At 41.9% G+C, this 57,214-nt stretch carries 63 protein-coding genes and 1 riboswitch (1 of these 64 cut by a window edge); of the genes, 56 read left to right on the forward strand and 7 right to left on the reverse strand.

From position 1 onward, the window contains the following. The first annotated feature begins 276 nt into the window (after positions 1–276). The 3 genes from AC3EBE_RS18965 to AC3EBE_RS18975 all read left to right on the forward strand — a co-directional run bounded on the left by AC3EBE_RS18965 (position 277) and on the right by AC3EBE_RS18975 (position 2,376). On the forward strand, positions 277–699 hold the full coding sequence (locus tag AC3EBE_RS18965) for a hypothetical protein (protein WP_488596599.1): 423 nt from the start codon (positions 277–279) through the stop codon (positions 697–699). Between the two features lie 142 nt (positions 700–841). Further along, positions 842–1,225, forward strand: a complete 384-nt coding sequence (locus AC3EBE_RS18970; RefSeq protein ID WP_488596600.1) for a hypothetical protein — start codon at positions 842–844, stop codon at positions 1,223–1,225. An 836-nt stretch (positions 1,226–2,061) separates the two neighbouring features. After that, positions 2,062–2,376, forward strand: a complete 315-nt coding sequence (locus AC3EBE_RS18975) for a hypothetical protein (RefSeq protein WP_488596601.1) — start codon at positions 2,062–2,064, stop codon at positions 2,374–2,376. 423 nt (positions 2,377–2,799) lie between these two features. On the opposite strand, the gene serA is transcribed toward AC3EBE_RS18975, so the two are convergent. Beyond that, positions 2,800–4,374, reverse strand: coding sequence for a phosphoglycerate dehydrogenase (gene serA, locus AC3EBE_RS18980; RefSeq protein WP_488596602.1), 1,575 nt, complete (start codon positions 4,372–4,374; stop codon positions 2,800–2,802). 300 nt (positions 4,375–4,674) lie between these two features. Next, positions 4,675–4,809: riboswitch (FMN riboswitch) on the forward strand. A 162-nt stretch (positions 4,810–4,971) separates the two neighbouring features. On the opposite strand from serA, the gene AC3EBE_RS18985 reads away from it, so the two are divergent. Beyond that, the gene (locus AC3EBE_RS18985) at positions 4,972–5,553 is read left to right on the forward strand and encodes an ECF transporter S component (RefSeq protein WP_488596603.1); all 582 of its coding nucleotides are present in this window, start codon (positions 4,972–4,974) and stop codon (positions 5,551–5,553) included. Positions 5,554–5,657: 104 nt separating this feature from the next. Here the strand turns inward: AC3EBE_RS18985 and AC3EBE_RS18990 are convergent, their stop codons facing one another. After that, entirely contained in the window at positions 5,658–5,906 is a 249-nt protein-coding gene (locus tag AC3EBE_RS18990; protein ID WP_023627496.1) for a ferredoxin, read from the reverse strand. 338 nt (positions 5,907–6,244) lie between these two features. On the opposite strand from AC3EBE_RS18990, the gene AC3EBE_RS18995 reads away from it, so the two are divergent. From AC3EBE_RS18995 to AC3EBE_RS19015, 5 genes are all read left to right on the forward strand, one after another. Further along, complete coding sequence (locus AC3EBE_RS18995; protein WP_488596604.1) at positions 6,245–7,306, forward strand: YpbB family protein; 1,062 nt, start codon at positions 6,245–6,247, stop codon at positions 7,304–7,306. Beyond that, on the forward strand, positions 7,297–8,787 hold the full coding sequence (locus AC3EBE_RS19000) for a RecQ family ATP-dependent DNA helicase (RefSeq protein ID WP_488596605.1): 1,491 nt from the start codon (positions 7,297–7,299) through the stop codon (positions 8,785–8,787). Before AC3EBE_RS18995 ends, AC3EBE_RS19000 begins: the two co-directional genes overlap by 10 nt. A 13-nt stretch (positions 8,788–8,800) precedes the next feature. Next, complete coding sequence (locus AC3EBE_RS19005; protein WP_488596606.1) at positions 8,801–9,403, forward strand: CPBP family intramembrane glutamic endopeptidase; 603 nt, start codon at positions 8,801–8,803, stop codon at positions 9,401–9,403. Beyond that, positions 9,396–10,133 (forward strand): LysM peptidoglycan-binding domain-containing protein, encoded by a 738-nt coding sequence (locus AC3EBE_RS19010; RefSeq protein WP_488596607.1) that lies wholly within the window; start codon positions 9,396–9,398, stop codon positions 10,131–10,133. The genes AC3EBE_RS19005 and AC3EBE_RS19010 overlap by 8 nt, the downstream gene beginning before the upstream one ends. Positions 10,134–10,309: 176 nt before the next feature. Then, on the forward strand, positions 10,310–10,768 hold the full coding sequence (locus AC3EBE_RS19015; RefSeq protein ID WP_488596608.1) for a YpbF family protein: 459 nt from the start codon (positions 10,310–10,312) through the stop codon (positions 10,766–10,768). Between the two features lie 31 nt (positions 10,769–10,799). Here AC3EBE_RS19015 and AC3EBE_RS19020 read toward each other — a convergent pair whose 3' ends face one another. The 3 genes from AC3EBE_RS19020 to AC3EBE_RS19030 are packed head-to-tail and all read right to left on the reverse strand — an operon-like array spanning position 10,800 to position 11,882. Then, entirely contained in the window at positions 10,800–11,369 is a 570-nt protein-coding gene (locus AC3EBE_RS19020) for a manganese catalase family protein (protein WP_488596609.1), read from the reverse strand. Positions 11,370–11,394: 25 nt separating this feature from the next. Continuing rightward, positions 11,395–11,655, reverse strand: a complete 261-nt coding sequence (locus AC3EBE_RS19025; protein ID WP_488596610.1) for a spore coat protein CotJB — start codon at positions 11,653–11,655, stop codon at positions 11,395–11,397. Then, complete coding sequence (locus tag AC3EBE_RS19030) at positions 11,652–11,882, reverse strand: spore coat associated protein CotJA (protein WP_488596611.1); 231 nt, start codon at positions 11,880–11,882, stop codon at positions 11,652–11,654. The genes AC3EBE_RS19025 and AC3EBE_RS19030 overlap by 4 nt, the downstream gene beginning before the upstream one ends. 142 nt (positions 11,883–12,024) lie before the next feature. Here AC3EBE_RS19030 and AC3EBE_RS19035 point away from each other — a divergent pair, with 142 nt between their 5' ends. From AC3EBE_RS19035 to AC3EBE_RS19065, 7 genes are all read left to right on the forward strand, one after another. Beyond that, positions 12,025–12,657, forward strand: a complete 633-nt coding sequence (locus AC3EBE_RS19035) for a CBS domain-containing protein (RefSeq protein ID WP_488596612.1) — start codon at positions 12,025–12,027, stop codon at positions 12,655–12,657. Positions 12,658–12,716: 59 nt separating this feature from the next. Then, on the forward strand, positions 12,717–13,103 hold the full coding sequence (locus tag AC3EBE_RS19040) for a hypothetical protein (protein ID WP_488596613.1): 387 nt from the start codon (positions 12,717–12,719) through the stop codon (positions 13,101–13,103). A gap of 21 nt (positions 13,104–13,124) precedes the next feature. Beyond that, entirely contained in the window at positions 13,125–13,904 is a 780-nt protein-coding gene (locus tag AC3EBE_RS19045; RefSeq protein WP_488596614.1) for a metallophosphoesterase, read from the forward strand. A 74-nt stretch (positions 13,905–13,978) separates the two neighbouring features. Next, positions 13,979–14,890 carry a MerR family transcriptional regulator gene (locus tag AC3EBE_RS19050; RefSeq protein ID WP_488596615.1) on the forward strand — a complete coding sequence of 304 codons (912 nt, stop codon included), beginning with the start codon at positions 13,979–13,981 and terminating at the stop codon, positions 14,888–14,890. A 65-nt stretch (positions 14,891–14,955) separates the two neighbouring features. Beyond that, positions 14,956–15,540, forward strand: a complete 585-nt coding sequence (locus AC3EBE_RS19055; protein WP_488596616.1) for a genetic competence negative regulator — start codon at positions 14,956–14,958, stop codon at positions 15,538–15,540. A gap of 362 nt (positions 15,541–15,902) precedes the next feature. Continuing rightward, positions 15,903–17,180, forward strand: coding sequence for a Glu/Leu/Phe/Val family dehydrogenase (locus AC3EBE_RS19060; protein ID WP_488596617.1), 1,278 nt, complete (start codon positions 15,903–15,905; stop codon positions 17,178–17,180). A 284-nt stretch (positions 17,181–17,464) separates the two neighbouring features. Continuing rightward, a complete protein-coding gene (locus tag AC3EBE_RS19065) occupies positions 17,465–18,430 on the forward strand; it encodes a YpdA family putative bacillithiol disulfide reductase (protein WP_488596618.1) in 966 nt (321 codons plus the stop codon). Between the two features lie 159 nt (positions 18,431–18,589). On the opposite strand, the gene AC3EBE_RS19070 is transcribed toward AC3EBE_RS19065, so the two are convergent. Beyond that, positions 18,590–19,606 (reverse strand): asparaginase, encoded by a 1,017-nt coding sequence (locus AC3EBE_RS19070; protein WP_488596619.1) that lies wholly within the window; start codon positions 19,604–19,606, stop codon positions 18,590–18,592. A 58-nt stretch (positions 19,607–19,664) separates the two neighbouring features. Here AC3EBE_RS19070 and prsW point away from each other — a divergent pair, with 58 nt between their 5' ends. The 9 genes from prsW (at position 19,665) to fni (ending at position 27,775) form a co-directional block, all read left to right on the forward strand. After that, positions 19,665–20,336, forward strand: a complete 672-nt coding sequence (gene prsW / locus AC3EBE_RS19075) for a glutamic-type intramembrane protease PrsW (RefSeq protein WP_488596620.1) — start codon at positions 19,665–19,667, stop codon at positions 20,334–20,336. A 169-nt stretch (positions 20,337–20,505) separates the two neighbouring features. Continuing rightward, a complete protein-coding gene (gene sleB / locus AC3EBE_RS19080; protein WP_488596727.1) occupies positions 20,506–21,204 on the forward strand; it encodes a spore cortex-lytic enzyme in 699 nt (232 codons plus the stop codon). A gap of 12 nt (positions 21,205–21,216) precedes the next feature. Next, on the forward strand, positions 21,217–22,566 hold the full coding sequence (gene ypeB, locus AC3EBE_RS19085; protein ID WP_488596621.1) for a germination protein YpeB: 1,350 nt from the start codon (positions 21,217–21,219) through the stop codon (positions 22,564–22,566). 235 nt (positions 22,567–22,801) lie between these two features. Next, entirely contained in the window at positions 22,802–23,461 is a 660-nt protein-coding gene (locus AC3EBE_RS19090) for a flagellar brake protein (RefSeq protein ID WP_488596622.1), read from the forward strand. A 94-nt stretch (positions 23,462–23,555) separates the two neighbouring features. Next, positions 23,556–23,738, forward strand: coding sequence for a YpfB family protein (locus AC3EBE_RS19095; protein WP_488596623.1), 183 nt, complete (start codon positions 23,556–23,558; stop codon positions 23,736–23,738). Positions 23,739–24,138: 400 nt separating this feature from the next. After that, the gene (cmk, locus tag AC3EBE_RS19100) at positions 24,139–24,813 is read left to right on the forward strand and encodes a (d)CMP kinase (RefSeq protein ID WP_488596624.1); all 675 of its coding nucleotides are present in this window, start codon (positions 24,139–24,141) and stop codon (positions 24,811–24,813) included. Positions 24,814–24,815: 2 nt separating this feature from the next. Next, positions 24,816–25,397: a lysophospholipid acyltransferase family protein gene (locus AC3EBE_RS19105; RefSeq protein ID WP_488596625.1), complete on the forward strand. Its 582-nt coding sequence runs from the start codon at positions 24,816–24,818 to the stop codon at positions 25,395–25,397. A gap of 158 nt (positions 25,398–25,555) precedes the next feature. Further along, a complete protein-coding gene (gene rpsA, locus AC3EBE_RS19110) occupies positions 25,556–26,695 on the forward strand; it encodes a 30S ribosomal protein S1 (protein ID WP_488596626.1) in 1,140 nt (379 codons plus the stop codon). A gap of 12 nt (positions 26,696–26,707) precedes the next feature. Beyond that, positions 26,708–27,775, forward strand: a complete 1,068-nt coding sequence (gene fni, locus AC3EBE_RS19115; RefSeq protein WP_488596627.1) for a type 2 isopentenyl-diphosphate Delta-isomerase — start codon at positions 26,708–26,710, stop codon at positions 27,773–27,775. A gap of 31 nt (positions 27,776–27,806) precedes the next feature. On the opposite strand, the gene AC3EBE_RS19120 is transcribed toward fni, so the two are convergent. Beyond that, positions 27,807–27,944 (reverse strand): YpzI family protein, encoded by a 138-nt coding sequence (locus AC3EBE_RS19120; RefSeq protein WP_488596628.1) that lies wholly within the window; start codon positions 27,942–27,944, stop codon positions 27,807–27,809. Between the two features lie 229 nt (positions 27,945–28,173). Here AC3EBE_RS19120 and AC3EBE_RS19125 point away from each other — a divergent pair, with 229 nt between their 5' ends. The 31 genes from AC3EBE_RS19125 to ypjB form a co-directional block, all read left to right on the forward strand. Beyond that, on the forward strand, positions 28,174–28,788 hold the full coding sequence (locus tag AC3EBE_RS19125) for a YphA family membrane protein (protein ID WP_488596629.1): 615 nt from the start codon (positions 28,174–28,176) through the stop codon (positions 28,786–28,788). After that, positions 28,781–29,674 (forward strand): YIEGIA family protein, encoded by an 894-nt coding sequence (locus tag AC3EBE_RS19130; protein WP_488596630.1) that lies wholly within the window; start codon positions 28,781–28,783, stop codon positions 29,672–29,674. Before AC3EBE_RS19125 ends, AC3EBE_RS19130 begins: the two co-directional genes overlap by 8 nt. Continuing rightward, positions 29,671–29,856 (forward strand): capping complex subunit for YIEGIA, encoded by a 186-nt coding sequence (locus AC3EBE_RS19135; protein WP_488596631.1) that lies wholly within the window; start codon positions 29,671–29,673, stop codon positions 29,854–29,856. Before AC3EBE_RS19130 ends, AC3EBE_RS19135 begins: the two co-directional genes overlap by 4 nt. A gap of 229 nt (positions 29,857–30,085) precedes the next feature. After that, complete coding sequence (gene der / locus AC3EBE_RS19140; protein WP_488596632.1) at positions 30,086–31,396, forward strand: ribosome biogenesis GTPase Der; 1,311 nt, start codon at positions 30,086–30,088, stop codon at positions 31,394–31,396. A gap of 19 nt (positions 31,397–31,415) precedes the next feature. Continuing rightward, entirely contained in the window at positions 31,416–32,462 is a 1,047-nt protein-coding gene (locus tag AC3EBE_RS19145) for an NAD(P)H-dependent glycerol-3-phosphate dehydrogenase (protein ID WP_488596633.1), read from the forward strand. A gap of 434 nt (positions 32,463–32,896) precedes the next feature. After that, positions 32,897–33,097 carry a DUF2768 domain-containing protein gene (locus AC3EBE_RS19150; protein ID WP_488596634.1) on the forward strand — a complete coding sequence of 67 codons (201 nt, stop codon included), beginning with the start codon at positions 32,897–32,899 and terminating at the stop codon, positions 33,095–33,097. Between the two features lie 27 nt (positions 33,098–33,124). Then, the gene (locus AC3EBE_RS19155; protein ID WP_488596635.1) at positions 33,125–33,838 is read left to right on the forward strand and encodes a hypothetical protein; all 714 of its coding nucleotides are present in this window, start codon (positions 33,125–33,127) and stop codon (positions 33,836–33,838) included. Between the two features lie 558 nt (positions 33,839–34,396). Beyond that, a complete protein-coding gene (spoIVA, locus tag AC3EBE_RS19160) occupies positions 34,397–35,875 on the forward strand; it encodes a stage IV sporulation protein A (RefSeq protein WP_488596636.1) in 1,479 nt (492 codons plus the stop codon). A 650-nt stretch (positions 35,876–36,525) separates the two neighbouring features. Beyond that, a complete protein-coding gene (locus AC3EBE_RS19165) occupies positions 36,526–36,798 on the forward strand; it encodes an HU family DNA-binding protein (protein WP_488596637.1) in 273 nt (90 codons plus the stop codon). A 300-nt stretch (positions 36,799–37,098) separates the two neighbouring features. Next, positions 37,099–37,665, forward strand: coding sequence for a GTP cyclohydrolase I FolE (gene folE, locus AC3EBE_RS19170; RefSeq protein ID WP_311071360.1), 567 nt, complete (start codon positions 37,099–37,101; stop codon positions 37,663–37,665). A gap of 167 nt (positions 37,666–37,832) precedes the next feature. Next, positions 37,833–38,066, forward strand: coding sequence for a trp RNA-binding attenuation protein MtrB (gene mtrB, locus AC3EBE_RS19175; RefSeq protein WP_488596728.1), 234 nt, complete (start codon positions 37,833–37,835; stop codon positions 38,064–38,066). A gap of 238 nt (positions 38,067–38,304) precedes the next feature. Then, complete coding sequence (locus tag AC3EBE_RS19180; protein WP_488596638.1) at positions 38,305–39,141, forward strand: heptaprenyl diphosphate synthase component 1; 837 nt, start codon at positions 38,305–38,307, stop codon at positions 39,139–39,141. 5 nt (positions 39,142–39,146) lie between these two features. Continuing rightward, positions 39,147–39,854, forward strand: coding sequence for a demethylmenaquinone methyltransferase (locus tag AC3EBE_RS19185; RefSeq protein ID WP_488596639.1), 708 nt, complete (start codon positions 39,147–39,149; stop codon positions 39,852–39,854). 277 nt (positions 39,855–40,131) lie between these two features. Then, a complete protein-coding gene (gene hepT / locus AC3EBE_RS19190) occupies positions 40,132–41,094 on the forward strand; it encodes a heptaprenyl diphosphate synthase component II (protein ID WP_488596640.1) in 963 nt (320 codons plus the stop codon). 91 nt (positions 41,095–41,185) lie between these two features. Next, entirely contained in the window at positions 41,186–41,632 is a 447-nt protein-coding gene (gene ndk / locus AC3EBE_RS19195) for a nucleoside-diphosphate kinase (RefSeq protein ID WP_488596641.1), read from the forward strand. Between the two features lie 194 nt (positions 41,633–41,826). Beyond that, complete coding sequence (locus tag AC3EBE_RS19200) at positions 41,827–42,603, forward strand: CheR family methyltransferase (protein ID WP_488596642.1); 777 nt, start codon at positions 41,827–41,829, stop codon at positions 42,601–42,603. A gap of 528 nt (positions 42,604–43,131) precedes the next feature. Beyond that, positions 43,132–44,304, forward strand: coding sequence for a chorismate synthase (gene aroC / locus AC3EBE_RS19205; RefSeq protein ID WP_488596643.1), 1,173 nt, complete (start codon positions 43,132–43,134; stop codon positions 44,302–44,304). Continuing rightward, positions 44,305–45,387 (forward strand): 3-dehydroquinate synthase, encoded by a 1,083-nt coding sequence (gene aroB, locus AC3EBE_RS19210; protein WP_488596644.1) that lies wholly within the window; start codon positions 44,305–44,307, stop codon positions 45,385–45,387. Continuing rightward, on the forward strand, positions 45,387–45,743 hold the full coding sequence (gene aroH, locus AC3EBE_RS19215; RefSeq protein ID WP_488596645.1) for a chorismate mutase: 357 nt from the start codon (positions 45,387–45,389) through the stop codon (positions 45,741–45,743). Before aroB ends, aroH begins: the two co-directional genes overlap by 1 nt. Before the next feature lie 107 nt (positions 45,744–45,850). Then, positions 45,851–46,954 (forward strand): histidinol-phosphate transaminase, encoded by a 1,104-nt coding sequence (gene hisC / locus AC3EBE_RS19220; RefSeq protein ID WP_488596646.1) that lies wholly within the window; start codon positions 45,851–45,853, stop codon positions 46,952–46,954. Between the two features lie 14 nt (positions 46,955–46,968). Continuing rightward, entirely contained in the window at positions 46,969–48,075 is a 1,107-nt protein-coding gene (locus AC3EBE_RS19225) for a prephenate dehydrogenase (protein ID WP_488596647.1), read from the forward strand. A 17-nt stretch (positions 48,076–48,092) separates the two neighbouring features. Further along, the gene (gene aroA, locus AC3EBE_RS19230; RefSeq protein WP_488596648.1) at positions 48,093–49,379 is read left to right on the forward strand and encodes a 3-phosphoshikimate 1-carboxyvinyltransferase; all 1,287 of its coding nucleotides are present in this window, start codon (positions 48,093–48,095) and stop codon (positions 49,377–49,379) included. A gap of 144 nt (positions 49,380–49,523) precedes the next feature. Next, positions 49,524–50,432: a hypothetical protein gene (locus tag AC3EBE_RS19235; protein WP_488596649.1), complete on the forward strand. Its 909-nt coding sequence runs from the start codon at positions 49,524–49,526 to the stop codon at positions 50,430–50,432. Between the two features lie 54 nt (positions 50,433–50,486). Beyond that, on the forward strand, positions 50,487–51,749 hold the full coding sequence (locus tag AC3EBE_RS19240) for a tetratricopeptide repeat protein (protein ID WP_488596650.1): 1,263 nt from the start codon (positions 50,487–50,489) through the stop codon (positions 51,747–51,749). A gap of 40 nt (positions 51,750–51,789) precedes the next feature. Beyond that, a complete protein-coding gene (locus AC3EBE_RS19245) occupies positions 51,790–52,341 on the forward strand; it encodes a ReoY family proteolytic degradation factor (RefSeq protein ID WP_488596651.1) in 552 nt (183 codons plus the stop codon). A gap of 290 nt (positions 52,342–52,631) precedes the next feature. Further along, positions 52,632–53,099: a YpiF family protein gene (locus AC3EBE_RS19250; RefSeq protein ID WP_488596652.1), complete on the forward strand. Its 468-nt coding sequence runs from the start codon at positions 52,632–52,634 to the stop codon at positions 53,097–53,099. 144 nt (positions 53,100–53,243) lie between these two features. After that, positions 53,244–53,750 carry a QcrA and Rieske domain-containing protein gene (locus tag AC3EBE_RS19255; protein WP_488596653.1) on the forward strand — a complete coding sequence of 169 codons (507 nt, stop codon included), beginning with the start codon at positions 53,244–53,246 and terminating at the stop codon, positions 53,748–53,750. 3 nt (positions 53,751–53,753) lie between these two features. After that, a complete protein-coding gene (gene qcrB / locus AC3EBE_RS19260; protein ID WP_102263395.1) occupies positions 53,754–54,428 on the forward strand; it encodes a menaquinol-cytochrome c reductase cytochrome b subunit in 675 nt (224 codons plus the stop codon). A 68-nt stretch (positions 54,429–54,496) separates the two neighbouring features. After that, the gene (locus AC3EBE_RS19265) at positions 54,497–55,255 is read left to right on the forward strand and encodes a c-type cytochrome (protein ID WP_488596654.1); all 759 of its coding nucleotides are present in this window, start codon (positions 54,497–54,499) and stop codon (positions 55,253–55,255) included. A 631-nt stretch (positions 55,256–55,886) separates the two neighbouring features. Continuing rightward, positions 55,887–56,492, forward strand: a complete 606-nt coding sequence (lhaT, locus tag AC3EBE_RS19270) for a lipoprotein heptaprenylglyceryl N-acetyltransferase LhaT (protein ID WP_488596655.1) — start codon at positions 55,887–55,889, stop codon at positions 56,490–56,492. A gap of 70 nt (positions 56,493–56,562) precedes the next feature. Next, positions 56,563–57,214, forward strand: the 5' portion of a protein-coding gene (ypjB, locus tag AC3EBE_RS19275) for a sporulation protein YpjB (RefSeq protein WP_488596656.1). Its footprint extends 143 nt past the window's final position; the window shows 652 of its 795 coding nt (coding positions 1–652); it begins with the start codon at positions 56,563–56,565; the stop codon falls past the right edge of the window.

Consider the following 57,214-nt stretch of genomic DNA (forward strand, 5'->3'; position numbering starts at 1 on the left):
GCTTCTGCGGGGTAAAATGGCCCTTCTTCTCAGGCCATTTCTACCTAGGTCTCACCTGCCCTCTAAATCCCGAAGGAGTCTACGCGCCTTCCATTACAATCAACAGCGTTTAAAAATCAACATTCAGCTTTAACTGAGCCAAACCATTAGTACAGAGAAGGATTTATGCCCCTTTTTGTTGAATTTCCAATTAAACGACGGGCAGTTTACTTGAATAAGCATGATTTGAAACCATATAAATTATTTTCACGTCTAACAATTCAAGGAGACAATTGTATGAAAAAATTAGCTTTCGCTTTTATTTCACTGTTCTTCTTATTAACGGCTTGCCAAGCAAATGATCCCAATGCAATTACACTGGAAGAGTTGCTATCTTCATTTAAAGAACAGCAATTGTCACTATTAGAAAGCAAAGTTAGTAAGGACGACAATATATTTGGATTGAAACTTAATGGGGTTAAACCATCTTCTTATAAATTAGATGGAAAAATGATATTAGTTTATATCTATGATTCAAATGAAAAACGAGAAAAAGGTTTGGAAGATTGGCGTGAAAAAACAGCAAGTATGGATACGGTCTCATATAAAGTGTATGAGGTTAATAACGTATTGCTCTTTTATGTTTATGAGGAAGAAAGCCTTAATAGTGAAATAGATAGTAAAATACAAAATGTTATGAAGGGATTAAGTGACAATTAATTATATCGTTAATTGGTATTCAGCTTAAGGGTGCGTTTGATCCAGGATTGAGATGTCTTTTGCTGAAGTCCTTATTTATCAAACGATGCAAATTAGTAAAAGAATAAAACACCTTGGTTTGAACCAATAAGGGGGTAATTATATGAAAAAGGTTGGATTTATACTAGGTATAGCAATAGTTATTATAGCTGTGTTCATATTTGTAAATAAATTATACTATCCCTCTCTGCCAATAGAGAATTTATCAGCAAAAGAAGCGATTGATAAACTAAAAGAATCGGACAATAAAATAGTAAAAATTGCAGTAGAAGGCAATTTTATTTGGTATATAACAAGTAGTGGGAACACAGGTATATCGATTGCTGATGAAAATATAAAACAAATGATTGTTTCAAATGGTTGGGAATTTAAAGAAAAAGATGGGGCTGGTCTGTTCTTTGAAAAAGACGGAAGAAGATTAATTGCTGCCACTCAAATGTGGACTGAAAATTATGTTCTCGTTAAAATTCCAAGTAATTTTAGATAATATTTAGAGGTTTTTTATTAAGGTTAAATGAGTGCATTGGTCCGGGAAGGATTAACGCCGTTTTTGTTGAATTTCTTATTAAACAATCGGGGTAGAATTATTCAATAAGGGCGAAACTTTAATCCTTCTTTAACTGTCATAATATTATATTCGAGATTGTCTTAATATGAGATATATATATATTGAGTTGTTAGAAAAGGGGAATCACATTTGAGTTTAAATTACACAATTTTCAATTCAATACCTGATGCTGATGTATTAGAAGGCATTCTCGAACTTCATAAAGACATTTTTGGTACTTATGACGTGTTGATCCAGAAGGATTAACGGCCTTTTTTGTTGAACTCCTTATTAATAGTGATGTGCTGACGAAGACATGCTTGGAAAAAGGTTAGCTTAAGAAGCAATCATTTATTTAAGCTTTATTCTTTACAAGGTTGGAAGGGAGTTTAAGTATGACAAACGCTAACTTTATACTTATCATTCTTCTTTTTAACAGCATCTTTCTTGGTATATCTAAGAGATATATAAGCTTATGTGTTTTTATTGCGTATGTATTTTTGGTTTCTCTAGGCTTTGTGTATGATTATGCTTTTGTTATGAAGGGCGATAAACTACCATTCACACTTCAATATATAATGAACTTTTTATATAATATTTTCCCTGTGATTGTGTGGCTGTTCTTCATTTATTGTATTGTAAATGTTATTACAGCCCTTACCAGAAAAATTAAGGTAAGACATAAATATTAATAAATAAGGGTATTCATTTAATTTGTTAAGCTAACGGGTGGATAAAATTTTTTATTCCAATCATTGTACTTTTGGGGGTTACCAATGACTAAGAAAATTAGGCTTACAGGGGATTTTTATGAGGATGCTAAACGGACACTTAAAACTCTTAAAAGAGCTTTCAGTAAGGCTGATACAATATCTAGTATTGAGAGAGACTTTGTAAATGATTTTTATGAAAAGAACTGGGGACCAGAAAAAGAGGGAATTATTGATAAAATTGCTTTAACAGATCATAGGTATCTCGGCAAGATTGATTTTACAGAGCCTGAAAATCCAGCAGTTATAAAAATAGCGGAGGGCTTCATAAAACAAATTGATGATTTGCGGTATGAGTTGGATAGAAAATTTAAGAACTAAATATTTTGCCTTTGGATATAAACTGGCTAGCATTCCAGTTATATCTCTAATTTTGTGAACGAATGTACTTAAACATAAGGGTGCTAAGTTAAAGATGGATTTTAATCATACATTAAGATTGCTTAACGCTATTGTTAAGCGATTTTTTCATTCCCAAAATTATTTCTGTTAGCAAAATTGCCGGTTAAAATGTAGTCTCTGCAAGTTTATATACAAATTCTAAAACTAAGAAATATACTTCATTAGTATAAATGCCTGTATATCAATAAAAATAGACCATCATTTTCCATTGCAAATTGATGGTCTATTTGCTTTGCTAATTAAAATTTTGTGACAGGTAACTGAAACCGTAGCAAAAGAGCCCGGCTTTATTTGGGATATACATCCATGTGATAGCTAAGACGTATGCATAGGATCCTTATCTTAAAGGATGATACTGCTGATTGAAACGATATCCTTTAATGATTTAACCTTCTGGATCATATCCTCCTCAAGCGGCTTGTCGAAAGAAAGCACCATGATTGCCTCACCGCCAGCTTCTTTCCTGCCAACCTGCATGGTCGCGATATTGACATTATGGTCACCAAGTATCTTTCCAACATGGCCGATCACTCCAGGACGGTCCATATGCTGGATATACAGCAGGTTTCCTGAGGGATGGAAATCAATATTGAAACCATCCAGATTTACGATCCTTGGTCCGTAGTGTTCTATATATGTCCCTCTAGCCGTAAAGGTATCCCCATCCCCACGGGCCGTTACGGTTAGCGTATTGGCATAACCAAAAGAGTTACCCGTAATTTTTTCCCCAATCATAATTCCGCGTTCTTTCGCTATATGGATGGCATTCACCTCATTAACCGTTACATCAATACGGTTCTCAAAGAAACCAGATAAGAGGGCTTTTGTCAGGAAGGAGGTTTCCAGCTCAGCTGCAGTGCCAGAATATGTAACAGTCAGCTCATTGATTGCCCTATTATGGCATTCAGATACTATTTTTCCCATTACCCTTGCTAACTGATGGAAAGGCTGGATTTTTTCATAAATCTCTTTGGACATAGCGGGAAGGTTAATAGAATTGGCTACAGGCTTGTTCTCGAAAAAGGTCTTGATTTCTCTTGCTACTTGGGTAGCGACGTTCAATTGCGCTTCTTTTGTCGATGCTCCAAGATGGGGGGTGACAATGACAGAATCAAGCTTTAGTAAAGGATGTTCGCCCGGCGGCTCGATTTCGAATACGTCCAGTGCGGCTCCAGCTACATGGCCTTTTTCAATAAAGTGTGCAAGCGCAATCTCGTCAATGATTCCGCCTCGTGCACAATTAAGCAGATATACGCCTTGTTTCGTATAGCCCAATGTCTTTTCGTTTAGCAGCCCTCTCGTTTCTTTGGTTAAAGGAGTATGGACAGAGATTATATCTGCCACAGGAAGCAGATCTTCAAATGTGGATAGCTGCACCCCCAGGACATCGGCCCGCTCTCGTGTCAGGAATGGGTCGAAAACTTTAACATACATCCCAAAAGCTTTTGCTCGCTTGGCTAGTTCGGTACCTATCCTTCCCATGCCGATAATACCTAATGTCTTGCCATTTAATTCATTGCCGATATATTGATTTCTCTTCCATTCTCCATTTTTTACGGTGGAATGGGCCTGAGGTATGTTTCGCATTAATGAGGCCATCATAGCAAAGGTATGCTCCGCGGTGGAAATCGTATTCCCGTCAGGTGCGTTTACGACCACAATGCCTCGTTTAGTCGCTTCAGCAATATCAATGTTATCCACACCTACTCCTGCTCTGCCAACAATTTTTAAAGAAGGCATTCTCTCTAACAATTCGCTGTTAACCTTTGTAGCACTTCTGACGAGCAGGGCATCAATTTTCTCCAAATCAATGTCCCCAGAATCAACATTGTCCAATAATACTTGAGCATTCTCCATTGTAAGTAAAGGCTGGAGACCTTCCTCTTTGATTGAATCAGCCACTAATATCCGAATCATGTCCCATTCACTCCCTAAATATAGTGCAATTTTCTGACTATTTTACAAAACGAATAATCTTTTGTCAAATCACTAAAATGTTCACTTTTAAATGAAAACGCTTCCTTTTGGAGTGTCAGATTGATTGATAAAGTTCGGATATGAGGTGGTGAAAGCTTCGGGTTTTTCTGTATATCTTCAGCATATTCAGGATTTATTAAGAATAGGATAGAGATTGTGGCTGTCAGAAATCTGTCACAAGCAAACAGCTTCACAAAAATTCTTTTTTTCAGTATAATGAAGAGGTAAAAATTTAATATGGTCTATCTTCGGGGCAGGGTGAAATTCCCGATCGGCGGTAATGAGAGCAATTCTCTAAGCCCGCGAGCCTTTTTTAGGGCAGGATTTGGTGCGATTCCAAAGCCGACAGTATAGTCTGGATGGGAGAAGATGGAGGTTCTGCATACATTCAAAAATGCAGGTTTTGAATGTTTATTAAGCATGCTTTCACAAATTCTCCCTCAAGTATTCGAACTTGAGGGTTTTATTTGTCTTGGCGATGTGAATGCTGAATCTTTCTTCTTTATGTGAGATGGATCTCGATAAGGAGAGAGGATTATGAAAAGATATAATGTAAAAGCGTTAGTTTCAATCGGGATGTTAAGCAGTATTTCTTATGTATTGATGCTGCTGAATTTTCCGCTTCCGCCGTTTCCAAAGTTTCTAATGGTTGATTTCAGCGATCTGCCTGCATTGATTGCTGCGTTGATCTTTGGGCCGGCAGCCGGTATCTTAGTAGAACTTCTAAAGAACATGCTTGATTATTTTATGACAGGCAGCGAAACAGGGATCCCTGTTGGGCATGCGGCCAACTTTGTTGCCGGTGTTCTATTCATTCTTCCGACCTACTATATTTATCAAAGACTTAAGTCTGCAAAGGGAATGACCTTTGCACTTGTAGCAGGAACAGCAAGCATGGCAATTCTCATGAGCGTTCTTAACTACTACGTATTTCTGCCAGCATACACTTTATTCCTGAATATGCCGGCAATGTCAGGTCCTGAAGCCAGACAGATGATTGTAGCTGGTATTCTGCCTTTCAATTTTGTAAAAGGCATATTAGTTTCCGTTGTATTCATGCTGATCTTCACAAGAATGAAAACATGGATTGAAAGACAGCAATCTTTTAAAAGTGCGTAAAATGAACTTATTATATAGATAAAACAAAGCAACGGCCTGCACCGTTGCTTTTCTTATTTATAAAAATAAAAAATTCCCGCCCTAAGGCGGGAATTATGTAGTGATTATTCGAACTTAGTTGCGTCTCCGTTAAATGGCTCATCTGCAACTTTAATGGAATCAGTTGGGCAGCCTTCGAAAGCGTCCATCATATCATCGATCAATACATCAGGAATCTCAACGATACCTTCGTTTTCGTCAAGTGTTACAAATGCAATGCCTTCATCATCGTAGTCATAAATATCTGGAGCAGCCGCACCGCAAGCTCCACATGCAATACAAGTTTCTTTGTCAACAATCGTGTACTTAGCCATGATCTAATTCCTCCCAAATGTTTAACGATAGTATGTCGTCTTCCTAAAATAGGTGAAAACGTATTCCTCAATCCTATTGTAAAACTGTCTCGTCAACATTTCAATAAAAAAAGTATTGAGAATGCTTATCACATAAGGGGTTGAGTCGTTTTGATGCTTAAAATAATACGTTTACTAATGGGTTTCCATGTTAAAATAGACTTATAAAATTTTCCTGCAATAAGAAATTATGAGGGAATTAATGTTTGGAATGAAACCTGTCTAACGCAGGAAGAGAACTTTTCTGCAATTTGGAAACGTGTTTCAAATATAAAACTATATTCCGTTAGGGTGAGATTATGGAAATTACATACTTGGATGCAATCATAATGCACCTTCTCAATAAATTAAACGGTGAACGGACTGTTTATGCAATATTCCATTTGCTGCAGGGAAAAAGATCATCTCAAACCATACAGGATGCTCATCTATACAAGCTTACCCCTTATTTCTATTCCTATCCTGCCATTACAAGAAGCCAGCTTGAAACAATTGTTGGGGCCCTGATTAAAAGGGGTATGGCAGTAGAAGTGAATGAGACTAAAGTAGTCTTGACCGAAAAAGGGAAAGAAGCTTTAATGGAAAAAATCGCTGCAGAACCTCTGCCGGCTGGCCTTAAGGGGTGGAAGTACCATCAAGTGACCGATTTATTCTGGGGAAGACTAACATTGCTCATTCAGGTAAGCTCGAACTTAATCCATAAAGAACGCCATTTTATTCCCGTCCGCAATAAAAAGGAGCTCCTTGCTTGGGTGAAGCAATATATTGGCCAACAGGAAACTGATCGTTTTCAGCTGGCCGAGAAATTGTTTGCTGAATTAGCTGAAGCTTTGGACGCTCCGGGAATCAATCCGGAGCTATTGGTCATCAGGCTATCTGGCTATAAAAAAATTGGGTTGACCCACGTGCAGGCAGCAGAGAGGACTGGATTGGATCCAGCTCGCTATCATTTTGAATTTTTAACTGCAATTCATGCCGTATTGGAGAGAATTACGGCTGAAACATGGCGTTATCCTTTGCTGTCAGGTCTGATTAAAAAGCCTGACCAGGAGGTTCCGCTGACCCAATCAACGGAAAGAACCTACAGACTCCTTGAAAAGGGATATACAATAGAATATATATCAGCAGCGAGGAACCTGAAGGAAAGTACGGTCGAAGATCATATTGTAGAAATTGTACTTTCTATCAAGGACTTTAATATTGATGCGTATGTATCGCCTGAGAAGCAACAGCGCATCATTGAAGCGATGAAGGAGATTTCGTCCAAAAGATTGAAACAAATCCGGGAACAAGTACAGGATGCTTCATACTTTGAAATACGGCTTGTTCTTGCAAGAAGCGGTGATGATAAATGGACTTAAGGGACCAGTTACAGACATATTTTCAATTTAATGAATTCCGGCCTGGACAGAAGGAAGCCATCGAGTCGATTCTGGAAAAAAAACATACTTTGGCCATGCTGCCCACAGGAACAGGGAAATCATTATGCTATCAGCTTCCTGGCTATTTATTGGATGGGCAGGTATTAATTGTCTCTCCCTTGCTTTCATTAATGCAGGACCAGGTCGAGCAGATGATGGCCATGGGTGAAAAAAGAGTGATAGCATTAAATTCATTTCTTTCCCCTCCCCAAAAAGCAAGGGCCCTGGAGCGGCTCAATTCCTATAAGTTCATATTCATATCTCCTGAGATGCTGGCATTGGACAATGTGTTGAGGCGGTTGAAAGAAATCAATCTCTCCCTCTTCGTTGTCGACGAAGCTCATTGCATTTCGCAATGGGGGTATGATTTCCGGCCTGAATATTTAAGGCTCGGACTGCTCCGCAAAGAATTAGGGGAACCACTGACACTGGCTCTTACTGCGACAGCTACAGAAGAAGTGCGCTTGGATATAGCGGAAAAGCTCATGCTAAAAGAGTTGGAGGAAATCGTATATTCTGTGGACAGGCCATCAATTTCATTGTCTGTAGAGTATATAGACTCTTTCCAGGAAAAAATTGAGCGAACAATAGAATTAGCCCGATTTTTAAAGGGGCCCGGTATCATTTATTTTTCAAGTAAGAAGATGGCTGAACAAACGGCTGCCTATATGAGGGAGCACGGAATCAGCAGAGTAATGGCATACCATGGCGGGCTCGATTCAGAAAGCAGGATCCTGATTCAGCAGCAATTCATCCATGGTCAATTGGATATTGTATGTGCAACGAGTGCCTTTGGGATGGGAATCAATAAGGATAATGTCAGGTTTGTTATCCACTTCCATATGCCCATGCAGATTGAATCTTATCTTCAGGAAATCGGCAGGGCCGCGAGAGATGGTTTACCTTCAATTGCGATACTTTTGTATTCACCAGGAGATGAGCAGCTGGCATTTCAGCTGGCAGAAGCGGAATTGCCCGATCCGATACAAATAGACAGGTTGTTTACTTTTCTGGGGGACAGGAATATTGGATACCAAACGCTCCAGCAGTATATGGAGGAATTGATCGGTTTTTGCGGATTTACGGAAATTCAATGGAGAATTGCAGAAGATTTTCTTTCAAGCCTGAAGGTTATTGATTATGATAAGGATAAAACATTATTCAAGAATTTGGCAGCTGACCGCTTACAGGTGAAAAGCAAGAAAATCATCAGCATGCTCGACTGGATTCATATTAAAGAATGCAAAAGAACAGCGATCCTGACTGCCTTCAATGAGGAAAAGGTTGGTAATCCAAAAAATTGCTGCAGTATATGCGGTCTCGAGCTGCGTGACTTTAAAAGTACGGAAGATTTAAAAGAAGCTGGAGCCGGGATATATGACTGGAAAAAGGAGCTTGCCTCCATTCTATTATTAAAATAAGTGAGCGGATAAAATGAAGGATCAATATAAAGAAACTGTAGCTTCACTTACTGAAAAAGAACTGCTTTTTCATTTATTTGCTACTCAAATTTTACTATTAACGATTTCAGCTGTTTTAGGTATGATATTGTTTGATAGTCTGGATGAATTTACAAAAATATTTATCTGGAATGATCGTAAAATCCTAACGGTAGGAGCTGCTGCAGGCATTGCAGTCGTAGCAATAGACTTGCTGCTCATGAAGGTTCTTCCTCCATCCTATTATGATGATGGCGGCCTGAATGTACGAGTTTTCAGGAATAAGGCCGTCTGGCAGATTGCCCTGATTGCTGCAGTGGTTGCGGTAAGCGAGGAAATCCTGTTTCGCGGGGTTATACAAACGCATGCAGGTTTGATTGTTACCAGTGTCATATTTGCCTTGGTCCACTATCGTTATCTGTTTAATTGGTTCCTATTTACCAATATTATTTTACTGAGTTTTTTGATAGGATTCATTTATTTGCAGACAAATAATTTGCTTGTCACAATCATCATGCATTTTTTAATCGATTTTTTACTTGGGCTGTCAATCAAATTCAGGGTTAAAGCAGCAAATGGGGGTACTGACGTTGAATAAAGAAAAACCTATAAGGGATCAGGCTGAACGCCTGAGGAAAAGGGTTGAGCGAAAAACTGAGAATGCTGTGGAAAAAAGAGAAGCACTTCCGCCCAGAAGTGAAATACACAGGCAAAAACAAAAAAAGACTAAAGTAAAAGTGAAATATCCGGTTATCCGGCTTATGGCGCTGTTTTTCATTTTGCTGCCAATCATTTTTTTCAGTATCACTTCCTACCTGGAGGGGGGGAAAGGGCCTCTTGACATTTCTGCTGATCGTGCAGGTGTAGAATTGATTGATGTGGAAGATGGAGGCGGAAACAAAGTCGGGAATGATAGCTCTGAGGATGAGGACGCACCAGCTATTGAAGAGGTTGCCGACGAGGCTGACATAGATGTAGCAGTGGCTGCTCCTGCACCAGAGGCAGGGAATGATAAGAATTCCTCAAGCACTGATCCTGAAGACAAGCAAAAAAACTCTGCCTCTGTTACAGGGCCAGAAGAAACGACCGCCAATGAAACCGTAGTGGAAGCTACAGATTCTGCTGCTGTCTCTACTGGTATCAATGAGGGCGCTGCGGAGAAAATTGTTTATCATACAGTCCAGCCAAATGAAACACTGTTCAGGGTGGCGATGAAATACTATAAATCACAGGATGGCATTCCGTTAATTAAAAGCGCGAATAATATCCAGGGAAATGAAATAAAGGCGGGACAAGTTCTGAAGATCCCATTAAAAACCAGCCGATAATTGCCGGCTGGTTTTTTCTTTTTTAGCGGAATGGACCGGGATTCACGACTTTAATAAGCAAGAAAATTTTCACGGTTAAAGATTGCCGCTTCTATCATATCCATTCGGACAGACTCATAAATTTAATGTAGGCTTGGCCAAATCGGTTAGATCCAACCTTGGAGGGAGGTAATCTGATGGTTCCCGAAATTATGAATCTTGATGAAAAAACAGATCAGGCTACAAAAAAAATGTTAAATAACTTAATAGAACGGAAAAGAAAATTCGACCGTTTCAAGTCCAGGCATATTTGGTCTATTTGGGCAACGATCGGGCTGATTTCCTTATATTTTTATTATCTATATTTAACAGTACTGAAGCCGTATTCTTATTCATTTGCAGAAATATTTTCAGTTTATGTGCAGAATTCAGCTAATCTGTACTTTCTGATCCTGACGGTGGGTACCTATGGCCTGATGATCTTATTAAAGGAGAAGCGAGAAAAGGCAGAGAAAGAGTATCAGGCCCTTCGCTGTGAAATTGTTGACAGGAGCAAGGATTTATGGAAGAAGGAAGAGGAATGGAAAAACCGTCATATTGTCTTTGAAATGATGAAAAAGAAATATGATATTAACCTTTACCATGAGAACAAATAAGAAGCATCCAGGTGGGGATGCTTCTTAGCTGCTAAAATATACGCTTTTTGCCTTGTTCATCCTTCAGGATTTCCACCGCTTCCCTGAATCGCTGGGAGTGGATGATCTCGCGCTCACGAAGATAGCGCAAACCATCATTCAGATCTGGATCGTCACTCATATTGATAATCCACTGGTAAGTCGCCCTGGCTTTTTCTTCAGCTGCAATATCCTCGTATAAGTCGGCAATTGGATCTCCTTTTGCCTGGATATAGGATGCCGTCCAAGGTACTCCTGCAGCATTATGATAGAAAAGGGCGCTGTCATGATTTGCATAATGTGCATCAAGTCCAGCCTGCTTCATTTGTTCAGGTGTTGCGTCTTTTGTGAGTTTATAGATCATTGTAGCAATCATCTCAAGATGAGCAAATTCTTCTGTGCCGATATCCGTTAATAAACCAATTACTTTATCCGGTATAGTGTAGCGCTGGTTCAAGTAGCGCAAAGCTGCAGCAAGTTCCCCGTCTGCTCCGCCATATTGTTCTACCAGAAATTTTGCCAGCATGGGGTTACAGGTACTGACCTTGACCGGATACTGCAATTTTTTCTCGTAAACCCACATCTTGCTTCCCCCCTCCTTTACTCAATTAAAGCTGCCATGGCCACGGGCCGTCGTTCCAATTCCATGGGTAGCCTGAATAGCTATTCCCGTATTGCATTAAAGGTCCATAATTGCTTTCAATGATTTTCTTCAGCCGTTTTCTTTCCTTGGCAAATTGGTTGAACTGATTGATCGCTTCATAATCGTCTGGATGGGTATCCAGATACAACGTTAGTTCAACGAGGACAAAATCGACTGCTTGCAATTGCTCCATCGTGGTGTAGAATTCCTGCGGAAGCTGCTTCATGAAGGATCGACCTCCCTGGGAGCTTCATAAGGGGAATACCATGGGTCATAGAAAACTTTCCAAAGTGTCCCTGTGTGCAATGCCTGCATTGGCGTAAACTGTTCCAAATTAGGGGGCTGGAAGCCTAAGTATAAATTTGGAGGTGTAGAATACGTCTTAGCCTTGATCGGCGGACAGGGGTCGAAGGGACTGGCATACGGATACCAAACTTTTCGATGTGTTGACAAGCAAAGCCCTCCTCTATATAAACTTCAGTTCATTTTATGAGCAAAATTTTATTTAATGTTATATTTTTGGGGGTAAGGAGGGATTTTTGCATTTGTGTTGAAATATATACCTTATAGCAGTATTTTAACCGAGGTGAGATGGATGTTCGTAAAAAGTATTATGATTCCAAAGTACAAATGCGTTACCGCGAAGATTGATGAGACTTTGGGCAGTGTGTTGGAAAAGCTTGATCAAAATGAAATTGACGGCGTTCCAGTTTTAGATGGGGATAAATATACTGGAGTCGTAACAAGAAATGGAATTTATCATGATTTCTTCATCAAAGGTATCGCTAAAGAAGATTTCCTGAAAAATACATTTGCGAAGGAAGTTGTCACTTTAGAGGATCACTTTCTCCATGGAAGTGAAATGTTCGAGACTACTTTAGTCAAACTTAAGGACATTCCTTTGCTGGCTGTTGTCGATGAATATGGGAAATTCCAGGGAGCAGTTACACGCTCCGATGTCCTGGATCAATTCCAAAGCGCTTTTGGAGTCCACAGAGAGGGAGTCCGCATCGCTTTCACGTCAGTGGAAACAGAAGGCAGAATTGCAAGGCTTGCAGACATAGCCCATCAATTTCATGAACATATTATCTCCCTTGTTACCTTCGACGAAACCGATAAGCTTGTCCGCAGGATCGTCATGAAAATCGAAAAGAAGGACAATATTGATAAGTTCGTTAAGAAGCTGGAAGAATCAGGATTCCGGGTTCTCGATATTCATGAAGTCTGATTTTTCACACTGAAATAAAAACTTGCACCTCTCATACATTGGTATGGGAGGTTTTTATTATGATATGGAAATTGGCCAAATTGTTTTCAGGATGGATTTGCGGGTATTTTGTAGTGAATTGGCTCCCGGCTGAATTACCGGTGCAATTCGAAGAGTATCTTGTTGAAATTATCTTCAGCCCAATTGAATTCCTGGCATCTGCCATAGGTTTTGTGATTGGCATGTATTCACTGGGAGAAATGCTTAGAAACGGACTCAGTGCCATCTTAAAAATTATTCAGGGCAAAAAAGGGATTCATTCTGATATTATAATGGGAATAGGCAGTATCGTCTGCTTTATTTCCCTTCTGCCATCAGGAGGGTGGCAGACTGCAGTTTTTTTCTGTTTCTGCCTGCTTTATGGTATGATTTCTTTTAGCCCTTCTAGGGCAAAGATGGAAAATTAGAAATTGGTTGCAGGAGGCTTTATGTACCTGATTTATTTATTGCTAGCTATATTACTGATTGGCGCTATTTTGCTGCTATATATGTATCGGCAGGCATTTGCTGACAGGGTTCTGGAGCACGAGCTTCGTTTCAGTGATTTCCCTTCCGGCTTTGGTTCCGTCAAGATTTTCTTTATCTCTGATATACATAAACGCATCATTTCTGATGCGATCATAAATGAGGTGAAAGGAAAGGCAAATCTGGTAATCATAGGTGGGGATCTGGCCGAAAAAGGGGTAGCCCTTGACCAGGTGTCAGCAAATATTGAAAAACTGAAGAAGATTGCCCCGGTTTTTTTCGTTTGGGGAAATAATGACTATGAATTCGATCCGCATGAGCTTGATACCCTCCTTTATCATACAGGTGTCAAGGTACTTGATAACACTGCTGTCAAATTTGAATCCCGTGAAGGTGACACCTTGTTCCTTTTAGGCATCGATGACTTAAGCCTCGGAAAAAGCAGGCTGGACCTGGCGATGAAAGATGCAGAACCAACAGGCTTTCATATTCTTGTGAGCCACAATCCAGCTATTGTGAATCGTTTGCAGCCAGGCCATAGAATAAGCCTCATCTTAAGCGGGCATACCCATGGAGGGCAGATAAGGATCTTTGGCTTTGGACCTTATGAGCTAGGGGGAATTGCCAACAAAAATGGAACGACAGTTTTGACCAGCAATGGCTATGGGACGACTGGAGTTCCTTTCAGGCTGGGAGCTAAGGCCGAAACGCATCTGATCACCATTTTGCCAGAAACTAAATAGCAGATTGAAATTTTACATCTATTTGCCAACATGGATATAATTTGTAAAGTGAATGTTGTTACGGAGGAATGTTGATGGGGAACAGCGAGGGTAAATACAATATTAAGGCAATCTCCAGTATGCTCGGCATCCAGCCCGGAACGTTAAGGGCATGGGAACGGAGATATAATATGATTGCTCCCATCAGGAACGAATCTGGGCATCGGCTATATACAGAGGAACACTTGAAAATTCTGAGATGGCTGATCTCAAAGGTCAATCAGGGTTTTACCATCAGCCAGGCGGTAGCTTTAATGGAAAACTCGGCACCTGATGAAGATGAAATCAGTATTCCAAGGACTGATAGATCCGAGGAATTGACAGATAAGCTGTTAAACGTGCTATTGGAATTTAATAGTGCTCAAGCACATGAGCTTCTCAACCAGGCATTCAGCTTATATACTGTGGAAAAAACTGTGATGGATATACTTGGGCCGCTTTTGATTAAAGTAGGCGATTTATGGGAAGAGGGGAAAATAACAACGGCGCATGAGCATTTTGCTTCTTCTTTTTTACGCTCAAGGCTTGAGGGGTTATCGACCTCTTTCCCCCACAGCTCATTCCTGCCTAAAGCCATTGCAGTCTGCGGTCCTGGTGAAAGACATGAACTGGGACTGCTCATATTTACATTATACTTAAGGAGAAAAGGGTTTGAGGTCATTTTCCTTGGGACAAGCCTTGCTGAGCATGATATCGAAGTTGTCATTGATCAAGTGGAGCCTAAATTTTTATTTCTTTCATGTACCCTTGAGAAAAACAAGGAAGGTACACTTGCCCTTGCAGCTGACCTTGCTGAAAAATATAAGGACCTGTTCATCGGGATTGGCGGAATCGCATTCGATGCCATGACGCCCGGGCAAAAACAAATTTATAAGGAGTTTTTAGTAGGCATGACAAGGATGGACTGGGATAAATGGTTAAAAGTCCGCCTTGATACCTTGAAATAACTCACCATCCTGCAATAATTTCATAAACTAAAATAAGAGCTTCGTCGATGGCAGGGGGCATGGTTATGCGCTTGGAACGTTTAACGAATAATAAATTCAAGATTTTCATTACGGTTGACGACTTATCCGACAGAGGATTGACAAAAGAAGATATCTGGAAAGACTCGCTTAAATGGCATCAGCTATTCCATGATATGCTGGCAGAAGCGAGCGAGGAATTTGACTTGGAAATCATCGGGTCAGTTGCTGTTGAGATCTTTTCATTGCATGCCCAGGGAATGGTCATGATCCTAACTATGATTGAACAGGATGAGGATGAAGAACAGTTCGATGATGGCATTATTGAAATGCAGGTGACTGTCGATGGCAGTGATGATATATTGTTTGAATTCGATAATATAGAAGATATTATTCAGCTCGCTGCACGGCTTTCACAGTCCGGTATAGCGGGGGGCAGCCTTCACTTTATGGATGATTATTATTATTTGCTGATGAATGGAATTACTTCTGAGGATGCAGATAAAGCAGTTTCTTTAATGGCTGAATACGGAAGTCCTTCGATCCTGAGTATCCATAGGTTAACGGAATACGGAAACCAAATTATAAAAGACAATGCAGTCGAAACTCTTGTCCATTATTTTAATAAATAATGGAAAGAGCTTCGGCTTTTTATTTTTTTTGCTTTGTTAAGCATCCTGATTTACAGCACTTAGTTTCAAAATCCAGGTTTTCTAAAGAGCAGGTCGGGAATACCATAAATAAGACCGAACAATAAACTGAAAAAGGATTGCAGAGATCGATAAAATTAAGAAGCTATTGCATGGGATAAAGTCTTATAATTCAGTAAATTCATACCAGCCCAATAACAATGAGGCTTAATTTGTTAGCGTTTACATTTGGTCTCCAAAAAATGCTTAAATGCGTTTTTTTCTTCTTGCATAAAATAACCAAAGGTGTATACTAATCCATGAAAGCAGACAACATCCGCAATAGTGATTTAGGAGGTTTATCAATGGTAGCCGCAAACGGTAATGGAAATCCAAATAAAGAAGACAAACATGACGTCTTACGATCTACACAAACTGTTATTCACAAGGCTTTGGAAAAACTCGGGTACCCAGAAGAGGTATATGAGCTTTTAAAGGAGCCTCTCAGGATGATGACAGTGAAAATTCCTGTCAGAATGGATGACGGATCTGTTAAAGTCTTTACTGGCTACCGGGCGCAGCACAATGATGCAGTGGGTCCAACAAAGGGAGGCATACGTTTCCATCCGAACGTAACTGAAAAAGAAGTTAAAGCCTTATCAATTTGGATGAGTTTAAAATGTGGCATAGTTGACCTTCCATATGGAGGGGGCAAAGGTGGAATCGTTTGTGATCCGCGAGATATGTCTTTCAGGGAACTTGAAAGACTTAGCCGAGGATATGTTCGTGCAATCAGCCAGATTGTCGGACCAACGAAGGACATTCCAGCACCTGACGTATTCACAAACTCACAGATTATGGCATGGATGATGGATGAATACAGCCGTATCGATGAATTTAACTCTCCAGGATTCATTACAGGCAAACCGCTTGTTCTCGGTGGTTCACATGGTCGAGAATCTGCAACAGCGAAGGGCGTAACTATTTGTATACGTGAAGCTGCCAAGAAGAAAGGGATTGAATTGGAAGGAGCTAGAGTCGTTGTACAGGGATTTGGTAATGCCGGAAGCTACCTGGCAAAATTCATGCATGACGCTGGCGCCAAAATCATCGGCATTTCAGATGCTTATGGAGCTCTCCATGATCCGGACGGCCTTGATATCGATTATTTGCTTGACCGTCGCGACAGCTTCGGCACAGTAACTAAACTATTTAATAATACAATTACCAATAAAGAATTGCTGGAGCTTGACTGTGATATCCTGGTTCCAGCTGCAATAGAAAATCAAATTACCGAAGAAAACGCCCATAATATCAGGGCAACCATCGTTGTTGAAGCTGCTAATGGACCAACAACACTTGAAGCAACTGAAATCCTGACTGAGCGCGGCATTCTTCTTGTCCCCGATGTTCTTGCATCTGCGGGCGGCGTAACAGTATCTTACTTTGAATGGGTACAGAATAACCAGGGCTACTACTGGTCAGAAGAAGAAGTTGAGGAAAAGCTTGAAAAAGTTATGGTCAGATCTTTTGAAAGCATTTATGATACAGCCCAGACTCGCCGGGTGGATATGCGTTTGGCAGCTTATATGGTCGGTGTCCGTAAAATGGCAGAAGCTAGCCGATTCAGAGGCTGGATTTAAATTACCAAACCGGACATTAAGTAAATAAAGGGTTCTTGATTGAATCCTGTGTGAAAATCTCCTATCATTTATAGATAGGGGATTTTTTTTCGCTTAATTTTTTGATGCCAAGTATTCCGAAACTCGTTATCCGCCAAATAAAATATATTAAGTCACTTATACTTTATTAAAGAAGGGGTTGAGGCAAAGGATGCGAAGCTTAATCCATATCAACAGGGTGGAAATACGATCAAGCAAGATTTTTTGAAATTTTGCTTTCCAATTATAAGGAGTGAACAATATTCATGAATAAAGAGCAGGTTATTATCGTGGGCGGTGGTCCCTGTGGCCTTGCTGCGGCCATAGCATTAAAGAAAAAAGGAATAGACCCGCTGATTATTGAAAAAGGAAACATTGTCAATGCCATCTATCATTATCCTACTCACCAAACATTTTTCAGCAGCAGCGAAAAGCTTGCAATTGGAGATGTTCCATTCATAACTGAAAACCATAAGCCGAAGCGTAATCAGGCATTGGTGTATTATCGTGAGGTGGTTAAAAGGGAAGGGTTAAGAATCCATAAGTTCGAAAAAGTGACGAGAATTCACAAAAGCGGGGAACCAGGCTTTCTTGTGGTTACGGATAAAAATCAGTATGAAGCAGGGAACATCGTTATCGCAACGGGATATTATGATCACCCTAACTACATGGATATTCCTGGAGAGGATTTACCAAAGGTTTCACACTATTTCAAGGAAGCCCATCCTTTTTTTGATATGGACGTAGCAGTAATAGGTGGGAAGAACTCCAGTGTGGATGCCGCAATCGAATTGGTGAAAGCTGGGGCAAGGGTGACAGTCCTTTATCGAGGGAAAGAATATTCGCCAAGCATAAAGCCATGGGTCCTTCCGGAATTTGAAGCGCTAGTGAAAACAGGAATGGTCACAATGCTATTTAATTCGGTTGTATGTGAGATTGCTGAGGAGTCGATTATTTACCAACAAAATGGAATGAGTTCCACGCTGAAGAATGATTATGTATTCGCAATGACGGGGTACCGGCCTGACCATGAATTTTTGAAGGAAATGGGCATTAAAATCGAGGAAGATACAGGAAGGCCATATTTCAATCCGGGAACGATGGAAACAAACATTCAAGGGATATTTATTGCCGGGGTGATTGCTGCCGGGAATAATGCAAATGAAATTTTTATTGAAAATGGAAGGTTCCATGGGGACCTGATTTCTGAAGCTATAGCAAACCGGGAATAGTGATATCCGAATATATTCAAGGGATGCGTGGTTTCAGATTGTTAAAACAAATAGAAAAACAGATAAAAAGGCGGAGAATGTCCGCCTTTTTATCTGCATAAACCTATTTAGTCAGCCTTCTTCAATCTTTAAGCTTAAAAAGCTCTTTTTTGATAGGAGTTAAAATAAGAACATTTTCTTAATTTCATCCATATCAGTTGTCAGAGAGAGGGCAACGATTAATTTTATGCGTGCTTTCTGGCCATTGAGCCCATTGGAGAAAATGACGCCAAGTTCCTTCAAATGCTTTCCGCCGCCTTCATAGCCATAAATATCCTGGACTATTCCATTAAAGCTCCTGGATACGATTACAACAGGGATATTGTTTTTGATGAAGTTATTCACACCGGGCAATGCATCCGGCGGCAGGTTTCCCTGGCCCAGGGCTTCGATGACGATTCCGTCAATATCCAGGCCGAGTATGGCTGCCAGCAATGCTGAATCCATCCCAGTATGCGCTTTGATAAGGATGACCTTTTTGTCCAGTTGAGTTACTGGGTAATTCTCATGTTTAGTGGGAGTATGATGAAAATGGACCCCCCGTTTGGTGACAATCCCGATTGGGCCGTACTGAGGGCTTTGGAATGTTGAAAGATTGCTTGTATGTGTCTTTGTCACGTTAAGTGCTGTATGGATTTCGTCATTGAGCACGACAAGCACTCCTTGGCCCCTCGCTTCATCGCTTGATGCCACTTTAATGGATGAGATTAAATTATAGAGACCATCGGAACCAATTTCATTGCTGGAACGCATAGCCCCTGTCACCACAATCGGAAAGCTGGCTTGTACAGTTAAATCCAGAAAATAGGCCGTCTCTTCGAGGGTATCAGTTCCATGGGTAATAACCGCACCATCGATCTTTCCTTTTTTGTCATATGATTCGAGTAAATGCTTTAATTCCATCATTTCTTTTATGGTGATATGAGGAGAAGGGAGATTGAAAGGTTCCTCCACAACGAGGTCAGCCAAGTCGGACAACAGGCCAGTGCCTTCTGTTAATGGATTATTTACTCCCGGCTTGACAGCTCCGCTAGTATCCTCGCTCATTGAGATTGTCCCGCCTGTATGGATTAAGAGAATATTTTTCTTCAAGATTACTACCTCCGTAATGCCTTTTGAGAAAGAATAATAATCCATTTTCTTTCTTCTGATATCATGATACGATTAAATAAACAAATTGAAAAGAGGACAGCGCATGCTGGGAATAGTTACTGCCGGTGTAGCTCCAGGCTTGGCACTGTTGAGCTATTTTTATTTAAAGGACCAATATGACTCTGAACCATTATCTTTAGTGTTTAAAACATTCCTGTTTGGGGCGCTGCTTGTGTTCCCGCTGATGTTCATCCAATATGTCCTGGCGGCGGAAGGCCTGCTTCAGGGAGACTTTGTGAAAGCATTTGGAACCGTCGGGCTTTTGGAGGAATTTTTCAAGTGGTTCATTTTATACTACACAATATTTCAGCATATAGCTTTTGATGAACCTTACGATGGAGTTATATATGGTGCATCCGTTTCACTTGGCTTCGCCTCTGCTGAAAACATCTTTTACCTTGTGGCTAACGGCTTGCAGGATGCCCTGGGACGGGCGCTGCTTCCTGTCTCGAGCCATGCGTTATTCGGTGTAATCATGGGATATTACATCGGAAAGGCCAAGTTTTCTTCTCAGACTACAAGAAAGTGGGTTGCGCTTTCCTTATCTATACCAGTAGCTCTGCACGGGATGTATGATTTTATTCTGATAACAAGAGAAGACTGGATCATGCTGATCGTACCTTTTATGATTTTTCTATGGTGGCTTGGTTTAAGGAAAGTGAAAAAGGCTAGAATCTTAACATTAAAGCATATCGAAAAACAATATCCTTTTTAAGACTCTTCATTTTTATAAAAATGGAGAGTTTTTTCTTTTTGTGGAATAAAAGTCTTCCCTTTACAAAAAATAGGGTTAATCATTTAAGTTCTATTCTTGGGGGTTGCATGTCATGAAGAAATATCGGTCAATCTTCAAAGTGATGGCCGCACTAGTGTTGATCGTCACAATGATGCGTTTTAGCGGCATCGAACAAAGTGCAGATGCTTTTACTAGCCAGGTGCTGCAGCAGGGGTCTACAGGTGAGGATGTCATTGAGCTCCAATCACGTCTAAAGCATATCGGTTTTTATACCGGGAAAATTGACGGAGTTTTTGGCTGGGGTACTTACTGGGCATTAAGAAACTTCCAATATGAATTTGGTATGAAGGTCGATGGGATAGCCGGGTGGCAGACGAAGATCAAGCTGGCAAATGCTACACCGAACGCGAAAATTGCCTGGGGCGGTGAGGATACTGCCAGCAAGCCGTCTTCACCAGCACCACAGCCTGCAGCGAGTACGCCAAACGGATTCTCTCAAAATGATATACAGCTTATGGCCAATGCTGTCTATGGTGAGTCGAGGGGTGAGCCATATACCGGTCAGGTAGCTGTAGCAGCTGTAATTTTGAATCGGCTGGATAGTGCTACATTTCCAAACACGATAAGTGGAGTCATATTCGAACCCAGAGCGTTTACGGCAGTCGCAGATGGGCAGATCTGGCTGACTCCAAATGAAACAGCAAGGAAGGCAGTCCTTGATGCAATCAATGGATGGGATCCTACCGGAAATGCATTATATTATTTCAATCCTGACACAGCTACGAGTGCATGGATTTGGTCGCGGCCACAAATCAAAAAAATCGGGAAACATATCTTCTGTAAGTAGAGGTGATTTACATTGCTAAGAGGAATTGCTATCGCTATTTTGGTAATTGGCATTGCCGGAACAGCTTATTGGGGTTACCAGGAGCACAGGGAAAAGACCGCGGTTCTAATTAATGCGGAAAACAACTACCAGAGAGCGTTCCACGATTTAACCTATCAGATTGACCTGCTAAACGACAAAATTGGTACTACCCTTGCAATGAATTCAAGGAGTTCATTATCTCCGCAGCTAGCGGAAGTCTGGAAGATCACCTCCGAGGCACATAGCGATGTAGGCCAGCTGCCGCTGACCTTGCTGCCGTTTAACAAAACGGAAGAGTTCCTGGCCAATATCGGGAACTTTAGCTACAAAGCTGCGATCCGCGATTTGGATAAGGAGCCTTTGACTGATAAAGAATATAATACTTTAAAAACATTATACGCCCAGTCGGGCGAAATTCAGCAGGATTTAAGGCAGGTCCAGCATATGGTCCTGAAGAATAATCTGAGATGGATGGATGTAGAGCTTGCGCTGGCAACAGAAAAAGGAAAAGGTGACAATACGATAATCGATGGCTTCAAAACTGTTGAAAGAACGGTAGAAACCTACTCTGAAACCGATTTTGGTCCAGCGCAAATCAATCTTCAAAAAAGAGATGAAAATTTCAAGAAGTTAAAAGGCAAAAAGATTACGAAAGAAGAGGCTGTCAACATTACCAGACACTATTCATCGATTGGCGCTGCCGGAAAGGTGAAAGTTTCTGAAAACGGCAAGGGTTCAGATTATGGTTTTTATAGTGTTTCAATCAGGAATCCGAAGACTCATCTAGAGGCCAATATGGATATCACTAAAAAAGGCGGATACCCGATTTGGTTCCTGCTCGAGAGAGATGTGAAAAAGCAAACCTTAAGCTTAAATGATGCATCCAACAAAGCTATTACTTTCCTGAAGGAAAACAAATTCGAGAGCCTGGATTTATTTGAAAGTGCACAATATGATAATATTGGCGTTTTCACCTTCATAGGGAATCAGGATGGAGTCAGGATTTATCCGGATTCAATTAAGATGAAAATCGCTCTGGATAATGGTGAAATTCTTGGTTTTTCGGCGGAGGATTATCTTAAATCACACAAGTCCAGAAAGATTCCGGAAGCAGGCATGACAATGGAGGAAGCCAAAAAGAAAATCAATCCTAATCTGAAGGTTATGGACCAGTCAAAGGCTGTAATAATGAATGACCTTAATGAGGAAGTATTATGTTATGAATTCCTGGGAGTTCTGGGCGATGATACCTTCCGGATTTTTATCAATGCGGAGGATGGAACGGAAGAGAAGGTCGAAAAGCTGCACAATGCTGAACCTATATATGAAGATGTTGTCTAAAGGAAAAGCCTCGGGCTTTTCCTTTTTTGCATTAAATATCTTTGGGTTAGCTCCAAGATCAGGAATCAATCTGGAGGAATAGGTAAAATTATCCTTTAAAGGACTATTGCACCATTTCGTCCTCCCGTGTCATAATAAAAATATGTGAATGTTAAGAATTCAAAATGACTTACATCAGTTTATATGCTCCAAGAGAGCCGAAGGAATTGAAATACATATAGGGAAGTGGCTAGCTATGATCAAGATCGGTGATATGATTATTCTTGAGCATAAATATTCAGATCAATATGAGCAGTATAAATGCAAGTTGGCAGAACGAAATGGCAATGACCTTTACATAGACTATCCTGTCAACACCAGTACAAACAGGACTGTTTTCCTGCTTGAAGGAACACCATTAAAAGCGAACTTCATTACAGAGACAGGGTCAAGCTTCTATTTTGAGACCGAGGTTAAGGGCAGAGTAAAGCAAAATATACCAATGGTGGTCCTTGCATATCCTGGAGATGAGCACCTGATTAAAGTGCAGAGGAGACAGTATGTGCGCGTTGAAACTTCCGTTGATGTAGCAGTACACTCTGCTAGCGGAGAGTTTGCCCCATTTACAACAGTAACAGATGATATCAGCGCTGGGGGCACAGCCCTGCTGATTGGAAAAAACAGCGGATTGAAACAAGGGATGAAAATCGAATGCTGGGTTGTTCTTCCCATGCAAAATGGGGAATATGAACATCGTAAATTCATCGGCGAGGTAGTCCGGATCATAGAAGGTCAAGGACAAATGGACAAGGCTTCTGTCCAATTTGTTGAATCATCAGGCCTGGACAGACAAATACTTTTAAGATTCTGTTTTGAGAGGCAGCTTGCCATGAAGAAAAAAGGACTGCCAGTATAAGGAATAAATTGATGTTAGTGCTCCCATACTAAAGATAGCCGCAATCTTTTAAGCTGGCTATGACAAGGAAAAAGTAGGAAGACAGGAGCGCTATATGAAGTCATTTGAAAGAATATTAATTAAAATAGCTATCATTCAGTTTATCTTTTTAATCATTGCACAATTATTTTTCCATGAGCTTAATGCTTTTCCTGAACTGAAACAAATCACCCAGTATGAGGGCGTTACTGAAAACAACCACTCTGAGGTATTGAATTCAATACGCATTAAAGAGTAAGCAGGTAATGAAGCCTGCTTTCTTTTTATGTAGGTTTGTTATTTCCCAATGCTGATTTCAAATCCTGTTGATTGCAGTGGAAGGCGCGCAGACTCCTTCGGGATGCAGCTGGACAGGTGAGCCCCCGGTAGAACTGGCCCGGAAAGAAGGAGCCATTTTACCCCGCAGGAGCAAAGCGACGAGGAGGATCAGCGCCCGCCCCAAGAACAAAATTGCTTAATTCTTCAGAGGGAAGCAAAGCGCCTGGAACGGAAATCAACAGCATAGCCAATATGGAATCCTGCCGAATTGAAATTTGTAAAACACCGTTAAAAAAAGTGTTGATAGAAGAGGATAAAAGAATTTTTGTGTTAAAATAAGAGAGAATATAATGTCAACAAGGTACGTACCAGGAGGAAATATGAGCAAACCAATTTCAATCGCTATAGACGGACCCGCTGCAGCGGGAAAAAGCACAGTGGCCAAAATTGTCGCTGAAAAACTTTCATATGTATACATCGATACCGGAGCAATGTATCGTGCGCTTACATACAAAGCCCTAAAGGAAGGGACAGATTTAAATAATGAAACAGATTTGATTCACCTTCTGAAAGGCACGGTAATTGAACTTTATCCAGGAGAAGCCGGCCAAAAGGTACTTCTGGATGGAGTGGAAGTTACTGAAGAAATTAGGACAGCTGAAGTAACGAACCAGGTATCTTTTGCCTCAGTCCATGAACTGGTTAGGAAAGAAATGGTGAGACGCCAGCAAATGTTTGCTGAAGACGGCGGTGTAGTCATGGATGGAAGGGATATTGGCACCCATGTCCTTCCACACGCAGAAGTAAAAGTTTTCCTTTTAGCAAGCGTTGAAGAGAGAGCGCAGCGCAGGCATACGGAAAACCTGAAAAAAGGATTTGCGTCAGATTTGGAACAATTGAAAGCGGAAATTTCAGCGCGTGATAAAATCGACTCTGAACGGGAAGTGGCACCGTTAAAGAAAGCGGATGACGCAGTGGTTATTGATACAACTTCCTTGTCCATCAATGATGTTGTCGGCAAGATCATGGAATTGGCGCTTGAAAGGATCGGGTGAGAATGACGTTTTATTCGTTTGCAAGATCATTAGTGAATGTCATTTTAAAACCAATATACAGGATAGAAGTAATTGGCAGGGAGAACCTTCCTTCTGAAGGAGGGGTTCTTCTTTGTGCTAACCATATAGATAATTTGGACCCGCCAGTAGTCGGAATCACCGCTGCACGTCCTGTCCACTTCATGGCAAAGGAGGAGCTCTTCACCGTTCCGGTACTTGGGAAAATTGTCAGCAATCTGAATGCATTCCCTGTAAAACGCGGTATGAGCGACAGGGAGGCATTAAGGAAGGGACTTGCAATTTTAAAAGAAGGAAAGGTTTTAGGACTGTTTCCAGAGGGAACAAGAAGCAAGACAGGCGAAACTGGAAAGGGTCTTGCAGGAGCCGGCTTTTTTGCTCTGCGATCAGAAGCATATGTAGTTCCCTGCGCGATTATCGGTCCCTATAAAGCTTTCAATAAATTAAAAGTGGTTTATGGCAAGCCAATTGATATGGAAACTGTACGGGCGAATAAATTGAACGCGGAGCAGGCAACAGACTTGATCATGGATGAAATCAAAAAATTGATTTCTCGGTACAAGTAAGGTTTCTTGCTTGACAAAAAAGCCTGTTTGTAAGAAGTTATTAAAAAGAGATATTTTTAGAATTTTCACTTAGTGGTGCATTATGATGTTTCTAATGTGGCGAAGCCCGCTACAGAGCATATAAATTTGCAGCAGTCATGGATTAAGGAGGAGTACATATGTCAGAAGATATGAATCAAATCGAGGTTAAAAGCTTTGAAGCTGGTAATCGTGTAAAAGGGCAGGTTACCAAGGTAGAAGAAAAGCAGGTTTTGGTTGACATCGAGGGCAGCAAGCTGGATGGGATCATCCCAATCAGCGAATTATCAAGCCTTCATGTTGAAAAGGCAGAAGATGCCGTCTCTGTTGGCGATGTATTAGAGCTTGAAGTCCAGAAGGTTGAAGAAGAAGCTTTGATTCTTTCCAAGAGGAAAGTAGATTCTGAAAAGGCATGGGATGAGCTTAAAGGCAAATTCGAAAGCGGCGAAGTTTTCGAGGCAGAGGTAAAGGACGTCGTCAAGGGCGGCCTGGTTGTTGATTTGGGAGTGCGCGGATTCGTTCCAGCTTCCCTTGTGGAGTCACACTTTGTCGAGGATTTCTCCGATTACAAAGGCAAGACATTAAGCTTTAAAATTGTGGAGCTTGAACAGGACAAAAACCGATTGATTCTTTCACACAGAGCTGTTGTCGAACAGGAGCAAGGCAAGAAGAAACAGGATTTGCTTTCAGCAATACAGGCAGGCCAGGTAATTGAAGGAACTGTCCAGCGCATCACTGATTTTGGGGCTTTTGTCGATATCGGCGGTGTAGATGGACTTGTCCACATTTCACAGCTTTCACATGAGCATGTTGAAAAGCCTTCTGATGTCGTTCAGGAAGGTCAGACTGTTAAAGTGAAAGTATTAAGTGTTGATCGTGACAATGAGAGAATCTCACTGTCAATCAAAGAAACATTGCCTGGGCCTTGGGCTGATATTGATGAAAAAGCTCCTAAAGGCAGCACGCTTGAGGGCACAGTTAAAAGACTTGTATCATATGGTGCATTTGTTGAAGTGTTCCCTGGAGTAGAAGGGCTTGTCCATATTTCGCAAATCTCGCATAAACATATTGGGACACCGCATGAAGTCCTGAATGAAGGACAAACTGTAAAAGTAAAGGTCCTAGATGTTAACAAGGCAGACCAAAGACTATCTCTCAGCATGAAGGAGTTCGAGGAAAGAGAAAGCAACGAAGCTTTTGACTATGAACTTCCTGAAGAATCCAAAGGGTTCAGCCTTGGTGATATGATTGGTGACAAACTTAAGAATCTAAAACAATAATGGTGATAATCTGTGTCAAGATCAAAACGTAAATGGGATCACATCCAATATGCGCTGGAAACAGGGCAAAAGCGGCTAACTGGTTTTGACGATATTAAATTTGTTCACCAAAGCTTGCCTGATATAAATCTTTCATCGATAAAACTAGAGACCAAAATTGGCGAACTTTCAATGAGTTCGCCAATTTTTATCAATGCAATGACAGGCGGCGGCGGAGAAAAAACGTATCGGATCAATCGGGAATTAGCAATCGCGGCGAAAGAAACAGGCTGTGGAATTGCTGTTGGCTCCCAAATGGCTGCTCTTAAGGATCCGGCAGAACGCAGGACTTATGAAGTGGTAAGGGAAATGAATCCGAATGGAATGGTTTTTGCTAATCTTGGAAGTGAAGCAACCGTGGAGCAAGCGTCGGCGGCTGTTGATATGATTGGAGCAGACGGCCTTCAAATCCACTTGAATGTCATCCAGGAGCTGACCATGCCGGAGGGCGACAGAAATTTCAAGGATGCAATACATAGGATATCCGCTATTCAGGACAATCTTAAAATACCTGTTATCGTTAAGGAAGTAGGCTTCGGAATGAGTGCCGAAGCTTCCTCCATGCTGAGATCAGCGGGTATTCGTTATCTTGATATTGGTGGATTTGGAGGCACAAACTTTGCTTCGATTGAGAATAGGCGAAGGGAGCGCAATCTGGAATTTTTTGAAGATTGGGGAATTCCCACTGCTGTTTCCTTAATTGAATGTGCGGTGTCAAATCCTTCCCTTTCATTAATTGCTTCAGGAGGTATCCAGACTGGTGCAGAGGTTGTAAAAGCACTTTCCCTTGGTGCAAGTGCAGCGGCAATGTCCGGCTTCTTGCTCAAAGTTTTGATGGATCATGGAACTGAAGGGGTAGTTGAAGAAATTCAGCTTATAAAAGAAGAAATAAGATTGATAATGACAGCTCTAGGCGCAAACACCGTAAATGAACTAAGAATGAAGCCGCTGATCATTTCCGGCAGTACCCATCATTGGCTCGAGCAAAGAGGCATAGATACAAAGTCGTTCAGTCAGCGAAAGCAAAGCCCCCTGGAATAAAATTCAGGGGGCTTTGCTCATTTTTGCTCAACTATTTTCCATCATTCAATTTCCGCGCTTCTTCCGGGCTTTGCAGCTTTGTAGCTCCAGGATAATGCAGAGCCTGATCACGGTCAGATTCAACTCTGCCGCTTTCTCTCAATTTCTTTTCCTGTCTGTCCCTTCCCATATCGACACCTCCATTTTAATTCCTTCAAACCAATCCGAAAAAATTGCTGGGGCATTTTTAAAAATAAAGGTGAATCAACGATACCTATGGAATCCACCAGTAAGTTCTCGTTTATCCCTCATTATCAAGTCGCCTCCATATTCTTAACATGGAACAGTGTAAAAAGTTTATGCAAAAAAGATTAAATTACATAAGCCCTTCCCATAATGGAAATGATAGGAGGGGTAGAATGGAAGGGATTTATTTTTACTGGCTGGGATGGATGGGCTGGATTTGGGTAACTTTTTTAATGGATAAAAAAAATCCAGCAAGAAAAAAACTGGCTGTAATGATTTTGGCTGCGATCTTTGCTTCGTCTTATCATGTCAATGTTTTGATTTTCAATGTGAACCTATCAGCTTTTGTCATAGCATGTTTGATTTTTTATGAAACAAAGAAAATGAAGCTTTCTGAATTCCTGTATTTATTTACTTCAGCGTTCATTATTATGCTTGCCTATACGAGCTTCCTGTTATTCGAGTTAATTGATCCGGTGTGGATTCTTTTTGACCGGAAAATTATGCTGGCAGCCTGTGGTTTTTATATCTCATTATTGCTCCATAAAAACCAATCACGCCGCTTGGTTTCCCTGGTGTGGGGGTTTTTGCAGGGGGAGATTCTTTATGCTGCCGTACTCTGGAAATTTAACTTTCCTTACACGATTTCATCTTTAGCATTTTTGGATATCCTGATAAGTTCAGTATCGATGCTTATTGCGTGGTCAACGATCGAAGCCTTGATATCGGCTATGTCCCGGAGCACGATCAGCCAGGCGGAAGGGGAGGAACAGAAACTACATGAATGAATACACATTGCCCATCGTTTTTGGGATAGCTGTAGGTACATTGGCTCGGCTGTTTATGCTCCGCACCGACTATCGCCAATACCCTACCTATTTACACGGGAAGATTATCCATGTAGCCCTTGGGTTTATCGCTGCAGGGCTCGGGACTGTGGCAGGTCCGGCGATCATGGAAGAAGAATTCACAGCCATCACCTTTTTAACACTGGCGGCTTCCCAATTCAGGGAAGTCAGGAATATGGAGAGAAATACTCTTACTGAATTAGACAGCTATGAGCTGGTAACAAGAGGCAAAACCTATATTGAGGGAATCGCAATTGCTTTTGAAAGCCGGAATTATTTAGTGATCTTCACCTCTCTTGTCAGCACACTTGCCTACTTGATGTTTAATATCTGGGCAGGAATCATAGCCGCTATTGCAGCGCTGCTAATATCGAAGATGCTGATGGCTGGAGGCAAGCTTAAAGATATTGTCGATATAGAGTATGTGGAGCCGAGATTTGATGGAGCAGGTCTTTATGTTGACAACATCTATATAATGAACATTGGCCTTCCCGAAAGGCAAAAAGAAGTATTGCGATACGGCATGGGCTTTATTTTAAAACCGAAGAATATGAATGCGAGGTCAACGATCGCGAACCTCGGACAGAGGCAGGCGGTACTTCATGATTTATCAACTGCGTTGGGGGTTTACCGCGATTCCGGTACCCCCGCGCTTGTCCCGCTTGCAAAGAGGGATTTGGATGATGGCAGGGTAGGTGTTTTTGTTCTTCCGCAGGAAAGGGATATAGAGCAGGCAATCACAGTGATTGGAGATGTACCAACTCTGGAAAATGCAATCAGGATGCCATCAGAAAAGAAGGATAGTAGAGGAGGTGCCGGACAGTGATGCTCGAGAAATTCATCCTCGCAGTCATTACCACAAATCCAAAAAAAGCACCTGCAGGCACAGCAGTATTTCATTGTGATACAAAGGAAGAAATGGAAACGGTCGCTGCCAACCTTGAAGCCATCCTTGATGGAATAGCGCATGCACTAACAGAGGAGCTTTTTATCATTGTAAAGCATTGACAAGAAATGTTTTCATTGCCTGTATAAGGTATCTTTTGATAAACTGATTAAGCCAGACCCTTCTGTATTGCAAGAAGGGTTTATTTTATAAGGTTTTAACCCCATTGTCTGTATGTGGACCAGCGAAGGCGTACAATCCTTGAATTAAAAAAAGAGAAACTTGGAAATTTGAAAATGTTATGGCCAAGTCAGAGAACTGGCATCAATAGAATTTGAAAGGGTGATGTTCATGACGAAACCAGTGATAGCAATCGTTGGGCGTCCGAATGTCGGAAAATCGACGATTTTTAACCGAATCGTTGGTGAACGTATTTCGATTGTAGAAGATATTCCTGGAGTTACGAGGGATCGTATATATAGTTCAGCAGAATGGCTGACACATGATTTTAACATTATTGATACCGGCGGGATCGATTTAGGGGACGAGCCTTTCCTGGACCAAATCCGTCAGCAGGCTGAAATTGCCATTGATGAAGCCGATGTTATCATCTTTCTCGTGAATGGAAGGGAAGGGGTAACCGCTGCAGATGAAGAGGTAGCCAAAATCCTGTATCGTTCAAATAAGCCTGTCGTTCTGGCAGTAAACAAAATCGACAACCCTGAAATGAGGGAAATGATTTACGATTTTTATGCTCTCGGTTTTGGTGAACCAATGCCAATATCCGGGTCGCATGGACTTGGACTTGGTGATCTCCTTGATGAAGCTGCTAAGCACTTTCCTAAATCAAAGGAAGATGATTATGATAAGGATGCAATTAAATTCTCCTTGATCGGCCGTCCGAATGTGGGGAAATCTTCTCTTGTGAACGCGATACTAGGGGAAGAACGTGTCATTGTAAGTGATATTGCAGGGACTACCAGGGATGCGATCGACTCCAAGGTAACCTATAATGGCCAAAAATACGTCATTATTGATACAGCAGGAATGCGTAAAAAGGGCAAAGTATATGAAACCACAGAGAAATACAGTGTGCTAAGGGCATTAAGAGCTATTGAGCGCTCTGATGTTGTCCTGGTGGTCATTAATGCTGAGGAAGGCATCATTGAGCAGGACAAGCACATCGCTGGCTATGCTGAAGAAGCTGGAAGAGCTGTTATCATTGTTGTCAACAAATGGGATGCCATTGAGAAAGACGAAAAAACAATGAAGGCGTTCGAAGAAAAAATCCGCTCTCACTTCCAATTCTTGAGCTATGCACCAATCGTTTTCCTGTCAGCAAAGACTAAGAAACGAATCCATACTTTGATGCCAATGATCAATATGGCGAGCGAGAACCATGCAATGAGAGTCCAGACAAACATTCTGAATGAAGTCATCATGGACGCTATTGCGATGAACCCTACACCGACAGATAAGGGGAAAAGACTTAAGATTTATTATGCAACCCAGGTTTCAGTCAAGCCGCCGACATTTGTTGTATTTGTCAACGAACCTGAGTTATTGCACTTTTCATATGAACGCTTCCTCGAAAACAGGATAAGGGATGCATTTGATTTTACTGGTACTCCGATCAAGATTTTTGCCAGGGAAAGAAAATAATTTAAAGGTTGTGGTTTAAATGGAACGGAAGAGAGAGAGAATCGCTGTACTCGGTGCTGGCAGCTGGGGTACAGCATTGGCAATGGTTCTGGCTGATAATGGTCATGAGGTTCGGTTATGGGGGCATAACCCAGTCCAAATTGATGAGATCAACGAACTGCATACCAACAAGAAATATCTTCCTGAAATTTCACTGCCTGAAACCATCATTGGTTATTCTTCCCTGCAAGAGGCACTCGATGGAGTAAGTATTGTCATTCTTGCAGTACCGACAAAAGCTATAAGAGAAGTTATCAGGAAAATGGCTGAGACAAAACCTGAACCGCTTCTGATTGTCCATGTGAGCAAAGGGATTGAACCGGATTCTTTATTAAGGATTTCCCAGATGATAAAAGAAGAAACGCCAGCTGAAATATTGGACAGCATCGTAGTGCTTTCTGGGCCAAGCCATGCTGAAGAGGTGAGCCTTCGTCACCCGACAACGGTTACTGTTTCCTCTGAAAATATGAGTGCTGCCGAAAGGATCCAGGATATTTTCATCAACAATAATTTCAGGGTGTATACAAACCCTGATATCATCGGTGTTGAAATTGGAGGAGCCCTGAAGAACATTATAGCCTTGGCAGCGGGGCTTTCTGACGGATTAGGGTATGGGGATAACGCGAAAGCAGCCTTAATCACAAGGGGTCTTGCGGAAATAGCAAGGTTAGGGGTTAAGATGGGAGCAAGTCCCCTGACTTTTTCAGGATTGACTGGTATAGGGGATCTGATCGTAACTTGTACGAGTGTGCACTCCAGGAACTGGCGAGCGGGAAACCTTCTTGGCAAAGGGCAGAATCTCGACGAAGTACTGGAGAATATGGGCATGGTTGTTGAAGGTGTCAGGACCACTAAAGCAGCCTATCAGCTAGCTGAAAAATATGATGTCAACATGCCGATCACGAATGCTTTATATAATATTCTTTTTAATGGAATCAACCCAAAGGACGCGGTGGATAATCTGATGTCACGCCAGAAAACAAATGAAATGGAAGACCTCGCAGACATCCTTAGCGAAAAAAATTGACCCAATAATTTTTCTTTAGAATAATATTGGCAAAATAGGCATTCGAGGATGCGATTTCCTTGTTAGCTGCATAAAATGCAACGAAGCAAACTGGTGGTATGAACTGGGTGTCAGGGTATTTAGTCATTAGTAGGCTGAAGTAAAGTTGTCCGCCCCTTCTTTACTTCAGCTTTTTTGTGTTTTCCCCGATTCGCATCAATATGGTTTATAAACTTTTGCCCTATCCTAACCTTTATTTATGCATTTTTAAAGATGGCAATCTTTCCTTAAGGCTGGTTAAAGGCCAATGTAGTGGGGAGGAAAAAGGTAGGAATAATCATAATGATTGGTTACTAAAACGATGATTTTTTACGAAACCAGCATATTTGCATTTAAATTGCGTACTTGATTGCTGCTTGTGTTATAATACTTGTCGAAAAAGGGAGGGGTTTAGTTTGTCACCGGCTTTGTTAAAAATGTACATTTCGTTTGTCGGAATGGGCTGTATGATCGTCTCGTTAATCGCAATATATTTAAGCAGATTCAAGCTGAAAGGCTTCTTTAAGATCATTACTGCTGTTATCGCCTATATCTTAATGATCACTGCTGGACTAATCATCTTTTTTGTCGTGTTCAGCGGACCTACGAGTGAGTAAAATACATAGGATTAAAGGGTTGGTATTATGAAGAAAAACTTTCAATTATTCCTGCCGTTCATCCTTGTCTTGAGCATGCTGACAGGATGTATGTACCCTGATGAGAAACTGGTCCAAAATCAGGTTCCTTATAAAGATCAGCTGGATAGTGTCCAATCTGCAGTAAATCAATTCAGGGAAGCGAAGGGCGGGATCCTGCCGATAAAAACAAAGGATGCTGAGACGCCAATCTATCAGAAGTATCCTATTGACTTTAATAAAATCGTTCCTCGATATCTTTCAGAACCACCTGGAAACGCTTTTGAAAACGGTGGTATTTTTCAATATGTACTTGTCGATGTCGAGACAAACCCAACAGTAAAATTATTGGATTTAAGAATGGCAGAAACCATCCGTGAAATCAAGATGAGGATCAACGCAAACGGATATCCGCCATTTAAGGAGAAAATAGCCAATAATGTGTATACATTGGATTTTGAAAAAATCGGCTATAAAAAAGAGCCAGTTGCTGCAAGCCCCTTTACGAATAACAATCTTCATTTTGTGATTTCAACAGATGGGGAAATTTACATTGATTACCGCCCTGACCTTTATCAGGCAATTAAATCTTCCGGGAAAGAACTGAAAGGTGGAGAAGATATCCGCCAGATTCTCGTCGGGAATTCAATGTTTGTGCCAGCATACTCTCTTCCATATACAATCGACGAAACCAGCAAAGAGCCAATCTTTTTAGAGAAATAGTCATAACCCTTCTTCTGCAAAATATATTGTAGAAGAAGGGTTTTTTTTTGTCTCAGGCTGTGTATAGCTTTGTTATTTAAGAGAAGAAAATAGCAGAAGTTAAAGCCAGCCTTGTTTAAAAAAGAAATCAATTGTTCTGTTAAAAGGACATTTTAGCAAGTCTTTTTTTCGATTGACCAGTTATAGCCTGATGTAGATTTACCGAACTGCTGCTGATTGTAGTGGAAGGCGCGCAGACTCCTCCGAAAATGCTAACGCATTTCCATCGTGCGTGGGCCAATTCGAGGAAGCTTTTCAGAGTCCTGCGGGCGCAGCTGGACAGGTGAGACCCCGCAGGAGCAAAGCGGCGAGGAGGCTCAGCGCCAGCCCCGCGGAAAGCGAAGCGACTGGTACGGAAATTAGCAGACGGCTTTAACAGAGCCTTGCGAAAAAAATAAGGAGGTAAAAAAATAAATAATTGTCATATCGCTATAGGACAACATCATAAATATATACTGTCCCAGATTACTAATTTGGATGATATTATTCCCACTAACTCTATGATCGGGAGGGGATCACTTGGAAAAGGTAGATATTTTTAAGGATATTGCCGAGAGAACTGGCGGCGATATATACCTGGGAGTTGTAGGTGCCGTTCGTACCGGCAAATCCACATTTATTAAAAAGTTTATGGAGCTGGTGGTTTTACCTAATATTAATAATGAGGCAGAACGTGCCAGAGCGCTTGATGAACTGCCGCAAAGTGCCGCAGGTAAAACAATCATGACAACAGAGCCGAAATTCGTCCCTAACCAGGCAGCAACTGTCCATGTTGCGGAAGGCCTTGATGTCAACATCAGGCTGGTTGACTGTGTAGGGTACACAGTGCCTGGAGCAAAAGGATATGAAGATGAAAATGGGCCGAGGATGATCAATACCCCATGGTATGAAGAACCGATTCCTTTCCATGAAGCAGCTGAAATCGGTACAAGGAAGGTTATCCAGGAACATTCAACCCTGGGTGTTGTCGTCACTACAGATGGAACGATCGGTGAGATCCCTCGCCAGGATTATATCGAGGCAGAAGAAAGAGTTATTGAAGAATTAAAAGAGGTTGGCAAACCATTCATCATTGTAATCAACAGTGCCCAGCCATACCATCCTCATACAGAGACATTAAGAGCCCAGCTTGCAGATAAATATGATATTCCTGTACTTGCTATGAGTGTGGAAAGCATGAGGGAATCTGATGTCCTGAATGTGATGAGGGAAGCTCTGTACGAATTCCCGGTTCTTGAAGTAAACGTCAACCTGCCTAGCTGGGTGATGGTGCTCCGTGAGAACCACTGGCTGCGTGAAAGCTACCAGGAAGCTGTAAAAGAAACAGTCAAAGACATTAAGCGGTTAAGAGATGTCGACAGGGTTGTCCATCAGTTCAGCGATTTTGAGTTCATTGACCGTGCGGGACTTGCTGGTATCGAAATGGGCCAGGGTGTGGCAGAAATCGACCTATACGCTCCAGATGACCTATATGACGATATCCTTAAGGAAATCGTTGGCGTAGAAATCCGCGGCAAGGATCATTTACTTGAGCTCATGCAGGAATTTGCGTATGCGAAGGCGGAGTTTGACCAGATTTCCGATGCTTTGAAAATGGTTAAACAAACAGGCTATGGGATCGCTTCCCCATCGTTGACCGATATGAGCCTTGAAGAGCCTGAAATCATCCGCCAGGGGTCACGTTTTGGTGTCCGCTTAAGGGCTGTCGCTCCGTCCATTCATATGATTAAAGTGGATGTAGAATCAGAATTCTCGCCAATCATCGGAACAGAGAAACAAAGTGAAGAGCTAGTGAGATATTTGATGCAGGATTTTGAAGATGATCCACTATCTATCTGGAACTCTGATATCTTTGGCAGAAGCTTAAGCTCCATTGTCAGGGAAGGAATTTCTGCCAAGCTTAGCCTAATGCCGGAAAATGCACGCTATAAATTAAAAGAAACGCTGGAACGCATCATCAATGAAGGATCTGGCGGCTTGATCGCAATCATACTTTAATTAAGGCTCCCATGGGAGTCTTTTTTGTTTTTTTACTCTGCAAATGTAAAGCTCAGCGCCGGTCCCAGGAAGAATTGCTGTCGAAAAAACGGCAGTTGGGCTTTTTCATAATTTTTCAGAGGAAAGCGAAGCGCCTTGAACGGAAATTAACAGCTTTTGCTTACAAAGCCTCTTTTTACAACAGATGCTTACCTTTTTTAAAAAGGGAGTTTTCTTTAAATGTATATGAATAACAACAAAGTATTTGAAAAGAGCCTTCAGTATTTATTCATTCAGCTATTCAAAGGCAAAGAAAGAAAAAAATATCAGAAAAAAAGAATAGATATGTTTGATTCTATTGAAGCAGGGTAAGTAGAAAGTGGTCAAGTTATTACAATTATGTTTCAAAGAAGAAAAGATTCCCATTATTTATTGAAATTATCTTGATAAGACGAAAACATTGTGATAATCTTTTAACAGAATTAGCGTTGTGGCTGTCAAACCCTTATATTACAGGGGTTTCGGCAGTTTTGGATTAAATAATCATGTATTTTGCATACTTTGTGAATAAAATCCGCCAGCAACGTATAGAATTCATTTATTTTGTTTAGAAATGTAGTAACGACGCTCATTTCTGGGCAATCGGATTCCTTTGGGAGGAGGTGAATGGCATGAACAAAACAGAACTTATCAATGCAGTTGCTGAATCAAGTGAGCTTTCAAAAAAGGACGCAACAAAAGCAGTTGACGCTGTTTTTGATTCAATCTTAAATGCATTAAAAGATGGGGACAAAGTACAGTTAATCGGTTTTGGTAACTTCGAAGTACGTGAGCGTGCTGCCCGTAAAGGCCGCAACCCACAAACTGGAGATGAAATCGAAATCTCTGCAAGCAAGGTGCCTGCTTTCAAACCAGGTAAAGCGCTTAAGGATGCAGTGAAATAATTACATACGACGCATTGAGCGTATGCTTAACTCAGAGACCGCGATTTATTCGCGGTCTTTTTGTTTTGTCCGGATCTCATTTAGCAGACTAAGGAAAAAATTAAAAGGACATCTTAACATGGCTTGCATCAGTAAACGTTACAGCGGTGAATTCTCCTTAAGCATTTGTGCGAATATCGGAGAAGCAAAACTTTTTGCTTGGATTGAAATGGATATGCTAAGATGAAAATATTATAATCAAAGAGCTTTGGTAATATGCGCGATTATAATCAGCTTGATGGAACATAGGAGGAAATGAGAATGACAAATGTCAATCGTGCCCAAATAGAAGAAGCGGTGCGTTTAATATTGGAAGCAGTAGGCGAAGATCCTAATCGTGAAGGATTGCTTGATACTCCTAAACGTGTTGCGAAGATGTATGAAGAAGTATTCTCTGGTTTGAATCAGGATCCGAAGGAGTATTTCGAAACTATTTTCGGTGAGGACCATGAAGAATTGGTTTTAGTTAAGGATATCCCTTTCTATTCAATGTGTGAGCATCACCTGGTTCCCTTCTTCGGCAAGGCGCACGTTGCCTATATCCCAAGGGGCGGAAAGGTTACAGGGCTCAGCAAGCTAGCAAGGGCAGTAGAGGCAGTAGCGAAAAGGCCGCAGCTGCAGGAAAGAATCACATCTACCATTGCGAATTCTATCATGGAGAAACTTGACCCTCATGGAGTCATGGTGGTTGTAGAAGCTGAACATATGTGCATGACGATGAGAGGCGTGAAAAAACCAGGCTCTAAAACAGTAACTTCAGCTGTGCGTGGAACTTTGGCCGAAGATGTTAATGCCAGAGCGGAGATCCTTTCTTTAATTAAAGGATAAATGTAAGGCATCGCAGGAGGCTGATAGGTATTCAGCCTTCTGCTATATTTATTAAAAGACGATACGTGAAGCATACATAGCATATAAAGCAAGTAAATTCATATAAGCCTAAGACGCCTGTCCTTTCGGAGCAGCTGACATATTCTTTCCTTGGAAGGGGAATAATGATGGATAAAAAATCAAATCTCAATACTGATTATGTAGTGATAAAAGCAATCGAGGACGGAGTAAATGTTATTGGTCTAACTAGGGGGACGGATACGCGTTTTCACCATTCTGAAAAGCTTGATCAAGGTGAAGTGATGATTGCCCAGTTCACTGAGCATACTTCAGCGATAAAAATTCGCGGCCATGCTAAAATAGTTACTCCATTTGGAGAAATTGAGAGTGAGAAAAAGTAAACAGAGATGCGGACGAGCCAAGATTTTAACGAATTTGTAACAAAATGGGCGCCAAACCTCCAGAAGAAGCTGTAAATTTATATTAATGCGTTCATGTTCGTGCCATTTATGATATAATTGCACTGCTTTGGAATGTTCGGTACAACTGCAGACTAGTAATTTAGGCGCTTTTTTTATGTCTACCCGAAATCGACAATTTCCGCCAATGCCGGCCATCCAACAAATAAGGGGAACAAGGGTGATACTTTTGCTAGACTTACAATACAAATTTAACGGCATCAGAGAGCTTCTTCTCGATAAACTTTCACATCCTTATCTGCTGGAGTATGTAGAATCTCCTTATATTGATGATGATAAACTCCTGTTGCTGATTTCACTGCTGGATCAAAGCGGAGTCAGGCAGGAACATTTAGAGAATTATACGGTGACCACAATGCTCCTGCAAATAGCCCTTGATACCCATGAGCATGTGCATAATTCACTGGAGGGTGAAGGGGACGACATCCATAAAAGCCGCCAATTGACAGTATTAGCAGGGATTTATTTTAGTGGCCTATATTACAAGCTTCTTGCAGAACACGATGAGATCATGATGATCAAACAGCTGGCTGAAGGAGTAAAAGAGGTCAATGAACATAAGATATCAGTTTATCAGAAGGAATCGGACGCGATTGATAAATTAATGGATAGTATAAAATTGATCGAATCGAATTTGCTAGGGAAGGTTGCAGATTATTTCCATGCAGCTGAGTGGCATGATTTTGCGGCGAACTGGCTGTTTGTCAAACGCATGATTTCAGAGGAAAAGAAGTTCCTGCAAACAGGCAGGTCACTTGTTTTTGATGTGATGAAAAAGATTGCGCTGCCAAAAGTCGATCAAAATTCATCTGAACTATCTCCGGAACAGAAGAAATATCTACTATCTATCTGCGCACGTTATATTGAATTTTCAATGACGATGATCGATACAGCGGTAAAGAAACTGCCAGGCTTCAACAGCCTGCTGAATGAACGGCTGAAGCTGATTGCTGGCCAGCACCTGTCGATGTCTAAAAAATTCGCGGAAGAAGGGTAAATATTATGCAGCAATCGAAGGAAGAACGTGTTCATAAAGTTTTTGAAAAAATATATGAAAACTACGATCAAATGAATTCCGTGATCAGTTTTCAGCAGCATATAAAATGGCGTAACGATACCATGAAGAAAATGAATGTCCCAAAAGGCGCAAAGGCACTTGATGTATGCTGCGGCACAGCGGACTGGACAATCGCGCTGGCGGAGGCTGTCGGCAAGGAAGGCAGTGTGGTCGGACTCGATTTCAGCCAGAATATGCTAAGAATTGGCGAAGAAAAATTAAAGCAGCGCCAGTTGGACCAAGCAAGTCTTATCCATGGCAACGCAATGGACCTCCCTTTTAAGGATAATAGCTTCGACTATGTAACAATTGGTTTCGGGTTAAGGAATGTCCCTGATTACAACCAGGTGCTTAGAGAAATGCACAGAGTCCTTAAACCAGGCGGAATGGCAGTATGTCTTGAGACATCCCAGCCGACCATGCCTGGATTTAAAGAGGTATACAGGCTTTATTTCAGGTACATCATGCCTTTGTTTGGCAAATTGTTTGCAAAAAGTTATGATGAATATTCCTGGCTTCAGGAATCAGCCAAGGATTTTCCAGGCATGAAAGAGCTTGCCAGGATGTTTTCGGATGCAGGTTTCGTGAACGTTGAATATAAGCCTTATAGCGGCGGTGTAGCTGCTGTCCATCTAGGCAGAAAACAAAAATAGATTGATCCAGGCTGTCCTTTTCTTATTCGCACGGCAAGGAAGGTCGGCCTGTTTTATTTATGTCTTAACTGACTTATACAACGTTGCTTTGCTGGTTTTCCATTGAAAAAAGGTTTATTTTTAAATACAATGCAATCATACTAGTAATAGGATATTATACATAAATCAGGAATCTATCTGTTCCTCATCAATACAAATCCCTCCTACCTGGCGGACAGCTCGCTGGCTGCTGCCGCAATTAAGAGCCGGGACAGGATATAAAAGCTGGGTGGATATTATGAAAATGAAAATGTTATATACATACTTAAATGCCGATATATCGATGATTGAAAAAGAACTGGAGGAAACGATCAATGCCGATTCGCAGCTGCTTAGACAGGCTAGCCTGCACCTGTTGAAGGCTGGGGGTAAGCGGATCCGACCGGTTTTTGTGCTGCTTGGGGGGAAGTTCGGCAATTACGATATCAATGTGATCAAGGATGTAGCAGTGTCACTTGAACTTATCCATATGGCTTCCCTGGTACATGACGATGTCATCGATGATGCGGAGCTCAGAAGAGGCCAGCCAACAATCAAGGCTAAGTGGGACAACAGGATTGCCATGTATACAGGAGATTATATCTTCGCGCGTGCCCTGGAACTAATGACCGAGATCGAAAACCCGCTTGCACATCAAATTCTTTCTGAAACGATCGTAGAGTTGAGTGTAGGTGAAATTGAGCAGATCAAAGATAAATATAATTTTGACCAGAACCTCCGCAACTACCTGCTTAGGATTAAGCGTAAAACAGCTTTGCTTATCGCTGCCAGCTGCCAGCTCGGCGCAGTTGTGTCCGGGGTTAAGGATGAGGATCATCGCAAACTCTATCGATTTGGCTATTATGTGGGGATGTCCTTCCAGATTACGGATGATGTGCTTGATTTCACTGGTACAGAAAAGGAGCTGGGAAAACCAGCTGGCGGGGACTTGCTGCAGGGCAATATTACTTTGCCTGTTTTATATGCGATGGAGGACGAAGCAATCCGCAATAAAATCCTTACTGTACACGAAGGAATGGACCGGAATGAACTGGATGAAATCCTTAAGCTGATCCAGGCATCAGGGGCAATTGAAAAGTCGCTGGAAATCAGTGATCGATATCTTGAAAAGGCACTTGCGATTCTTGATGAACTTCCGGCAAACAAGGCTAAAAAGTCATTGAGGGATATTGCAAAATTTATCGGAAAACGCAAGTATTAGCAAGTTGCGAATTTTTCTAAAAAATGATACTATTTTCAAGGGTTGCTTTTGTAAGCGGTTCACATACATATCAGAATTAGGAGTGGAACTCATGGAAAAGACGTATTTGATGGTCAAGCCTGATGGAGTACAGCGTAACCTTATTGGTGAGGTTGTAGCTCGTTTTGAAAAGAAAGGCTTCCAGCTGGTTGGAGCAAAACTTATGAACATCCCTAGAGAACTTGCTGAAGAGCACTACGGAGAACACAAGGAACGTCCTTTCTTCGGCGAATTAGTAGATTTCATCACATCTGGACCAGTCTTTGCAATGGTATGGCAGGGTGAGAATGTTATTGCTACAGCTCGCCAGATGATGGGTGCTACAAATCCTAAGGATGCTGCTCCAGGAACAATCCGCGGAGATTTCGGCGTTACAGTAGGAAAGAATGTAATTCATGGCTCTGACTCTCCTGAAAGCGCTGAGCGTGAAATCGGTCTTTTCTTCAAGCAGGAAGAAGTGGCTGAGTATAGCAAACTAATCAACGAGTGGGTTTACTAATAATCCATTAGAGCACTTGCTATGGCAGGTGCTCTTTTATTTTTTGCCGTCATACAGCATTTTGTTGGAGTCTGCCTTTTTGAAAATAAAGCAGAAGCTATTTTCATAAATCTCAGCTTCATTTATTAAACTTGATCTTATTTTTCCGATATAAACAACGTCTTCACCATTTGGAATATACGGGGAGTACCAGGATGCCGCAGGACTATGAAAATTTCGTTACGAAAATCTATCAGAAAACTGGAATCAATCTTGCGCTGTATAAAGAAGCGCAAATGAAAAGAAGATTGACTTCGCTTTATCAGAAAAAAGGCTATGGATCATTTGGCGATTTCTTTCAGGCGCTAGCCAGGGATTCGGAGCTCATGAATGAATTCCTTGATCGAATGACAATTAATGTGTCTGAATTTTACCGGAATGCAAAAAGATGGGAAGTCTTGGATAAATCGATTTTGCCCGAGCTTTTAAAAGGGAATCCTAACCCTCGGATCTGGAGTGCAGCATGTTCTACTGGTGAAGAGCCATACACAATTGCTATGGTGCTTTCCAAACACATGCCACTGCCAAGAATTCATATTCATGCTACGGATATCGATGAAAATGTAATTGCCAAAGCAAAGCTGGGCATCTATGCAGAACGTGCCCTTAACGAGGTTCCAAAAGAAATGGTGATAAAGCATTTCAGTCAAGAAGGTACATATTATAAAGTGTCTGATGAAATCAAGAAGACAGTAGACTTTAAAAAACAAAATCTGCTGGCAGATCCATTTGGCGGACCGTTTGATTTAATTGTCTGCAGGAACGTGCTCATTTATTTTACTGAGGATGCAAAAGAGAATTTGTACAGGAAATTCAGCGCTGCGCTTAAGCCTGGAGGAATACTCTTTGTTGGCAGCACAGAACAAATCTTCAATCCAGCTATGTATGACTTTGAAACAGCAGAGACTTTTTTCTACCGAAAGAAAACCTGAGAGGGCCGGGAAACCGAGCCCTCTTTTTATATTCGGATTTATATTCTAGGCTCTGTTAAATTAGGCTGTTGATTTTCGTTCCAGGCGCTTCGCTTTCCTCTGAAAAATTATGAAAAAGCCCAATTGCCGGCTTTTTCAAGAGCAAATTTTTCTCGGGGCGTGCGGTGAGCCTCCTCGTCGCTTCGCTTCTGCGGGGTCTCACCTGCCCGCTACATCCCGAAGGAGTCTACGCGCCTTCCACTACAATCAACAAGAGTTAAAATCAACATTAAGCTTTAACAGAGCCATATTCTAAAGGAGACATAGCTTCCAAGGAATGCTAAGGAATCGGATTACGGTCCGCGGACCGTAAATCTTATAGCCAAAATAAGCTGAGCTTTTTGCGACTGAAAAATCTTCATGATAAAATGGCTACATTCTAAAAATAGTGCGGCGATAATTTCAAAATAATTAAATTATTGCTATTTTTATTTAGGACTGTATGATATAGTAAAACAAATCCTTTAGCGAGTTGAAGGGGGAAAGTGTATGAGATATTTAACAGCCGGAGAATCACATGGACCGCAGCTGACAACGATCATAGAAGGCTTGCCAGCGGGAATGCCGCTAGTGGCGGAAGATATAAATAAAGAGCTTTCGCGGAGGCAAAAGGGATACGGCCGCGGAAGAAGGATGCAGATAGAGAAAGATACTGTACAGATTACTTCAGGAGTAAGACATGGCGAGACCCTTGGATCACCGATTGCACTCGTGGTCGAAAATAATGACTGGAAGCACTGGACAGGTATTATGGGAATCGAGCCGCTGGATGAACAATCTCCAGAAGAAGTTAAGCGGAGAATTTCTCGTCCTCGCCCAGGCCATGCTGACTTGAATGGTGCGCTGAAATACGGCCACCGTGATATGAGGAATGTCCTGGAACGTTCTTCTGCAAGAGAAACGACAGTAAGAGTCGCAGCCGGGGCAGCTGCGAAGAAATTATTATCCTTGCTAGGGATCGAGCTTGCTGCCCATGTTGTTGAAATAGGCGGGGTTAAGGCAGAAAACCTTGATTTTGCTTCACTGTCTGAACTCAAAACTGTTACAGAAGAGTCGCCTGTACGCTGTTTTGATGAGGCAGCCGGCCAGAAAATGATGGAAGCTATAGATAATGCCAAGAGTAATGGAGATTCTATTGGCGGTGTCGTAGAAGTCATCGCTGAAGGCATGCCGGTAGGAGTAGGAAGCTATGTGCATTACGATAGAAAGCTGGATGCCAAGCTAGCTGCTGCAATCGTCAGCATTAACGCTTTCAAAGGCGTGGAAATTGGGATAGGGTTTGAAGCAGCACAAAGACCAGGGAGTCAGGTTCATGATGAAATTGCCTGGGAAGAAGGTAAAGGATACTACCGCAAAACCAACCGTTTGGGAGGCTTGGAAGGCGGTATGACAAATGGAATGCCAATCGTTATCCGCGGGGTCATGAAGCCAATACCTACACTTTATAAACCGTTGATGAGTGTTGATATTGAAACGAAGGAACCCTTTGCAGCGAGCATTGAAAGATCCGACGCCTGTGCTGTTCCTGCAGCAGCGGTGGTAGCAGAAAATGTGGTCGCCTGGGAGCTGGCATCAGCCCTTGTGGATCAGTTCTATTCTGATCGATTTGAGACATTGAAGAGCTCAATTGAGGAGCAGAGAAGGACGGCGAGGGAATTTTAAATGCAGCAAATAACTATTGAAACTAGTGCAAAATCTTACCCAGTTTACATAGGGCATGGAGCTATTGAGTTACTGGGGGACTTCCTTAATAACAGGGATTATTCTTCCGTAATGGTGATTACTGATGAAAATGTCGCGGACTATCACCTTGCCTTTTTTCGCGAACATTCCGGACTGGATCAATTTGTGGAAAAAATAGTTCCTGGCGGCGAAAAGGCAAAGACCTTTGATGTCTATTATGATTGCCTTTCAACTGCCCTGGAAAACAGGCTTGACCGCAGATCTCTGATTATTTCATTTGGAGGCGGAGCAGTAGGGGATTTAGCAGGTTTTGTGGCAGCTACCTTTATGCGCGGCATCAGCTTCATCCAGGTGCCGACCACAATCCTGGCACATGACAGTGCAGTAGGCGGTAAAGTGGCGATCAATCATCCGCAGGGGAAGAATATGATCGGCGCATTCCATCAGCCGGAAGCCGTCATCTATGACCTGGATTTTATTAAAACATTGCCGGAAAAAGAAATAAGATCAGGATTCGCAGAAGTGATCAAGCATTCTTTAATTCATGATAAGAACTTATATGACTGGCTTAAAAAAGAGGTACGGTCCTTAAATAATATTGACGATCAAAAGACGATTGAGTTTTTAGCAGCTGGTGTAAAAATAAAAGGTTCAGTTGTTGCAAAAGATGAACGGGAGACGGGAATCCGTGCCTACCTGAATTTCGGGCACACTCTTGGTCACGCCATCGAAGCAGAAATGGGCTATGGCCGGATGACACATGGGGAAGCGGTAGCAATCGGGATGGTATTTGCTCTTAAGTTGAGCAGGGATATTCTAGACCTGGATTTCGAACTGAGTGAATTTAAAGAATGGCTGGAAAGTCTCGGTTATCAAACGAGCCTTCCTGCAGGCTTGTCGCTGGATCGGCTTGTGTCAAAAATGCAGCAGGATAAAAAGGCAATTGGGGGAACGGTCAGGTTTGTGCTCTTGGAAAGGGTAGGAAAACCGGTCGTGAAAGAAATTGAAGAGCAACAGCTGAGAAATAGCCTAAAGCAATTCAGTGTTGAGGGGGATGCATAATGATTAGAGGGGTAAGAGGTGCCATAACAGTCAGCCAAAATGAGGCTGAAGAAATCATTCAGGCGGCCCAAAGGCTTTTGAATGAGATGATCATTGCCAATAACATTATTCCAGACACTGTGGCATCAGTCTTTATTTCTGCCACAGACGATGTGGATGCTGCTTTTCCCGCCAGGGCACTGAGGACCTTTGAAGGATGGAAGTATGTTCCTGTCATGTGCATGAAGGAGCTAGCTGTGCCTGATTCGCTCAAAATGTGCATAAGAGTGATGATGCATGTCAATACCAATATGGCCCAAGAGGAAATCAGGCATATCTATCTCGATGGAGCCGAGGTACTAAGGCCTGATTTATAATAAACTTTTTGCTTTTTTTCAGGGAATAAAAAGTGTAATATAAATTATATACTTTACTGCTTTAATTAGATAACGCATTAAAGATTTATTTGGACGAGGTGGAAGAGATGAGATGGAAAGAGCAGCTTTTAAAATTAAAACCATATCAGCCGGGCAAGTCTATCGATGAAGTAAAAAGACAATATGGCCTCTCAAGTATTGTTAAGCTTGCTTCTAATGAAAATCCTTTTGGCTCATCCCAAAAAGTGGCTGCGGCGATCAAGGATTATACAGGCAGTTTTGCAATCTATCCCGATGGCTATGCCACAGACCTGCGCATGAAACTTGCCGAACATCTTGAAGTAATGCCTGAGGAGCTGATCCTTGGGAATGGCTCAGATGAAATCATCCAGATTATTTCCAGAAGCCTGCTCTCGCCGGAGACAAATTCTGTTATGGCGGCCCCGACCTTTCCTCAATACAAGCATAATGGGATCATTGAAGGCTGTGAAATCAGGGAAATTCCATTAATCGACGGCGCGCATGATCTTGATGGAATGGTTCAGGCAATAGATGAAAAAACATCAATAGTGTGGCTATGTTCACCAAATAACCCTACTGGAATCTATATAAATGAAGAAGATTTAAAAGGGTTTATTGCTAGAGTGCCAGACGATGTGCTGATCGTCCTCGATGAAGCGTATTTCGAATATGTGACTGCAGATGATTTTCATGATTCATTGAAACTGCTTAAAGACCATAAAAACGTTATTATCCTGAGGACATTCTCAAAAATATACGGACTTGCAAGCTTCAGAGTCGGTTACGGCATCGCTCATAGGGATACTATTGCAGCGCTTGAGCCTGCGAGAGAGCCTTTTAATGTAAACACGCTTGCCCAGGTAGCGGCAATAGCTGCGCTCGACGACCAGCAGTTTATCCAGGACTGCAAGCTGGAAAATAGGGCAGGTCTTGACCAATTTTATGCTTTTTGCCATGAGGCAGGCCTGAATCATTACCCTTCACAAGGTAATTTCATTTTAATCGACTTTGAAACTGATGGTCAGGAAGTATTTCAGTTCCTGCTTGAAAGAGGGTATATCGTCCGTTCTGGCAAAGCCCTCGGATTTCCGACTTGTGTGAGAATTACAGTTGGTTCAAAGGAACAAAATGCCGGGGTTATTGAAATGTTAAAAGAATATCTTAGTGTGACAGCAGTTACATCTAATTAAAGGCGTTGATAGTTTTGAATGGCCGTGTTTTTATCATCGGGCTTGGTTTAATCGGAGGTTCACTGGCACTTTGTATAAAAGAAGAACATCCACGATCTACAGTAATTGGTTTTGATATGGATGAACAGCAAATCAAGCTGGCCCAGATGTTAAAGGTTATTGATTACGCTGCTATATCGATTGAAGCTGGAGCGAAGGAAGCGGATCTAATCATTATCGCAACCCCGGTGGCGGCAGCATCCATGGTACTGGAAACCCTCGAGGCTATCCCTCTGAAGGAGGGTGTGATCATTACAGACACAGGAAGTACAAAAGGGGCGATTGCCGCTAAGGCAGCCTGCCTTACGGAAAGGGGCATTACTTTTATAGGGGGACATCCGATGGCTGGCTCCCATAAAAGCGGGGTCGCAGCGGCCAGGAGGCTTTTATTCGAGAATGCCTTTTACCTTTTGACTCCTGCTTCTGAGGCCGGGATTGGCGCTGCAGATGAGCTGGAGGATTGGCTTAAAGGCACGAAAGCAAAATTCCTGCATGTATCTCCGGAGGAACATGATTATCTTACCGGGGTTATCAGCCACTTCCCCCATATCATTGCTGCATCCCTTGTTCACCAGGCGGCAAGGGCTGAACAAGGGAATACTCTTATCACGCGGCTCGCGGCAGGCGGATTTAGAGATATCACACGAATTGCTTCAAGCAATCCAAAAATGTGGAGGGATATCCTGCTTCAGAACAGGTCAACCCTCCTTGATCTTTTGGAAGAATGGCAGTTTGAGATGGACCGTGTTAAACAACTGCTAAGTGCAGGCAAAGAGCTAGAGATTTATGATTACTTTGATCGTGCGAAGAAATTTCGGGATGGCTTGCCTGCAGGAAATAAAGGAGCCATACCCAGCTTTTATGATTTATTTGTTGATGTTCCGGATTATCCTGGAGTCGTTTCTGAAATTACGGGTTACCTTGCAGAAGAAAAGATCAGCATTACCAATATCCGCATCCTGGAAACAAGGGAAGATATATACGGGGTGCTGGTAATCAGTTTTCAGACACCTGAAGACCGGACCCGCGCTGAAAAGTGCATCCAAAACAGGACCGACTACGGAACCTCTGTCGCAGAGTAATAAAAGGGAGTGTGAGTATGTCAGTTAAGAAGCTTATGACAAATACAGCACCATTGAAAGGTGAAATCAAGGTGCCGGGAGACAAATCCATTTCCCATAGAGCCGTCATGTTTGGCTCAATTGCCAAAGGGGTCACACAAGTGGAAAATTTCCTGCCAGGTGCCGATTGCTTAAGCACCATTTCCTGCTTTAAGAAGTTAGGGGTCAATATCGACCAAAATGAAAGTTCAGTAACGATTTATGGGGAAGGCTTCGAAGGCCTTAAACAACCTGCTGAGACTCTTTATGTAGGCAACTCAGGAACGACAATCAGGCTGATGATGGGGATTCTAAGCGGCCTTGCCTTTGAGACCGAGCTTGAAGGAGATGAATCTATTGCCAGGCGTCCGATGACCAGAGTCACTCTCCCGCTGACATTGATGGGTGCGGATATAACTGGAAGAAATAATGGAGAGTTTACACCGCTGACTGTAAAAGGGAAAAAACTAAGCGGAATTACATATGAATTGCCTGTTGCAAGCGCCCAGGTGAAATCGGCAGTATTGTTGGCAGGCCTTCAGGCAGAAGGCGAAACAACAGTCATGGAACCAGTCAAAACAAGGGACCATACTGAACGGATGATCAGGCAATTCGGGGGCATTGTGGAACATCAGGGTGACAAAGTTAAAGTTAACGGCGGCCAGGAGCTTACGGCAGCAAATATCAAGGTTCCTGGTGATATTTCTTCAGCTGCATTCTTTCTTGCAGCAGGGTCAATCATCCCTGGCAGTGATATCCTTCTGAAAAATGTCGGATTGAATCCTACAAGGACCGGTATTATCGATGTCTTAAGGGAGATGGGGGCGGATCTTACAATAGAACAGCTTGACGAAGGGTCAGCAGAGCCGTCTGGTGATATTAGAATTCGATATTCAAATCTGAAGGGAACAATTGTTGAAGGTGACCTGATTCCAAGGCTGATTGATGAAATTCCGATCATTGCCTTGCTGGCTACCCAGGCAAATGGCAGGACAATCATCAAGGATGCTGCGGAATTAAAGGTGAAGGAAACGAACCGTATAGATACAGTTGTAAAAGAACTTGCTAAGCTGGGTGCAAAGATTGAAGCTACAGAGGATGGTATGATCATTGACGGAACAGCCTTACTGAATGGCGGAATTGTTTCTGCTCATGGTGACCATAGGATTGGTATGATGCTGGCAATCGCTGCCCTTATTTCAAAGGAAGAAGTCAGCTTAGAGGAAAGTGACTCGGTGGCAGTATCCTACCCTGATTTCTTTAATGACCTTTATTCATTAATCTAGATGAAATTTTAAAAATGAATAATTACCGAGGCCAGTACCAATGATCAGGCTGGCCTCTTTTGTTTTTATATCAGTTTGAACATCCTAAGTATATTCTCAGGAATCATGCATAGTTTGTCATATGACCGTTAAAGGAGTGGTTGTATGACCTATATTATTGAGAATGTCCATCTTTTGAAGGGACAAGCCAGGCTGGATACCAGTCTGCTCGTTGATGGCGGCCGTATCCTGGCTTCCAGGCCAGCGTTTCATCAATATAAATATATGCGGATGGATTCAGATCCTTATGTTATGACCCCTACCCACGTCCTCTATGTTCCTGGCTTTCCAATGACGCTTACATTTAAGGAAAGAAAAGACTACTATCTGAAAAAATTCCTGTGGCGCGGCAGCACTTTAGTAGTAACCACTGTCAGGATTCAATTTGAGAGAGAGCTTGAACAAAAATTGAAACAGGTCAAGGATGACTTCATAGACAGTCCCATTGATTATGTAATATGTATCAGCATTCCTCCCCGTCTCTTAATACCTTCATTTATCAGGAAGTGCAAACGGGCGAAGGTTCCGGCTATCTTTTTGGAAATTATGGACATGGACGAGCTTGAAAGGATTCCGTGGGGATGGGTGAAGGAGGCTTTATTCCCTTATAATAGCCCTCTCATTCCGATCTTCCCTGAAACAAAAAATAAAAAAGGAAAAACAGCTATGCTTCAGCTCTGGAGCGAGAAGATGAACAAAGAACGCGTCCCTGCAATCCATACTGATTTAGCGGAATTATGCCCAATATCAAGGCAGGTGTTAAAACAAATCGGCATTTTTCCCAATAAATCGAATTTACACAGCGGGGGAGAGCTCAGTTATAATTTATACTATAGAAATTCTGAGACTGCCTTGTTTGATGAAGTCGGATTGTTCACAGAACAATCTCATAATCTGGCCGTAACCGTTAATAAAGGTATAGTCATCCGTGCCGGCGGTGAGGTTTATTATCGTCCAGGCAAGGGAGAGAATGTTATAATAAACACACCTGGATTTTTTACAGATAATTACTAAAGAAAGCTCATCGAATTGGTTGGAGCTTCAAATAAGAGAATAGGATGATCTTTAATGGCGGGAATTAATGAAATAACAGCTTTGATTGAAAATGGGCAGCTTGAAAAAGCAATGGATGAATACAGACATATCCTAGGAAACGGAAGCGATGAGGAGAAATTCCTTTTATCAGAAGAACTTTTTCGCTTTGGGTTCATGGAGGAAACGGAAGAACTGATTGCCAGCCTCTTGAAAAATTACCCCGATGAAGGCGAACTGCTTGTAGTACTGGCAGAGACCCGGATCGAATTAGGGAAAGAGGAAGAGGCCATCCTCGCACTCGAAAAGGTGAAAGCCGATGACCCGGCATTCCCACAAGCACTGCTTCTGCTTGCTGACATCTACCAAATGGAAGGACTATATGAAGTAAGTGAAAATAAACTGCTTGAAGCAAAACGGCTGCTCCCGGATGAAACTGTCATCGACTTTGCCCTTGGCGAATTGTATGCTCATCAAGGCAAACTGGCGGAGGCCATCCAATGTTACGAACCCGTTCTGAGAAGACATGAAGAACTTGGCGGGGTCAATATTAACCAGAGAATGGCTGAAGCTCTCAGTGCGGGAGGTTCGTTTGAAGAGGCCCTGGAGTACTACGAAAAAGCAATCAATCAGAAATTGGAAATAAATACACTGTTCGGGTTTGCTTTTACAGCACTTCAGGCTGGCTATAATAAAACAGCGATCGAGAAGTTTGAAGAGTTAAAAGCGTTGGATCCTGAATATCATTCTCTCTATATGTATCTGGCTAAGGCATATGAACGGGAAGAATTGCTGCAGGAAGCTTTTGAAACGGTCAAACTGGGAATTGAGCAGGATGAATTCAATAAGGATCTTTATTTCTATGGCGGGAAATTGGCGCTGAAGCTTGCCGATGAGGATGCTTCTGAAAAATTGATTCGGGAAGCGATAGCACTTGACCCGGGCTTTACTGAGGGAGTGCTTGTACTGAACAAGCTTTTGCTTAAGCAGGAGCGTTATGATGATGTATTGGAACTTATTCGTGCAGCAGACCTGAACGAGGAAGAAGAACCGCAGCTTTTATGGGATGAAGCCGTAGCCCATCAGCATAATGAAGAATTTTCACAGGCATTAAACAAATACCATACAGCATATACTTTCTTTAAAGACAACAAAGAATTTTTATCAGATTACGGATATTTTTTAATTGAAGAAGGAAAAATGGCCGACGCTGCCGAAATTTTTAGTAAGTTAGTTGAGAAAGAACCAGGCAATGAAGAATTCCGTGAATTGCTCGAGCGCTTAACGGAGAATCAGTAATCTTTTAAAAATCTGAGTTATGCAGAGGAGGGATTCAAAAATGACAACCCCTGTATCTGTCAACGAGAAAAAGGATTTCATCCGCTGGTTTTTAAACCATTACCAGCTTAAAAGGCGGGAATGCGTTTGGATCCTAAATTACTTGATGAGCCACGACCAGCTGATGGAAAAGGTCCATTTTGTTGAGAATGCACAGTACTGTCCACGGGGATTGGTGATGTCGACCCATTGCGTTGATGAAGTGCCATTCAGGTTCTTTAAAGAGAATGTAATGACGACAGATGCAGAGAAGTCTTTCCATGATATTCGTTTGAACAGGGAAGAAGAAATCTACATCCAGCTGAATTTCCATGCTTCTAACAAAGCTCATCAATTTGCAGCGGTGCTGGAAGACAATCCTTATATGCCGGGACAGCTTCAAATCAGCGAAAGTGATAAAATCGTCGCTGAACGTTTCCTTGAGGAAAGCATCCAGAAGTTCCAGAAGGATAAACTGCTTAACCTGATTGATGAGGCACTGGACAGTCAGGATCAGGCAGCATTCGAACATCTTACAGAAAAATTAAAAAGATTAGGTGCAGTCAATTTATAATAGCTTGCTTATATAGCAGGCTTTTTATTTTGCCCATTTCCCCGCAGGAGCAAAGCGACGAGGAGGCTCAGTGCCAACCCAAGAAGAAATTGCTTAATTCTTCAGCGGAAAGCGGAGCACCTGGAATGAAAATCAACAGCCTTGTTTAATAAGTAATTAATGATTGTGCGCAATAAAATGAACAGAGATTTTTTTGAAATATTTTTTCAGACAATTCCCAAACCATTCGTAAACACCTGTCAATAATGGTAATATGAAAAATGGATATTACGAATGATGGAGTTGGTTTTATGAAATGGGTTGCTGCAGATATAGATATGTATCAAAAGGCTGCCGAATATGTTGACACCGCTATCATCCCGCTGTTGCCTGTCACTTTTGGCGAAGAGATGAAGCAAAGTGCCTCGATGGCTGAATTTATTGGCATCCTCACGGCACAGCTGGAAAAACAGTTTAAGGGACGCATCTTCCTTATGCCTGGATTGGTGTATGAAAAAGGGGCAGCCGGAAACCTGGAGATGCTGCTGGACTGGGAGAGAATTTTATTGGACAAGCAGTTTAAACACGTATTCTTTGTAACATCAGACAGCAGCTGGAGACAATATGAAAACCAGGCTGCCGGCACGATTTTATGGCTGCCATCACTGCCGCTTGAGCATATGGATGAGCAGCAGAAGGTATCAATCGTCGATGATCAGGTGAAACAGTTATTATCGCTGTTTACAGAGAAATGGCAGCAGGAAGAAAAGCAGGGTTAGGTTTGTCACTGCGAAAAATGTTTTCAACATAGTATTATATTGATTTTGTAATCAGATTGATATATCATGGTTATGTCCTAGTTTTAAAATGTGTTTAAATTATGTCCGTTGGGGACTTAACTTGGAAATAGAGGGGGGAATAGCGTGAGTAAGCATCGTGTTTCAAGACGTCAATTCTTAAACTATACTCTTACAGGTGTAGGCGGTTTCATGGCTGCAGGGATGCTGATGCCAATGGTTCGTTTTGCAGTTGATCCTGTACTAAAAGGAGAAGATGCAGGTGATTTTATTGCGACTCCTTTGAAAATCGCAGACATCACAGCTGAACCGCAAAAAGTCAATTTTAAATTCACTCAAAAAGATGCATGGTATGAATCAGAAGAAACAGGAACTGCATGGGTGTTCAAAAATGAACAAGGTAAGATTGTTGCCCTGTCTCCAGTATGTAAGCACCTTGGCTGTGTTGTTGACTGGAATACTGACAAGAGCAATCCAAACCAGTTCTTCTGTCCTTGCCACTATGGCCGTTACGAAAAAGATGGCACAAACGTGCCAGGTACACCACCGTTGGCACCATTGGATGTCTATCCAACAAAAGAAAAAGACGGGTTCCTTTATGTAGGAAAAGCCGAACCACGAAAGGGGGCGTAATCTTTGTTAAACAAAATTTACGATTGGGTAGATGAGCGTTTAGATATTACGCCTTTGTGGCGCGATATCGCAGACCATGAGGTACCTGAGCATGTTAACCCGGCGCACCACTTTTCAGCGTTCGTGTATTGCTTTGGCGGTCTGACGTTTTTCATCACTGTTATTCAGATTCTATCCGGTATGTTCCTGACTATGTATTATGTTCCGGACATCAAAAACGCATGGGAATCTGTTTATTATCTTCAAAATCAAGTTGCTTTTGGACAAATTGTCCGCGGTATGCATCACTGGGGTGCGAGCCTTGTCATCGTTATGATGTTCTTACATACGCTTCGCGTTTTCTTCCAGGGCGCTTATAAGAAACCTCGTGAATTGAACTGGGTTGTCGGAGTTTTAATTTTCTTCGTCATGCTTGCTCTTGGATTAACAGGATACCTGCTTCCATGGGATATGAAAGCATTGTTCGCAACGAAGGTAACATTGCAGATTGCAGAAGCGGTTCCTTTGATCGGGCCATATATCAAGATTCTGCTTTCCGGTCACTCAACGATTGTTGGTGCCCAGACCTTGACTCGTTTCTTTGCGATCCACGTATTCTTCCTGCCTGCTGCTTTACTAGGCTTGATGGGAGCGCACTTCCTAATGATTCGTAAGCAAGGTATTTCTGGTCCATTGTAAAATTTTATTGATCAGGTTGGTCGGAATGATTTCCGTTCAACCATACGGAAAAAGGAGGGGATTGCTCGATGCATCGTGGTAAAGGTATGAAGTTCGTAGGTGATTCACGTGTCCCTGCAGAACGCAAGCCTAATATTCCGAAAGATTATTCGGAATACCCTGGCAAAACGGAAGCGTTTTGGCCTAACTTCCTGTTAAAGGAATGGATGGTCGGTGCTGTTTTCCTAATCGGATTCTTGAGCTTGACAATTGCTCACCCGTCTCCGCTTGAGAGGATTGCAGACCCTACTGATACAGCTTATATTCCATTGCCAGACTGGTATTTCTTATTTTTATATCAATTGCTTAAATATTCTTATGCTTCAGGTCCTTATACGGTTATTGGTGCTATGGTAATTCCAGGTCTTGCTTTTGGAGGGCTGTTGCTTGCTCCATTTATTGACCGCGGCCCTGAACGCCGGCCGTCAAAGCGTCCTTTGGCAACTGGATTCATGCTCCTTGCACTTGCTTCAGTCTTCTACTTGACATGGGAATCAGTCGCGACTCATGACTGGGAAGCAGCAAAGAAGCAAGGTGCTATATCTGATGTTGAAATTGACAAAAACTCAGATGGATACAAAATTGCCCAGGCGCAAACTTGTACTTCTTGCCATGGCGGCGAGCTTGCCGGAGGTGCAGCAGCTCCAAGCTTGGCAGAAACAAAGCTGAGCGCTGAAGAAATCGCTGAAGTCGCTAAGAATGGTAAAGGCGCAATGCCTGCAGTCTTCAAGGGAACAGACGAAGAACTGAAGACTCTTTCTGAATTTATCGATGGTTTAAGTGAATAATATTAAGAGCCTGCAGGAAATCCTGCAGGCTCTTTTTCTATTTTATTTTGGCTATTTTCGCAAAGATTGTTGCCTTCATCAATGTTGAATTTAATATCCTGTTGATTGTAGTGGAAGGCGCGCAGACTCCTTCGGGATGCAGCGGGACAGGTGAGACCTAGGTAGAAATGAACCGCAAGAAGGTTCATTTTACCCCGGTAGAAATGGCCCGAAAGAAGGGGCCAATTTACCCCGCAGGAGCGCAGCGACGAGGAGGCTCACCGCACGCCCCAGGAAGAATTTGCTCTTGAAAAAGCCGGCAGTTGGGCTTTTTCATAATTCTTCAGAGGAAAGCGAAGCGCCTGGAACGGAAATCAACAGCGTTTTACTACAAAGCCTTTTAAAAAAACATAGGGTTACTTTTTAGAAAATGGGAGTTCTCTTTCAAATATATATAGAATAGCAACAAAGTATGAGAAAAGAGCATTTATTTTCTTTCAAACCAGTAACGGTTTTTATTGTGGTGAAAACCGTTAGCAGCAGTGTCAGCAAGCAAGCGGAGCAAATATAAGAAATTTACTTAATGCACGATTGGTTTCTTAAGGATAAACTGTAATAATAGAAATAGAAAACTTTGGAATGGAGAGAAATAATGTTTAAGAGACTTTATCCGTTACTTGGGAATAAATCTGTATTATGGCTATTATTTTGGGTAAATGTATTAGGTACTGCCTATGGTTATTATTGGTACAAGTGGCAGCTGGCCGATACCCCTCCTGAATTTCTGCTGTTTGTCCCTGACAGCCCTACAGCCAGCCTGTTTTTTGTATTCGTGCTCGCTGCGTTCCTGCTCGGGAGGAACTGGCCATTGATGGAGGCACTTGCCATTGTCAGTCTTTTTAAATATGGCATTTGGGCAGTTGTAATGAACTTGCTCGTCTATGTTGTTTCAGGACAGCTGGATTGGATCGGGCTGATGCTGATGGGTTCCCATTTTGCCATGGCTGTCGAAGGAGTGCTATATGCCCCTTTCTACCGGATGAAGGCATGGCACCTCATCGTCGCGGCTATCGTTGTATTGCACAATGAAATCATTGACTATGTGTTTGACATGATGCCAAGGTACCATTCACTAGATTTATACATGGACCAAATTGGCTATTTCACATTCTGGCTCAGCATTGTTTCTATTGGGATTGGATATTATTTCGGCCTTCGCCCAAAAAGGTTTTCATTGCCAATAAAAACATTCAGATAAGTCCTCATTTGTGGTCTAACCTTGTCCACTCTCTCATACATTTTTAATAGTATTTAGAGGGGGGACAGGAATGAAAGCGAAAATTCTCTTATTATTTTCGGCGCTGCTGCTGTTTGTACCGATAACAGCATTTGCTGAACCAACGTCACCTGTGGAAGAACTTAATGAAATATCCGATGAAGCCTTGCAAATGGCCAAGCTTCATCGTTATGAAGATGCAAACAGGCTGCTAAAGCATTTTTCAGAAGAGTTTCTGACTATTACAGGAAACGGTCGTCCATTCTCAATGGATGAGCTTAGAATTATCACAGTGGCCCACGATGAAGCAGTTGAAGCAGTGGCAAATCCGGATATCGGCCACAATGAGAGGATCAACAGGGTTACAAAATTCAGGCTTGCCATAGATGCGATTGCTTCGACACACCAGCCATTATGGGCTGAAATGGAAGGGCCGATCATGACAGTCTTCAACAATGTGAAAACGGCGGCCTATGAGGGCAATAATGATCAGTTCCATTCCAATCTTAATGCATTCCTTTCCTTATATAATGTCATACATCCGAGCATGAAAATAGATATTAACCCTGAACGGATCCAGGAAATAGATGCTAAAGTAAGCTTTATTGACCAGTATCGTCCGCAGGTGCTATCAGAGGCTTCCAGCCAGGAAGAATTGGAGGCGCTTGAAACTGATTTGCAGACGATATTTGATGAAATGACAG

The organism is Mesobacillus sp. (genome assembly GCF_057785455.1).

Excerpts from the sequence above, each read along its gene's own strand:
- aroH (WP_488596645.1), top strand. The coding sequence starts at position 45,387 with ATGATTAGAGGGGTAAGAGGTGCCATAACAGTCAGCCAAAATGAGGCT.
- AC3EBE_RS19165 (WP_488596637.1), top strand. The coding sequence starts at position 36,526 with ATGAACAAAACAGAACTTATCAATGCAGTTGCTGAATCAAGTGAGCTT.
- der (WP_488596632.1), top strand. The coding sequence starts at position 30,086 with ATGACGAAACCAGTGATAGCAATCGTTGGGCGTCCGAATGTCGGAAAA.
- rpsA (WP_488596626.1), top strand. The coding sequence starts at position 25,556 with ATGTCAGAAGATATGAATCAAATCGAGGTTAAAAGCTTTGAAGCTGGT.
- AC3EBE_RS19245 (WP_488596651.1), top strand. The coding sequence starts at position 51,790 with ATGACAACCCCTGTATCTGTCAACGAGAAAAAGGATTTCATCCGCTGG.
- AC3EBE_RS19005 (WP_488596606.1), top strand. The coding sequence starts at position 8,801 with ATGAAGGATCAATATAAAGAAACTGTAGCTTCACTTACTGAAAAAGAA.
- AC3EBE_RS19185 (WP_488596639.1), top strand. The coding sequence starts at position 39,147 with ATGCAGCAATCGAAGGAAGAACGTGTTCATAAAGTTTTTGAAAAAATA.
- AC3EBE_RS19040 (WP_488596613.1), top strand. The coding sequence starts at position 12,717 with ATGATATGGAAATTGGCCAAATTGTTTTCAGGATGGATTTGCGGGTAT.
- sleB (WP_488596727.1), top strand. The coding sequence starts at position 20,506 with ATGATGCGTTTTAGCGGCATCGAACAAAGTGCAGATGCTTTTACTAGC.
- AC3EBE_RS19035 (WP_488596612.1), top strand. The coding sequence starts at position 12,025 with ATGTTCGTAAAAAGTATTATGATTCCAAAGTACAAATGCGTTACCGCG.
- AC3EBE_RS19240 (WP_488596650.1), top strand. The coding sequence starts at position 50,487 with ATGGCGGGAATTAATGAAATAACAGCTTTGATTGAAAATGGGCAGCTT.
- AC3EBE_RS19130 (WP_488596630.1), top strand. The coding sequence starts at position 28,781 with ATGAATGAATACACATTGCCCATCGTTTTTGGGATAGCTGTAGGTACA.
- serA (WP_488596602.1), bottom strand. The coding sequence starts at position 4,374 with ATGATTCGGATATTAGTGGCTGATTCAATCAAAGAGGAAGGTCTCCAG.
- AC3EBE_RS19065 (WP_488596618.1), top strand. The coding sequence starts at position 17,465 with ATGAATAAAGAGCAGGTTATTATCGTGGGCGGTGGTCCCTGTGGCCTT.
- AC3EBE_RS19105 (WP_488596625.1), top strand. The coding sequence starts at position 24,816 with ATGACGTTTTATTCGTTTGCAAGATCATTAGTGAATGTCATTTTAAAA.
- mtrB (WP_488596728.1), top strand. The coding sequence starts at position 37,833 with ATGGATAAAAAATCAAATCTCAATACTGATTATGTAGTGATAAAAGCA.
- AC3EBE_RS18995 (WP_488596604.1), top strand. The coding sequence starts at position 6,245 with ATGGAAATTACATACTTGGATGCAATCATAATGCACCTTCTCAATAAA.
- lhaT (WP_488596655.1), top strand. The coding sequence starts at position 55,887 with ATGTTTAAGAGACTTTATCCGTTACTTGGGAATAAATCTGTATTATGG.
- AC3EBE_RS19095 (WP_488596623.1), top strand. The coding sequence starts at position 23,556 with ATGAAGTCATTTGAAAGAATATTAATTAAAATAGCTATCATTCAGTTT.
- AC3EBE_RS19250 (WP_488596652.1), top strand. The coding sequence starts at position 52,632 with ATGAAATGGGTTGCTGCAGATATAGATATGTATCAAAAGGCTGCCGAA.
- AC3EBE_RS19000 (WP_488596605.1), top strand. The coding sequence starts at position 7,297 with ATGGACTTAAGGGACCAGTTACAGACATATTTTCAATTTAATGAATTC.
- cmk (WP_488596624.1), top strand. The coding sequence starts at position 24,139 with ATGAGCAAACCAATTTCAATCGCTATAGACGGACCCGCTGCAGCGGGA.
- AC3EBE_RS19200 (WP_488596642.1), top strand. The coding sequence starts at position 41,827 with ATGCCGCAGGACTATGAAAATTTCGTTACGAAAATCTATCAGAAAACT.
- AC3EBE_RS19125 (WP_488596629.1), top strand. The coding sequence starts at position 28,174 with ATGGAAGGGATTTATTTTTACTGGCTGGGATGGATGGGCTGGATTTGG.
- AC3EBE_RS19050 (WP_488596615.1), top strand. The coding sequence starts at position 13,979 with ATGGGGAACAGCGAGGGTAAATACAATATTAAGGCAATCTCCAGTATG.
- AC3EBE_RS18965 (WP_488596599.1), top strand. The coding sequence starts at position 277 with ATGAAAAAATTAGCTTTCGCTTTTATTTCACTGTTCTTCTTATTAACG.
- AC3EBE_RS19070 (WP_488596619.1), bottom strand. The coding sequence starts at position 19,606 with ATGGATTATTATTCTTTCTCAAAAGGCATTACGGAGGTAGTAATCTTG.
- AC3EBE_RS19055 (WP_488596616.1), top strand. The coding sequence starts at position 14,956 with ATGCGCTTGGAACGTTTAACGAATAATAAATTCAAGATTTTCATTACG.
- AC3EBE_RS18975 (WP_488596601.1), top strand. The coding sequence starts at position 2,062 with ATGACTAAGAAAATTAGGCTTACAGGGGATTTTTATGAGGATGCTAAA.
- AC3EBE_RS19090 (WP_488596622.1), top strand. The coding sequence starts at position 22,802 with ATGATCAAGATCGGTGATATGATTATTCTTGAGCATAAATATTCAGAT.
- AC3EBE_RS19045 (WP_488596614.1), top strand. The coding sequence starts at position 13,125 with ATGTACCTGATTTATTTATTGCTAGCTATATTACTGATTGGCGCTATT.
- AC3EBE_RS18970 (WP_488596600.1), top strand. The coding sequence starts at position 842 with ATGAAAAAGGTTGGATTTATACTAGGTATAGCAATAGTTATTATAGCT.
- aroC (WP_488596643.1), top strand. The coding sequence starts at position 43,132 with ATGAGATATTTAACAGCCGGAGAATCACATGGACCGCAGCTGACAACG.
- aroB (WP_488596644.1), top strand. The coding sequence starts at position 44,305 with ATGCAGCAAATAACTATTGAAACTAGTGCAAAATCTTACCCAGTTTAC.
- ndk (WP_488596641.1), top strand. The coding sequence starts at position 41,186 with ATGGAAAAGACGTATTTGATGGTCAAGCCTGATGGAGTACAGCGTAAC.
- hisC (WP_488596646.1), top strand. The coding sequence starts at position 45,851 with ATGAGATGGAAAGAGCAGCTTTTAAAATTAAAACCATATCAGCCGGGC.
- AC3EBE_RS19145 (WP_488596633.1), top strand. The coding sequence starts at position 31,416 with ATGGAACGGAAGAGAGAGAGAATCGCTGTACTCGGTGCTGGCAGCTGG.
- AC3EBE_RS19060 (WP_488596617.1), top strand. The coding sequence starts at position 15,903 with ATGGTAGCCGCAAACGGTAATGGAAATCCAAATAAAGAAGACAAACAT.
- AC3EBE_RS19020 (WP_488596609.1), bottom strand. The coding sequence starts at position 11,369 with ATGTGGGTTTACGAGAAAAAATTGCAGTATCCGGTCAAGGTCAGTACC.
- folE (WP_311071360.1), top strand. The coding sequence starts at position 37,099 with ATGACAAATGTCAATCGTGCCCAAATAGAAGAAGCGGTGCGTTTAATA.
- AC3EBE_RS18985 (WP_488596603.1), top strand. The coding sequence starts at position 4,972 with ATGAAAAGATATAATGTAAAAGCGTTAGTTTCAATCGGGATGTTAAGC.
- AC3EBE_RS19235 (WP_488596649.1), top strand. The coding sequence starts at position 49,524 with ATGACCTATATTATTGAGAATGTCCATCTTTTGAAGGGACAAGCCAGG.
- aroA (WP_488596648.1), top strand. The coding sequence starts at position 48,093 with ATGTCAGTTAAGAAGCTTATGACAAATACAGCACCATTGAAAGGTGAA.
- AC3EBE_RS19120 (WP_488596628.1), bottom strand. The coding sequence starts at position 27,944 with ATGGGAAGGGACAGACAGGAAAAGAAATTGAGAGAAAGCGGCAGAGTT.
- AC3EBE_RS18990 (WP_023627496.1), bottom strand. The coding sequence starts at position 5,906 with ATGGCTAAGTACACGATTGTTGACAAAGAAACTTGTATTGCATGTGGA.
- hepT (WP_488596640.1), top strand. The coding sequence starts at position 40,132 with ATGAAAATGAAAATGTTATATACATACTTAAATGCCGATATATCGATG.
- AC3EBE_RS19015 (WP_488596608.1), top strand. The coding sequence starts at position 10,310 with ATGGTTCCCGAAATTATGAATCTTGATGAAAAAACAGATCAGGCTACA.
- AC3EBE_RS19265 (WP_488596654.1), top strand. The coding sequence starts at position 54,497 with ATGCATCGTGGTAAAGGTATGAAGTTCGTAGGTGATTCACGTGTCCCT.
- AC3EBE_RS19155 (WP_488596635.1), top strand. The coding sequence starts at position 33,125 with ATGAAGAAAAACTTTCAATTATTCCTGCCGTTCATCCTTGTCTTGAGC.
- prsW (WP_488596620.1), top strand. The coding sequence starts at position 19,665 with ATGCTGGGAATAGTTACTGCCGGTGTAGCTCCAGGCTTGGCACTGTTG.
- AC3EBE_RS19025 (WP_488596610.1), bottom strand. The coding sequence starts at position 11,655 with ATGAAGCAGCTTCCGCAGGAATTCTACACCACGATGGAGCAATTGCAA.